The 56,291-nt window shown below is 71.7% G+C and carries 55 protein-coding genes and 3 tRNA genes (2 of these 58 cut by a window edge); 19 read left to right on the forward strand and 39 right to left on the reverse strand.

Going from position 1 to position 56,291, the window contains the following annotated elements; translation table 11 throughout:
• From DEI83_RS07605 to rplU, 14 genes are all read right to left on the reverse strand, one after another.
• A protein-coding gene (locus tag DEI83_RS07605) for a DNA polymerase Y family protein (protein WP_375334655.1) crosses the window boundary here: on the reverse strand, positions 1–28 show its 5' end (the start). It extends 1,550 nt beyond the left edge of the window; 28 of the gene's 1,578 nt are visible here — the first part of the coding sequence; the start codon lies at positions 26–28; the stop codon falls past the left edge of the window.
• 143 nt (positions 29–171) lie between these two features.
• Positions 172–1,050 (reverse strand): hypothetical protein, encoded by an 879-nt coding sequence (locus DEI83_RS07610; protein ID WP_258371100.1) that lies wholly within the window; start codon positions 1,048–1,050, stop codon positions 172–174.
• A 67-nt stretch (positions 1,051–1,117) separates the two neighbouring features.
• Positions 1,118–2,728 carry an anthranilate synthase component I family protein gene (locus DEI83_RS07615; RefSeq protein ID WP_111081185.1) on the reverse strand — a complete coding sequence of 537 codons (1,611 nt, stop codon included), beginning with the start codon at positions 2,726–2,728 and terminating at the stop codon, positions 1,118–1,120.
• Complete coding sequence (locus tag DEI83_RS07620; protein WP_181431123.1) at positions 2,707–3,645, reverse strand: aldose 1-epimerase family protein; 939 nt, start codon at positions 3,643–3,645, stop codon at positions 2,707–2,709. Before DEI83_RS07620 ends, DEI83_RS07615 begins: the two co-directional genes overlap by 22 nt.
• 137 nt (positions 3,646–3,782) lie before the next feature.
• A tRNA-Ala gene (locus tag DEI83_RS07625) sits at positions 3,783–3,858 on the reverse strand.
• Between the two features lie 115 nt (positions 3,859–3,973).
• Positions 3,974–4,366, reverse strand: coding sequence for a ribosome silencing factor (rsfS, locus tag DEI83_RS07630; RefSeq protein ID WP_111081189.1), 393 nt, complete (start codon positions 4,364–4,366; stop codon positions 3,974–3,976).
• Positions 4,367–4,498: 132 nt separating this feature from the next.
• A complete protein-coding gene (locus tag DEI83_RS07635) occupies positions 4,499–6,022 on the reverse strand; it encodes a hypothetical protein (protein ID WP_111081191.1) in 1,524 nt (507 codons plus the stop codon).
• The gene (nadD, locus tag DEI83_RS07640; protein ID WP_111081193.1) at positions 6,019–6,618 is read right to left on the reverse strand and encodes a nicotinate-nucleotide adenylyltransferase; all 600 of its coding nucleotides are present in this window, start codon (positions 6,616–6,618) and stop codon (positions 6,019–6,021) included. The genes DEI83_RS07635 and nadD overlap by 4 nt, the downstream gene beginning before the upstream one ends.
• Before the next feature lie 11 nt (positions 6,619–6,629).
• On the reverse strand, positions 6,630–6,830 hold the full coding sequence (locus DEI83_RS07645) for a hypothetical protein (RefSeq protein WP_110823838.1): 201 nt from the start codon (positions 6,828–6,830) through the stop codon (positions 6,630–6,632).
• Between the two features lie 41 nt (positions 6,831–6,871).
• Complete coding sequence (locus DEI83_RS07650) at positions 6,872–8,137, reverse strand: glutamate-5-semialdehyde dehydrogenase (protein WP_111081195.1); 1,266 nt, start codon at positions 8,135–8,137, stop codon at positions 6,872–6,874.
• Between the two features lie 86 nt (positions 8,138–8,223).
• Entirely contained in the window at positions 8,224–9,039 is an 816-nt protein-coding gene (gene proB / locus DEI83_RS07655; protein WP_111081197.1) for a glutamate 5-kinase, read from the reverse strand.
• 13 nt (positions 9,040–9,052) lie between these two features.
• A complete protein-coding gene (obgE, locus tag DEI83_RS07660) occupies positions 9,053–10,636 on the reverse strand; it encodes a GTPase ObgE (protein ID WP_258371102.1) in 1,584 nt (527 codons plus the stop codon).
• Positions 10,637–10,721: 85 nt separating this feature from the next.
• The gene (gene rpmA, locus DEI83_RS07665; protein ID WP_111081199.1) at positions 10,722–10,973 is read right to left on the reverse strand and encodes a 50S ribosomal protein L27; all 252 of its coding nucleotides are present in this window, start codon (positions 10,971–10,973) and stop codon (positions 10,722–10,724) included.
• Positions 10,974–10,988: 15 nt separating this feature from the next.
• The gene (gene rplU, locus DEI83_RS07670; RefSeq protein WP_110823834.1) at positions 10,989–11,297 is read right to left on the reverse strand and encodes a 50S ribosomal protein L21; all 309 of its coding nucleotides are present in this window, start codon (positions 11,295–11,297) and stop codon (positions 10,989–10,991) included.
• A gap of 212 nt (positions 11,298–11,509) precedes the next feature.
• Here rplU and DEI83_RS07675 point away from each other — a divergent pair, with 212 nt between their 5' ends.
• Positions 11,510–11,779 (forward strand): DUF4031 domain-containing protein, encoded by a 270-nt coding sequence (locus tag DEI83_RS07675; RefSeq protein ID WP_111081201.1) that lies wholly within the window; start codon positions 11,510–11,512, stop codon positions 11,777–11,779.
• A gap of 232 nt (positions 11,780–12,011) precedes the next feature.
• On the opposite strand, the gene DEI83_RS07685 is transcribed toward DEI83_RS07675, so the two are convergent.
• Positions 12,012–12,668: a hypothetical protein gene (locus DEI83_RS07685; protein WP_111081203.1), complete on the reverse strand. Its 657-nt coding sequence runs from the start codon at positions 12,666–12,668 to the stop codon at positions 12,012–12,014.
• Position 12,669: 1 nt separating this feature from the next.
• The gene (locus DEI83_RS07690; RefSeq protein ID WP_111081205.1) at positions 12,670–15,876 is read right to left on the reverse strand and encodes an Rne/Rng family ribonuclease; all 3,207 of its coding nucleotides are present in this window, start codon (positions 15,874–15,876) and stop codon (positions 12,670–12,672) included.
• A 324-nt stretch (positions 15,877–16,200) separates the two neighbouring features.
• Between DEI83_RS07690 and DEI83_RS07695 the strand changes: the two genes are divergently transcribed.
• Positions 16,201–16,806, forward strand: a complete 606-nt coding sequence (locus tag DEI83_RS07695) for a vitamin K epoxide reductase family protein (protein ID WP_111081207.1) — start codon at positions 16,201–16,203, stop codon at positions 16,804–16,806.
• 137 nt (positions 16,807–16,943) lie between these two features.
• Positions 16,944–17,810 (forward strand): thioredoxin domain-containing protein, encoded by an 867-nt coding sequence (locus DEI83_RS07700; RefSeq protein ID WP_111081210.1) that lies wholly within the window; start codon positions 16,944–16,946, stop codon positions 17,808–17,810.
• Between the two features lie 86 nt (positions 17,811–17,896).
• On the opposite strand, the gene ndk is transcribed toward DEI83_RS07700, so the two are convergent.
• Genes ndk through ileS form a run of 4 tightly spaced genes read right to left on the reverse strand, consistent with a single transcriptional unit; the run spans position 17,897 to position 23,465 of the window.
• On the reverse strand, positions 17,897–18,316 hold the full coding sequence (gene ndk, locus DEI83_RS07705; protein WP_111052520.1) for a nucleoside-diphosphate kinase: 420 nt from the start codon (positions 18,314–18,316) through the stop codon (positions 17,897–17,899).
• 33 nt (positions 18,317–18,349) lie between these two features.
• The gene (locus DEI83_RS07710) at positions 18,350–18,757 is read right to left on the reverse strand and encodes a DUF4233 domain-containing protein (RefSeq protein ID WP_111081212.1); all 408 of its coding nucleotides are present in this window, start codon (positions 18,755–18,757) and stop codon (positions 18,350–18,352) included.
• Positions 18,754–20,211: a folylpolyglutamate synthase/dihydrofolate synthase family protein gene (locus DEI83_RS07715; protein WP_111081214.1), complete on the reverse strand. Its 1,458-nt coding sequence runs from the start codon at positions 20,209–20,211 to the stop codon at positions 18,754–18,756. The genes DEI83_RS07710 and DEI83_RS07715 overlap by 4 nt, the downstream gene beginning before the upstream one ends.
• Positions 20,208–23,465, reverse strand: coding sequence for an isoleucine--tRNA ligase (ileS, locus tag DEI83_RS07720; RefSeq protein ID WP_111081216.1), 3,258 nt, complete (start codon positions 23,463–23,465; stop codon positions 20,208–20,210). Before ileS ends, DEI83_RS07715 begins: the two co-directional genes overlap by 4 nt.
• Before the next feature lie 251 nt (positions 23,466–23,716).
• Between ileS and DEI83_RS07725 the strand changes: the two genes are divergently transcribed.
• Positions 23,717–24,784, forward strand: coding sequence for a cation diffusion facilitator family transporter (locus DEI83_RS07725; RefSeq protein ID WP_111081218.1), 1,068 nt, complete (start codon positions 23,717–23,719; stop codon positions 24,782–24,784).
• An 11-nt stretch (positions 24,785–24,795) separates the two neighbouring features.
• Here DEI83_RS07725 and DEI83_RS07730 read toward each other — a convergent pair whose 3' ends face one another.
• Together DEI83_RS07730 and DEI83_RS07735 are read right to left on the reverse strand one after the other, a co-directional pair.
• The gene (locus DEI83_RS07730; RefSeq protein ID WP_111081220.1) at positions 24,796–25,521 is read right to left on the reverse strand and encodes a hypothetical protein; all 726 of its coding nucleotides are present in this window, start codon (positions 25,519–25,521) and stop codon (positions 24,796–24,798) included.
• Positions 25,522–25,605: 84 nt separating this feature from the next.
• Positions 25,606–26,205: a TetR/AcrR family transcriptional regulator gene (locus DEI83_RS07735; protein ID WP_111081222.1), complete on the reverse strand. Its 600-nt coding sequence runs from the start codon at positions 26,203–26,205 to the stop codon at positions 25,606–25,608.
• Between the two features lie 31 nt (positions 26,206–26,236).
• On the opposite strand from DEI83_RS07735, the gene DEI83_RS07740 reads away from it, so the two are divergent.
• The 4 genes from DEI83_RS07740 (at position 26,237) to DEI83_RS07755 (ending at position 31,591) form a co-directional block, all read left to right on the forward strand.
• Positions 26,237–27,886, forward strand: a complete 1,650-nt coding sequence (locus tag DEI83_RS07740; protein ID WP_111081224.1) for an ABC transporter substrate-binding protein — start codon at positions 26,237–26,239, stop codon at positions 27,884–27,886.
• A 137-nt stretch (positions 27,887–28,023) separates the two neighbouring features.
• Entirely contained in the window at positions 28,024–28,944 is a 921-nt protein-coding gene (locus DEI83_RS07745; RefSeq protein ID WP_258371103.1) for an ABC transporter permease, read from the forward strand.
• On the forward strand, positions 28,941–29,897 hold the full coding sequence (locus DEI83_RS07750) for an ABC transporter permease (RefSeq protein ID WP_258371104.1): 957 nt from the start codon (positions 28,941–28,943) through the stop codon (positions 29,895–29,897). The genes DEI83_RS07745 and DEI83_RS07750 overlap by 4 nt, the downstream gene beginning before the upstream one ends.
• Positions 29,894–31,591, forward strand: a complete 1,698-nt coding sequence (locus DEI83_RS07755) for an ABC transporter ATP-binding protein (RefSeq protein ID WP_111081226.1) — start codon at positions 29,894–29,896, stop codon at positions 31,589–31,591. Before DEI83_RS07750 ends, DEI83_RS07755 begins: the two co-directional genes overlap by 4 nt.
• Positions 31,592–31,654: 63 nt before the next feature.
• Here the strand turns inward: DEI83_RS07755 and proP are convergent, their stop codons facing one another.
• Entirely contained in the window at positions 31,655–33,241 is a 1,587-nt protein-coding gene (proP, locus tag DEI83_RS07760; protein ID WP_258371105.1) for a glycine betaine/L-proline transporter ProP, read from the reverse strand.
• Between the two features lie 217 nt (positions 33,242–33,458).
• Here proP and valS point away from each other — a divergent pair, with 217 nt between their 5' ends.
• From valS to DEI83_RS07780, 4 genes are all read left to right on the forward strand, one after another.
• Complete coding sequence (gene valS / locus DEI83_RS07765) at positions 33,459–36,056, forward strand: valine--tRNA ligase (protein WP_258371106.1); 2,598 nt, start codon at positions 33,459–33,461, stop codon at positions 36,054–36,056.
• A 125-nt stretch (positions 36,057–36,181) separates the two neighbouring features.
• Positions 36,182–36,433 carry a hypothetical protein gene (locus DEI83_RS07770; RefSeq protein ID WP_111081230.1) on the forward strand — a complete coding sequence of 84 codons (252 nt, stop codon included), beginning with the start codon at positions 36,182–36,184 and terminating at the stop codon, positions 36,431–36,433.
• Positions 36,434–36,611: 178 nt separating this feature from the next.
• Entirely contained in the window at positions 36,612–37,193 is a 582-nt protein-coding gene (locus DEI83_RS07775; protein ID WP_111081232.1) for a TetR/AcrR family transcriptional regulator, read from the forward strand.
• A 58-nt stretch (positions 37,194–37,251) separates the two neighbouring features.
• Positions 37,252–39,279, forward strand: coding sequence for a M3 family metallopeptidase (locus DEI83_RS07780; RefSeq protein WP_111081234.1), 2,028 nt, complete (start codon positions 37,252–37,254; stop codon positions 39,277–39,279).
• Between the two features lie 19 nt (positions 39,280–39,298).
• Here DEI83_RS07780 and clpX read toward each other — a convergent pair whose 3' ends face one another.
• Positions 39,299–40,579, reverse strand: coding sequence for an ATP-dependent Clp protease ATP-binding subunit ClpX (gene clpX / locus DEI83_RS07785; protein WP_111081236.1), 1,281 nt, complete (start codon positions 40,577–40,579; stop codon positions 39,299–39,301).
• A gap of 185 nt (positions 40,580–40,764) precedes the next feature.
• Here clpX and DEI83_RS07790 point away from each other — a divergent pair, with 185 nt between their 5' ends.
• Positions 40,765–41,514, forward strand: coding sequence for a YcnI family protein (locus tag DEI83_RS07790; protein WP_111081238.1), 750 nt, complete (start codon positions 40,765–40,767; stop codon positions 41,512–41,514).
• The gene (locus tag DEI83_RS07795) at positions 41,511–42,188 is read left to right on the forward strand and encodes a copper resistance CopC family protein (RefSeq protein ID WP_111081240.1); all 678 of its coding nucleotides are present in this window, start codon (positions 41,511–41,513) and stop codon (positions 42,186–42,188) included. The genes DEI83_RS07790 and DEI83_RS07795 overlap by 4 nt, the downstream gene beginning before the upstream one ends.
• A 111-nt stretch (positions 42,189–42,299) precedes the next feature.
• Here the strand turns inward: DEI83_RS07795 and DEI83_RS07800 are convergent, their stop codons facing one another.
• The 5 genes from DEI83_RS07800 to DEI83_RS07820 all read right to left on the reverse strand — a co-directional run bounded on the left by DEI83_RS07800 (position 42,300) and on the right by DEI83_RS07820 (position 45,637).
• Positions 42,300–42,959 carry an ATP-dependent Clp protease proteolytic subunit gene (locus DEI83_RS07800; protein WP_071257265.1) on the reverse strand — a complete coding sequence of 220 codons (660 nt, stop codon included), beginning with the start codon at positions 42,957–42,959 and terminating at the stop codon, positions 42,300–42,302.
• A gap of 26 nt (positions 42,960–42,985) precedes the next feature.
• Positions 42,986–43,615 (reverse strand): ATP-dependent Clp protease proteolytic subunit, encoded by a 630-nt coding sequence (locus DEI83_RS07805; protein ID WP_111081241.1) that lies wholly within the window; start codon positions 43,613–43,615, stop codon positions 42,986–42,988.
• A 180-nt stretch (positions 43,616–43,795) separates the two neighbouring features.
• A complete protein-coding gene (gene tig / locus DEI83_RS07810) occupies positions 43,796–45,133 on the reverse strand; it encodes a trigger factor (RefSeq protein ID WP_111081243.1) in 1,338 nt (445 codons plus the stop codon).
• Between the two features lie 36 nt (positions 45,134–45,169).
• Positions 45,170–45,246, reverse strand: a tRNA-Pro gene (locus DEI83_RS07815).
• Positions 45,247–45,373: 127 nt separating this feature from the next.
• Positions 45,374–45,637 (reverse strand): hypothetical protein, encoded by a 264-nt coding sequence (locus DEI83_RS07820; protein WP_111081245.1) that lies wholly within the window; start codon positions 45,635–45,637, stop codon positions 45,374–45,376.
• A gap of 53 nt (positions 45,638–45,690) precedes the next feature.
• Here DEI83_RS07820 and DEI83_RS07825 point away from each other — a divergent pair.
• Positions 45,691–45,761 (forward strand) — tRNA-Gly (locus DEI83_RS07825).
• Between the two features lie 119 nt (positions 45,762–45,880).
• A complete protein-coding gene (locus DEI83_RS07830) occupies positions 45,881–46,606 on the forward strand; it encodes a GDSL-type esterase/lipase family protein (protein WP_111081334.1) in 726 nt (241 codons plus the stop codon).
• A gap of 29 nt (positions 46,607–46,635) precedes the next feature.
• On the opposite strand, the gene DEI83_RS07835 is transcribed toward DEI83_RS07830, so the two are convergent.
• The 3 genes from DEI83_RS07835 to DEI83_RS07845 are packed head-to-tail and all read right to left on the reverse strand — an operon-like array spanning position 46,636 to position 49,422.
• Positions 46,636–47,616, reverse strand: a complete 981-nt coding sequence (locus DEI83_RS07835; RefSeq protein ID WP_111081247.1) for an ATP-grasp domain-containing protein — start codon at positions 47,614–47,616, stop codon at positions 46,636–46,638.
• Complete coding sequence (alr, locus tag DEI83_RS07840; protein ID WP_111081249.1) at positions 47,609–48,751, reverse strand: alanine racemase; 1,143 nt, start codon at positions 48,749–48,751, stop codon at positions 47,609–47,611. The genes DEI83_RS07835 and alr overlap by 8 nt, the downstream gene beginning before the upstream one ends.
• The gene (locus DEI83_RS07845; protein ID WP_111081337.1) at positions 48,748–49,422 is read right to left on the reverse strand and encodes a M15 family metallopeptidase; all 675 of its coding nucleotides are present in this window, start codon (positions 49,420–49,422) and stop codon (positions 48,748–48,750) included. The genes alr and DEI83_RS07845 overlap by 4 nt, the downstream gene beginning before the upstream one ends.
• Before the next feature lie 87 nt (positions 49,423–49,509).
• Between DEI83_RS07845 and DEI83_RS07850 the strand changes: the two genes are divergently transcribed.
• Together DEI83_RS07850 and DEI83_RS07855 are read left to right on the forward strand one after the other, a co-directional pair.
• Positions 49,510–50,196: a response regulator transcription factor gene (locus DEI83_RS07850; RefSeq protein WP_111081251.1), complete on the forward strand. Its 687-nt coding sequence runs from the start codon at positions 49,510–49,512 to the stop codon at positions 50,194–50,196.
• On the forward strand, positions 50,193–51,314 hold the full coding sequence (locus DEI83_RS07855; RefSeq protein WP_111081253.1) for a HAMP domain-containing sensor histidine kinase: 1,122 nt from the start codon (positions 50,193–50,195) through the stop codon (positions 51,312–51,314). The genes DEI83_RS07850 and DEI83_RS07855 overlap by 4 nt, the downstream gene beginning before the upstream one ends.
• Positions 51,315–51,331: 17 nt before the next feature.
• Here the strand turns inward: DEI83_RS07855 and DEI83_RS07860 are convergent, their stop codons facing one another.
• Genes DEI83_RS07860 through DEI83_RS07870 form a run of 3 tightly spaced genes read right to left on the reverse strand, consistent with a single transcriptional unit; the run spans position 51,332 to position 52,755 of the window.
• Positions 51,332–51,643: a transcriptional regulator gene (locus DEI83_RS07860; RefSeq protein ID WP_111081255.1), complete on the reverse strand. Its 312-nt coding sequence runs from the start codon at positions 51,641–51,643 to the stop codon at positions 51,332–51,334.
• Positions 51,643–52,113 (reverse strand): hypothetical protein, encoded by a 471-nt coding sequence (locus tag DEI83_RS07865; protein WP_111081257.1) that lies wholly within the window; start codon positions 52,111–52,113, stop codon positions 51,643–51,645. The genes DEI83_RS07860 and DEI83_RS07865 overlap by 1 nt, the downstream gene beginning before the upstream one ends.
• A gap of 33 nt (positions 52,114–52,146) precedes the next feature.
• Positions 52,147–52,755, reverse strand: coding sequence for a GNAT family N-acetyltransferase (locus DEI83_RS07870; RefSeq protein ID WP_111081259.1), 609 nt, complete (start codon positions 52,753–52,755; stop codon positions 52,147–52,149).
• Positions 52,756–52,812: 57 nt separating this feature from the next.
• Here DEI83_RS07870 and catA point away from each other — a divergent pair, with 57 nt between their 5' ends.
• Positions 52,813–53,478: a type A chloramphenicol O-acetyltransferase gene (catA, locus tag DEI83_RS07875; protein ID WP_111081262.1), complete on the forward strand. Its 666-nt coding sequence runs from the start codon at positions 52,813–52,815 to the stop codon at positions 53,476–53,478.
• On the opposite strand, the gene DEI83_RS07880 is transcribed toward catA, so the two are convergent.
• The 4 genes from DEI83_RS07880 to DEI83_RS07895 form a co-directional block, all read right to left on the reverse strand.
• Entirely contained in the window at positions 53,446–54,099 is a 654-nt protein-coding gene (locus tag DEI83_RS07880) for a hypothetical protein (RefSeq protein ID WP_146243268.1), read from the reverse strand. The genes catA and DEI83_RS07880 overlap by 33 nt on opposite strands.
• A 49-nt stretch (positions 54,100–54,148) precedes the next feature.
• Complete coding sequence (locus tag DEI83_RS07885) at positions 54,149–54,721, reverse strand: TetR/AcrR family transcriptional regulator (RefSeq protein ID WP_111081266.1); 573 nt, start codon at positions 54,719–54,721, stop codon at positions 54,149–54,151.
• Positions 54,714–55,574 carry an alpha/beta fold hydrolase gene (locus tag DEI83_RS07890; protein ID WP_111081268.1) on the reverse strand — a complete coding sequence of 287 codons (861 nt, stop codon included), beginning with the start codon at positions 55,572–55,574 and terminating at the stop codon, positions 54,714–54,716. The genes DEI83_RS07885 and DEI83_RS07890 overlap by 8 nt, the downstream gene beginning before the upstream one ends.
• 67 nt (positions 55,575–55,641) lie before the next feature.
• Positions 55,642–56,291, reverse strand: partial view of a GH92 family glycosyl hydrolase gene (locus tag DEI83_RS07895; RefSeq protein WP_111081271.1) — the final stretch only. It continues 2,548 nt past the right edge of the window; the window shows 650 of its 3,198 coding nt (coding positions 2,549–3,198); its start codon lies beyond the right edge, outside the window; the stop codon is at positions 55,642–55,644.

Genomic DNA, 56,291 nt, shown 5'->3' on the forward strand with positions numbered 1-56,291 from the left:
TCGTGCGGGTCGGCGGGGGTTCCGGCAGCCCCGCTCCACGGCTGAGCGCGTCGGCCCGGACCGCACCGACCCCCGGCAGACCGACGCCGGGCAGCGCGGCCCCGGCCAGCGCGGCGCCGGCACCTCCGCCCGCCTTCGGCGTGCCGACCAGCGCGCGGCGTCCGCGGGGGCTCACGAGGCCACCGCCACGGGACGCAGGACCCGTCCGTCGGCCGGCACCGCAGTGACGGCAGCCGTCGGGACCGCCGCACGGACCGAACCGTCGGCAGCGGGCAGCAGCAGTTCGGCGCTCGTCGGTCGGACCGCACCGGCACGCCCCGAGGCCGTGACGGTCACCCGCCGTTCGGTGAGGTACCCGTGACCGAGGCCGATGCCGCTCCAGCGCGACTCGGTGACCCGCAGGGTGACGTCCGCCCCCGGCCAGGACCCGAGTGCGACGAGGGCCGCCCCACGCTGCCGGAGGCGCGCGGAGAGCCGGGCGACGTCACCGGGCACCACGCGGCCGAGGGGTCGGGTGAGCACGATCTGGGCCACGTCGGCGAGGGCCGCGGTCACCGCGAGCCACTGGTCGCCCGGGTCCGGCACGAGCACGAGTCGTTCGAGGTCGATCCCCGCCGCGGCCGCCGCTTCCACGCCGAAGGACGGCACACCGACCACCGCACACCAGGCGCCTGCTGCCGAGGCCGCCTGCAGCATGGTCTGGGCGAGCAGCACGGACTCCGGGACGGCGTAGGTCCCGCCCGCGCGGATCGCACCGCCGGGCAGCAGCGGGGCGAGGGCGTCCGCGGTGGGCAGCCCGTCGGTGTCCACCCGGGTCGACTCCAGGTCGGCCACCCGGGAGCGCAGCGCGGTGATCTGGTCGAGTGCTGCCCGTGCTGCTCCGACGTGGTCCGGCCCCCGGCTGCCGTCCCCGGCCCCACGGGCACCGCCCGCGCTCCCCCGGACAGCACCGTTCCGCCCGATGTGCTCACGATCGCCGCGTCCGCGGTCGCCGCGCTCATCGGGCGACCGGAGTGCCGCCGCCGTCTGCATGCCCTCATGTTCGAACATGTGTTCGATGATGTCAACCGGCACCGACATGCCGTGGACAACTGCATCGAACACGCGTTCGAGCAGGTCACCAGTGCACCGCTGCCCCCACCCCACCGAGCACCGACACCGTCTTCGTCTCGACCTCGTCGGCCTCGTCCGCCGCGGTGGACGACCACGTCACGGCACCGCCCGCTCCGAGCGACCTCCGCCGTACGGACCCGTCCGGGTGGAGGACCGTCACCAGTGTCCGGATGGCCACCGACAGATCGACCGCCCCGTTGGCCGAGAAGTACCCGATCGCCCCCGAGTACACCCCGCGCGGCGCGCCCTCGAGCCGGTCCGCGATCGCCGTCGCACTGCGCTTCGGCGCGCCCGTCATCGACCCGGGCGGGAACGCCGCCCGCACGACCGCGGCCCGGGAGGCCCCCGACGGCAACCGGCCGGCGATCGTCGACACCATCTGGTGCACACTCGCGTACGTCTCCACGTCGCAGAGCCGCTCGACGCGTACGGACCCCGGGCGCGCCGTCCGCTGCAGGTCGTTCCGCAGCAGGTCCACGATCATGACGTTCTCGGCGCGGTCCTTCCCGCTGGCCGACAGTTCGCCACGGGTCTCGGCGTCCGCGACCGGGTCCGCCCGTCGCGGTCGGGTCCCCTTGATCGGCTCGGCCACCACAGCACCGTCGGCGTCGATGCGCAGGAAGCGCTCGGGTGACCGGCTGGCGATCCGCAGGTCACCGGTCCGCAGGTAGGCCCCGAACGGCACCGGGTCGGCCCCACGGACCCGCAGGTACTCGGCCAGGTACCGGTCACCTGCCGCCGCCGGTGCGTCCGGGACGGCGAACGCCGTCGTCAGGCACACCTGGAACGCGTTCCCCTCGCGGATCTCGTGCCGGCACGCGTCCACCGCGCGTTCGTAGACCGCTCGGTCGACGCGACCACGGGCCTCCAGGACAGGCTGGTCCGGTGCCGGCACCCCCACCGGGATGCCGGCAGTGACGTCCGGGAGGCCCGTGGTGACGTCCGCCCGGTCGCGGGACGACGCCAGGACGGATGCTCCCGGCACGGCGGACTCCCACACGAGCGGCTCCGGCACACGCAGCCCCGACGACCAGGCCCGGTTCGCCGCGGAGGCAGTCGGCTCGTCGTCGTCGACCAGCGTCACCGCCCACGCGGCACCGTCCCCCCGCACGATGACCGCACGGTCCACGAACCGGAGGTCGGCATCTGCGTGTCCGTCCGCCACCCGGTCCGGCCCGTCGACCTCACGTCCGAGCTCGTACCCGAGGAAGCCGACCCACCCGAGCGCGAACGCGCAGCCGTCGACCGGGGCGTCGAGCGCCGGTGTGCGCCGCAGCAGGTCCTCGAGGACGGTGAACGCCGGGCGCCCCTCGGCCCGGGGCGGCCCGAACCAGCGCTCGGCCGGGGGCGACACGTCGACGCGGGCGACGCGGTCCTGGTGGCGGAGGCGCGCGGCGAACGGTCCGTCCGTGAGCGCGAGGACCGACCACGCTGCGCGCGCCGCTGCCGACCCCGGTGCCCCCTCCGGCAGGGCGGAGTCGAACCACACCAGGTCCGAGGTGCTGCCGAGGGCGAGCGCCCCGAGGTCGACGGAGCCGATCCAGCGGGTCTCGAGCCGTGGCCCGGCCGACGGCACCAGGTCCCGCTCGGCCGTCAGACCGCCGAGATCGTCCATGCGGCAGCGTGGGCGGCGCCCGGCTCGAGGACGACGAGACCGGCGTCCACGTCGCCCGCGAAGGCGTCGGCGTTGAAGGCGTTCGGAGCGCAGGTCATCGGCTCGACGGCCAGACCCGCGCGGTGGTACTCGGGGACGACGTGGTCGGCGGTGTGCACCTGGGCCCATCCGCACTCCGGACCGAAGACGACCCGCACGCCGTGCCCGTCCGCGGCCGTCACGGTGACGGCCGCGGTGCCGTCCGCGCCGCGGTCGAACCCGGTGAAGGCGTGGTCGATGAAGCGCTGCCCGATCGGCGTCGGCGTGCGGAGGTCGAACTCGTCGTGCACGGGCACGAGCCCGGTCGGGATGAGGCGGTCCTCGGTGACCTCGAGCACCTCGGCCGCGGGGAGCGTCAGCGTCCAGTCGTCGACCGTCCCGGCGCCGGCGACGAGGTACGGGTGCGGGCCGGTCCCCCAGGGCGCCCGGTCGTCGCCGGTGTTCGTGCCGGTGACGGTCGTGTGCAGACCATCGGCGTCGAGCCGGTACTCCACCCGGACCTCGACCCGGTAGGGGTAGCCCTCCTGCGGCTGCACGGTCGTGGCGAGCAGCACGCGCTCGGCGTCGTGCTCGAGCACCGCGAAGTCGGTCCAGGCGACGAGCCCGTGCAGGGCGTGGGAGCGCTTGGGCTCGGTCAGGGCGAGTTCGTGCTCGATGCCACCGAAGGTGTACCGGCCGTCCACGACGCGGTTCGGCCACGGTGCCAGGACTGCACCACGGAAGACCGGACGGACGTCGTCCGCGTCGAACGTGGTGACGAGGTCACGGCCGTCGTGACGGAGCGCCCGCAACGTCGCACCGACGCTCGCGATGTCGGCGGTGTAGCCGGAGGAGGCGATCGTCGTCTGGGACCCGGACCGGGGCGCTGCGCTGCTCATGCGGTCAGCGTATCGGCCGACCGCGGCCCTCCGGGCGTCCTGACGAGGCCCTGTGGAGAAGGTGGTTCCACGAGCCCAGCGGGAATGACAGAAGCCCCGCGGCTGAAGAGCGTTCTCGACCAGCAACGGGGCTTCGGTGGTGGATCTGAGGGGACTCGAACCCCTGACCCCCTGCATGCCATGCAGGTGCGCTACCAGCTGCGCCACAGACCCATCGGCCGCAAGCGGCCTGTTGGTGTTCCCCCGGTTCCCCGGAGGCACCAGTACAGCGTACACCACGCGAACACGGGGTGACGAAATCGTCGTCGCCCCCCGGGCGCGTCGCCGCTCAGGCGGAGTGTTCGGCCGCCTGCGTCTGGTCGACCGGCAGCTCGAGCGGGATGACCGGGCAGTCCGACCAGAGACGCTCGAGCGAGTAGTACTGGCGCTCTTCTTCGTGGAAGACGTGCACGACGATGTCCCCGAAGTCGATGAGTGCCCAGCGGCCTTCGCTCCGACCTTCGCGACGCAACGGCTTGGAGCCGGCCTCGAGCATGCGGTCCTCGATCTCGTCCGCGATGGCGAGCACGTTGCGCTCGTTGCGGCCGGTGGCGAGCAGGAAGACGTCGGTGAGCTGGAGCGGTCGGGTGACGTCGAGGGCGACGAGGTCCTCGGCCTGCTTGGAGTCGGCCGCTTGAGCGGCGATCTGCACGAGTTCGAGTGCGCGAGCGGAGGCGGTCACGGATTCCTTCCGGTGGTCATCACGACGTCCGGCGTCGCGATGTTCATGATGGGTCACGATCATAGGTCAGACCGCTGACACGGTGACGCCCGGTGTGAGACGAGCAGCGCGGCGCAGCGACCGGACAGCGGCTCAGGAGCCGAAGAAGTTGGTGGCGACGAGGGCGATCACGATCACACCGGCCGCGACCACGCCGACCGCGCTGGCCGCGACGGCGAGCACGACGGGCGTCTTCGAGTCCTTCGGCTTCGCCGCGGCGAGGACGACCTGCCGCGTGGAGGTGTGGCTGGAAACCGCACGGCTGGCACGGACGGGGCTGGCGTCGGTGTCCGGCTGCTCGTCCTGCTGGTCGAGCATCCGGTCGACCTCGGCGCCGTCGATCGGCCGGTGCGACCCGGTCGAGGACAGCGACGACGGCAGGTCGATCGACCCGGTGAGGATGACCTCGCCGGTGGCGTTCAGCGCACCGGTCGGGTCCGCCAGTGCCGAGTTCGGCAGGATGATCGCGCTCGACCGGGCCTCGGCGACGCGGCGCGTACCGGTCTCCTCGTCGTGCACCTCGGCATCGTTCGAGTCGTGCGCGAAGGTCGACCAGTGGCCGGCCGGCGCCTCGAACGCGGTGGTGACGGGCTTGGGCTCCCGCGTGGCGTCGGACGACGCCGGACGCGACGCCGAACCGGGCTGCGACGCGGATCCCGGACGGGCGGCGGAGGCCGGCTGTACAACCGGAGCCTCGACCGGCACGGCGGGCACGACGGGGAGCGGGACCTCGTTCGTGTCGTCGTCGTCGAGGTCGAGCGGGAACACGCCCGGCGCCGCGGCGGGCGTACCGTTCGCGGGGATGACGTCGGCAGTCGCACCGGTGCCGTCGACGGCACCACCCTCGTCCGCCGCCCGGAGGTCTTCCGGGTCGGCGTCGTGGGGCGCCCAGGTGGTGCGGTGCTGACGCGGCTCCTCAGCATGCGCCGCAGCCGCCTCGAGGGGCTCGATGGCGTCCGGCGAACCGTCGGCGGCCGTGGCCTGCTCGACGGCCGCAGGGTCGAGGTGCGAGACCTCGGGGTTCGGGTCCTGCCAGTGCGAGGACTCGCCCTCGTCACCGGCAGCGGCGTCTCCCGACCGGTCGTCGTCCTCGGCGGAGTCGTCGGCCGAACGGTCCGCGGTGTCGGTGGGAGCGGCGAACCCGAGGGGTACCAGCGGGGTCCGGCCGGCGCCCGACGAGGCCGTCTCCTCCGGGGTCGGCAGCGACGGGACCTGCGCGTCGGGGGCCGGGTCGGACAGGGTGCCGAGGACGTCCTGCACCGTCCGGTCCGAGGAGGCCGGGGTGGGGTTCTGCAGTGGGACCGGTCGGCCCCCCTGCTCCTGCGCCTCGCGGAGCAGCCGCAGCTGGCGACGGGACATCCCGCCGGTGCCGGGCACGATCTCGGTGGCGGACGCCGGCGGCAGGTCTGGCACACCCGCGGACCGCGGCACTGCCGACTGCGCGGGCGCGGCCGACCCGGGGGCGACGTGCGAACCGGGTCGACGACGGCCCTCCGGGGCGCTGTCCGCGGCGACGGTCGGCGGCGGCGTGACGGGCTGGGCACCGCCCGAGGCGGCGCGCTCGCGCTCGCGCATCTGGCGCCGCGACAGCGGCGGCTGCGCGTCGGACGAACTCATGCAACGCTCCGATACAGATGGTGCTTCGAGATGTACTGGACGACGCCGTCCGGAACCAGGTACCAGACGGGGGACCCGCTTCTCACCCGGTCGCGGCAATCGGTCGAGGATATCGCCAGCGCGGGGACCTCGAGAACACTAACGTCCCGTTCTGGGAGTCCGGTGATGCTCAGCGCGTGTCCCGGTCGTGTCACGGCCACGAAGTGCGCCAGGTCCCAGAGCCCGTCGTGGTCCTTCCAGTCCAGGATCTGTTGGACCGCGTCGGCGCCCGAGATGAACACGAGCTGCGCGTCGGGCCGCTGTTCGCGGAGGTCGCGCAGCGTGTCCACCGTGTAGGTCGGGCCCGGGCGGTCGATGTCCACCCGGCTGACCGTGAACATCGGGTTCGACGCGGTCGCGATGACCGTCATCAGATACCGGTGTTCGGCGTCGGTGACGTCGGCCTTCATGTACGGCTGACCGGTCGGGACGAACACGACCTCGTCGAGGTCGAAGTGCTTCGCGACCTCGGAAGCCGCCACGAGGTGACCGTGGTGGATCGGGTCGAACGTCCCGCCCATCACCCCGATGCGCGGCCGACCCGTGCTCTCGAGCATCGGGGGTCGGGTCAGATCTTCGAGTGGCCGAACTCGTCCACGCCGGTCTCGTGCTGCCGGGTGGCCTGGAACTTGTGCGAGTGACGGTAGGCGACGTCACGGAAGCTCCACGTGACGAACCCGAGGAAGGTGAAGAAGCAGGCGGCGACGATCGGGTAGACGATCGCGGGGACGCCGGCCGCGTGCTCGGCGGCCTCAGCGAGGAGTGACATCTGGCAGTGCTCCGATCGGTCGAGGAAGACTCCGGACCATCCTAGCCGCGGATGTGTCCCTGCCCGCGCACGAGCCACTTGGTGCTCGTGAGCTCCGGCAGCCCCATCGGCCCCCTGGCGTGCAACTTCTGCGTGGAGATCCCGACCTCGGCGCCGAAGCCGAACTCGCCACCGTCGGTGAACCGGGTGGAGGCGTTGACCATCACCACGGCGGAGTCGACGCCGGCCAGGAAGCGCTCCGCGGTGTCGACGTCGTTCGTGACGATCGACTCGGTGTGGTGTGTCGACCACTCGGCGATGTGCGCCATCGCCGCGTCGACGTCCGGCACGACGCGGATCGACAGGTCGAGGTCCATCGACTCGGTCGCCCAGTCGGCGTCGGTGGCGCGGAGGACCCCGGGGACGATCGTCCGCGTGGGGTCGTCACCGCGGAGGGTCACCCCGGCGGCGCGGAGCCGGTCGGCGAGCACGGGCAGCAGCCGCTCGGCAGCCCGCTCGTGCACCAACAGGGTCTCGAGCGCGTTGCACACGCTCGGCCGCTGGACCTTGCTGTTGAGGACGATGTCGACGGCGCGGTCGAGCGGCGCGGACTCGTCGAGGAACACGTGCACGACTCCGGCGCCGGTCTCGATCACCGGGACCTGGGACTCGGTCACGACGGTCTGGATGAGGGAGGCGCTCCCCCGCGGGATGAGCACGTCGACGAGCCCCCGTGCGCGCATGAGCTCGGTTGCTCCCTGACGTCCGAACTCGTCGATGGTCTGGACGAGTGCGCGCGGGAGTCCGACCGACGCGACGGCGTCCTGGATACGTCGGACGAGCACCGCGTTCGTCCGCTGCGCGGCCGATCCCCCGCGCAGGACGACGGCGTTGCCGGACTTCAGGGCCAGCGAGGCGATGTCGACCGTCACGTTCGGTCGCGCTTCGTAGATCGCCCCGACGACCCCGAACGGCACGCGGACCTGGGTGAGCTGCAGGCCGTTCGGCAGGACCGATCCGCGCACGTGCTGTCCGACCGGGTCGGTCAACCCGACGACCTGCTCGACCGCGTCGGCGAGGGCGTCGACCCGGGCCACGTCGAGCCGCAACCGGTCGAGCAGGCCCGAGGACAGCCCGCCGTCCTCACCCGCGACGAGGTCCTCGTGGTTGGCCGTGACGATGTCGGCGGTGCCGGCGCGCAGCTCGTGCGCGATCGCCCGGAGGGCGGCGTCCTTCACGGCGGTCGTCGCGGTCGCGAGCGCCGTGGACGCCGACCGGGCGTCGGTCAGGACGTCGACGAGGGTCGGAGCGGTGGCGGGGAGGGACATGGACCGATCGTAGTCCGGCGACCGACCGCGTGACGCGGCCTGTGGACGGACGGGAGGCGTGCCTCCAGGCCGGCGGGGCCCCGCGCTCAGGCGCGGGGTGCGGCCCGGAACCAGGTGCCGACGTGCTCGCCGCCGAGCGCGCGCTCGACGAGCGCGGTGGCCGTGACGAGGACCGCGGTGCCGGCCTCGGCCGCGAGCCGTGCGGCGGCGACCTTCGTGCCGGCTCCTCCGGTGCCGACACCGGCTGCACCGATCGAGCCGAAGGTCACCCCGGCGAGTTCGTCCCCGAACGGGACCTCGTCGATGCGGGTGGCACCGGGCTGCTCCGGCGGCTTGGTGTACAGGGCTTCGACGTCGGACAGCAGGACGAGGACGTCCGCCTCGAGCTGACGGGCCACCAGGGCTGCGAGCCGGTCGTTGTCGCCGAACCGGATCTCGTGGGTGGCGACGGTGTCGTTCTCGTTGACGATCGGGAGGACCCGGAGCTCGAGCAGCCGGTTCATCGCACGGCGGGCGTTCACCCGGTGCGTCGGGTTCTGCAGGTCCCCCGCGGTGAGCAGCACCTGGGCCGCCGTGACGCCGTGACGGTCGAGCTCCTTCTGGTACCGGAACACGAGCACGGCCTGCCCGGTCGCCGCGGCCGCCTGCTGGGTCGCGAGGTCGTCCGGTCGTCCCTCGAGCCCGAGGAACGGGAAGCCCGTCGCGATCGCGCCGGAGGACACGAGGACGACCTCGGTCCCGCGGCGGTACGCGCCGACCAGGGCGTCCACCAGTGGGCCGATCTGGGCGGCGTTGTCCCCGCTGACCGAGGACGACCCGACCTTCACGACGATCCGACGCGCGCGCGGGATGTCCGTTCGCTCGATGACGGCTCCGGCGGTGCGCTCGCTCGTGTCGGTCATGGTCGCTCCCGGGTCAGTCCCGCTCGCCGGCCGCCTGCTCGAGGGGCTCGGCAGCAGCCGTGTCGGCGCCGGTCGGGGTCGCGTCCGTGTCGACGGCGTCGTCGTCCGCCCAGAGCCCGGCCCGGCGCTCCTGCTCGAGCTCGGCGCGGGCTGCGGCCTTGGCGTCCATCCGCTCGAAGTAGTCCGCGCGACGCTCGTTGCGCGTCGGACGGGCGTTGAGGTCGAGTCGGGCGTCGGTGCCGCGGGCGCTCGTGATGAGCTCGGCGGTGGACGTGAGCGTGGGCTCCCAGTCGAAGACCATCCCGCCCTCACCGCCGATCACGACGGTCGAGCCGGCGACGGCACCGGCCTTGAACAGGCCGTCCTCGACGCCGAGCTTCGCGAGGCGGTCGGCCAGGTAGCCGATCGCCTCTTCGTTGGTGAAGTCGGTCTGCTGGACCCAGCGCTCCGGCTTCGCGCCGCGGACGCGGTAGAAGCGGTGCTCCTCGCCGCCCTCGGCACGCACCGTGAACGGCTTCGCGTCGACGGCCTTCGGGCGGATGACGATGCGCTCGACCTCGGGCTCGGCCGCACGTTCGGCCCGCGCCTGCTCGACGACGTCGGCCAGGGCGAACGTCAGCTCGCGCAGGCCCTTGTGCGAAGCGGTCGAGATCGGGAAGACGCGGTAGCCGCGCGACTCGAACTCGGCGGTCACGAAGGCTGCGAGTTCGGCGGCGTCCGGCACGTCGATCTTGTTGAGCGCGATGAGCTGCGGACGTTCGAGGAGCGGCACCTGTCCCTCGGGGACCGGGTACTGCTCGAGCTCACGGAGGATGACGTCGAGGTCGCTCACCGGGTCGCGGCCGGCGTCGAGCGTCGCGCAGTCGATGACGTGCAGGAGTGCCTCGCAGCGCTCCACGTGCCGGAGGAACTCGAGCCCGAGGCCCTTGCCCTCCGATGCGCCCTCGATGAGGCCGGGGACGTCGGCGACGGTGAAGCGGGTCGTGCCGGACTCGACGACGCCGAGGTTCGGCGTGAGGGTCGTGAACGGGTAGTCGGCGATCTTCGGCTTCGCTGCCGAGATCGCGGCGATGAGCGACGACTTCCCCGCGCTCGGGTACCCGACCAGGGCCACGTCGGCGATGGTCTTCAGCTCGAGGCTGACGTCCCCGCTCCAGCCGTCGGTGCCGAGCAGCGCGAACCCCGGGGCCTTGCGCTTCGTGGTCGCCAGCGCGGCGTTGCCGAGCCCGCCCTGCCCACCGGGGGCCACGACGACGCGGATGCCCGGCTCGGTGAGGTCCGCGAGCACCTCGCCGTCCTCGTCGTACACGACCGTGCCGACGGGGACCGGGAGCTCGAGCGTCTCACCGCTGACACCGCTGCGGTGGTCCCCCATGCCCGGCTGCCCGTTGCGGCTGGAGCGGTGCGGCGACCGGTGGTAGCCCAGGAGTGTGGTGACCTGCGGATCGGAGACGAGCACGATGTCGCCGCCGTCACCGCCGTTGCCACCGTCGGGCCCGGCGAGGGGCTTGAACTTCTCGCGACGGACGGACACACAGCCGTTGCCACCGTTGCCTGCCGTCAGGTGCAGGGTCACGCGGTCGACGAACGTCGCCATGGGTTCACTCCTGGTTGTCGTGGGGGAATACAGAAGAGGGGCAGGCACACGGCCTGCCCCTCCCGCTGATGTCGTTCGTCAGCGACTACGCGTTGACGATGTTGATGACCTTGCGGCCACCCTTGGTGCCGAACTCGACCGAACCGGCCGAGAGGGCGAACAGCGTGTCATCGCCACCGCGGCCGACGTTCGCGCCGGGGTGGAAGTGCGTGCCACGCTGGCGGACGATGATCTCGCCGGCGTTGACGACCTCGCCACCGAAGCGCTTCACGCCGAGGCGCTGTGCGTTCGAGTCGCGACCGTTGCGAGTGGAACTCGCACCCTTCTTGTGTGCCATGTCTCTGCTCCCGCCTTACGCGATCTTCGTGACCTTGACGCGCGTGAGGTCCGCGCGGAAGCCCTGGCGCTTCTTGTAACCGGTCTTGTTCTTGAACTTCTGGATGATGACCTTCGGGCCGCGGAGGTCAGCCAGGACCTCGGCGGTGACCGTCACGTTCGCGAGCTCGGCCGCGGCGGAGGTGATCTTGTCCCCGTCCACGAGGAGCACCGGCGCGAGGTCGATGTTGCCATTGTCGTCGGCCTTGATGCGGTCGATGGTGATGATCGAGCCGACCTCGACCTTCTCCTGACGGCCGCCGGCGCGCACTACTGCGTAAACCACGTGGATTCCTTACGTAACTCTGCTTGAGGGAAGTCTCGGGTGCCCACTTCTGCGCGATCCGCCCGAGTCGCCCCGGACTGCCCGGGTCACCCCGGGTCCCGGGTCACCCCGAGTGGATCGGCGACGCAGGCAGAACGGCCCGCTGACACCAGGGATCGAGAATACTCGATCCGACCAGGTGGGTCAAACGCCGACACGCGTACCATGGCGGGATGACCGTGCTGATCGATCCCCCGGCCTGGCCCGCGCACGACACGCTCTGGTCACACCTGGTCAGTGACTCATCCTACGACGAGCTCCACGCCTTCGCCGACCGGGCGGGTGTCCCACGACGTGCGTTCGACCACGACCACTACGACGTGCCGCAGGCCCGGTACGCCGAGCTGGTGGCCTCCGGGGCCTCGCCGGTGACCGGTCGCGAGCTCGTGCTGCGGCTCATCGCGAGCGGGCTGCGGGTCCCACAGCGCGACAAACGGCGCTGAGACGGCTCGGCGACGCGATCGGTCGCTCCCCCGGGCTCTGGTCACGTCGTCAGTGCGCCGGGACGGGGCCGGGAGGACGGCGCGCGGCCTGTCGCCCACGGCCCACGGCCACCGGCCGCCGCTCGGCCCGGCCGAGGCCGGCCGCGCGGCTGCGCCGCCGCTCGGCCCGGCCGAGGTCGGCCGCACGGCGCCGGGCATGACGCCACGTCGTGTCGAGGCGCGACCGCCGGCCTCAGCCCTCCGGCGGCCCGGACGGGTGGGACGGTCGGGAGCGCGGGCGTCCGAGCCAGAGCCAGGCCACTGTGGACGACCCGAGGAGCATGAGGGTGAGCGGCAGCCCGATCTGCACCGGCGTGGTCACCACGTCGACGAGCAGCCGGCCGATGCCCTGCCCGAGCGTCCCCTGACGGACGGCTTCGTACGCCCCGGTGGCGACGCCCACGAGTGCGAGCACGAGGGTGCCGCCCGCACCGGCGAGCACGGCGCGCAGCAGGACCACCGGCAACGGAGCCCTGGGTACGACGGGCACCAGGAACGCCAGCACGAGGAAGGCAGCCAGGTGGAACGGGAAGCGTGCGACGAAGACGCCCTGGACGAACGCCTCGACCAGGCTGGTCCCGCCGTGGTTCCGGAAGGGCCCGACGATCGTGCTCGTCCCGATCAGGCCGACCAGGCCCGCCACGAACTCCACCACGACGACGCTCACGACCGTGAGGGCCGCGCCCGTCGTGGCCAGTGAGGAGGCTCCTGGCACGACGACCGGCGTCCGGTACCCGGTGTACGTCCCTGCCGGCTGCGGGGCGCGCCGGGGCACGGCGGTCCAGCCGCCGTCCTGGCGGTCACGGTCCGGCACGGGACCGTGACCACCCGGACGGCGCTCGTCGGTCACGTCACTGCCCGACGATGACGGTGCCGTCGTCCTCGGTGCCCTCGGTGCCGGTGGGGTTCGCCGGAGCACTGATGCTGCCGGAGGAGACGCGACGCGACCGCGAGCGTCCCTGGCCGGGCTGCTTGGGCTCCGGGAGTGCCTGCAGGACGGAGTCGAGGAGCGACTCCGCTGCCTCCTCGCTGACCCGGCGCGGCTCGCGCTTCGCGACGCCGACCGGGATGTCGAGGATGGCGACCGTGGTGTCCGCCGGCGTGATCGCAGCCGAGGAGCTGACCCGCCGACGGCCGGCGGGGCGTTCCTTCGGCACGACCGGCGTGACGGGCTCCGCTGCGACCGGCTGCTGCGTGACGGGCTGCTGCGTGGCGGGTTCCCGGGTGCCGGAGACGGCAGCGGGCTGCTGCTCCTCGGGTGCGGCAGCGGCCTGCTGCGCGGCGGTCGTGTCACTGCTGGACGTCGTGCCCGGCAGGACGGCCTCGGCCGCGGGGGTCTCGAGCGTGGACGCCTGCTGCGCGTCACCGGCCCGGCTCCCGCGACGACGACGACGCTTCGACCCACCGGTGGACTCACTCGGCGTCTCGGCCACCGGGGCGACCGGCGACGTCGGCGAGGCGACCGTCACCGGCGACACCGGCGACACGGTCGTGGCGATCCCCGTCAGGGGCTCGCCGGACTCCTCGTGCGCGATGGTCGACGCGGCGATCCGGGAGAGCGCGTGCTTGACGTCGTCCGTGATCTGGTGCGCCGACGACTTCTGCTCGGACCCGCCGTTGCCGCCGTTGGCGGCCCCGCCGTTCCCGTTCCCGTTGCCGCCCCTGGCCTTGCGGCGGCCCTTGCTCGGACCGGGATCGGCGTTGTTGTCGTTGACCTTCGCGTTGACCTCGTCGAGTGACTCGCGCAGGCCGACACCGATCTTCTTGCGGGTCATCTGCACGAGGCCGAGCGAGGTGACCTCGGCCACCTGGTGCTTCGTGCGGTCCCGGCTCAGGCACTCGACGAGGCGGCGGAGCACGAGGTCCCGGTTCTCCTCGAGGACCATGTCGATGAAGTCGACGACGATGATCCCGCCGATGTCGCGCAGGCGGAGCTGGCGGACGATCTCCTCGGCGGCCTCGAGGTTGTTCTTCGTCACCGTCTCTTCGAGGTTGCCCCCGGAGCCGACGAACTTGCCGGTGTTGACGTCGACGACCGTCATGGCCTCGGTGCGGTCGATCACGAGCGAACCGCCGGAGGGCAGCCACACCTTGCGGTCGAGGGCCTTCTCGATCTGCTCGTTGAGCCGGTACTCCTCGAACGAGTCCGGTCCGTCGTAGATCTCGACGCGGTCCTTGAGGTCCGGCGCCACGGCCGTCAGGTACTCGTCGATCGTCTGGCGGGCGGACTCGCCGTCGATGATGAGCTTCGTGAAGTCCTCGTTGAAGACGTCGCGGACGATCTTGACGAGCAGGTCGGGCTCCGAGTGCAGCATGACCGGGGCCTGCCCGCTCTGCACCTTCTTCTCGATGGCCTCCCACTGGCTGGTGAGGCGCTGCACGTCACGGGTGAGCTGGTCCTCGGTGGCGCCCTCGGCAGCCGTGCGGACGATGACGCCGGCGTGCTCCGGGAGGACCTCCTTGAGGATCTTCTTGAGGCGGGCACGCTCGGTGTCCGGCAGCTTGCGGGAGATGCCGTTCATCGAGCCGTTCGGCACGTAGACCAGGTAGCGGCCCGGCAGCGACACCTGGCTGGTCAGGCGGGCGCCCTTGTGGCCGACCGGGTCCTTCGTGACCTGCACGAGGACCTTGTCGCCCGGCTTGAGGGCGGCCTCGATACGACGACCGTGGCTGGTGTCGACCGAGTTCCAGTCGACCTCGCCGGCGTAGAGCACGGCGTTGCGGCCGCGGCCGATGTCGACGAAGGCGGCCTCCATCGACGGCAGGACGTTCTGCACCTTGCCGAGGTAGACGTTCCCGATGAGCGAGACGTTCTGCGACTTGGTGACGTAGTGCTCCGCGAGGACGTTGTCCTCGAGCACGCCGATCTCGATCGTGGAGGAACTCGACCGGACGATCATCTGGCGGTCGACGCTCTCGCGGCGGGCGAGGAACTCGTCCTCGGTGACGACCTGACGGCGACGCCCGGCGTCACGCCCGTCCCGGCGGCGCTGCTTCTTCGCCTCGAGGCGCGTCGAGCCCTTGATGCGCTGCGGCTCGGTGATGAGCTCCGGCTCGCGGCGGCGCGGCTCCGCCTGCTCGCGGTCGCTGCTGCTCCCCCGGCGGCGGGTCCGGCGGCGGCCGCCCTGCTCGTCGCGGTCCTCGTCGTCCCAGCGATCGGACCGGTCGGCGCGCTCGCTGCGCTCCGGACGGTCGTCGCGGTCGTCGCGGTCGAAACGGTCCGCACGGCCGTAGCCGTCACCACGGCCGCCACGCTCCGGACGCTCACTGCGCTCGTACCGGTCGCGGCCGGAGCGGTCGCGCTCAGGGCGGGCCGGCAGGTCGGGCAGCACCGGGGCGTGGAAGATCAGGCTGAGCGTGCTCGTGGCCTTCGGGACGAACGGCTCGGCGGGGGTCGGCTCGGCGGTCTCGCCGGTCCGGGCCAGACGGGAGGCCCGCTCCGCGTCCGCCTCGTCGCTCGCGTCCGCCGCGCTGACGGTCGGTGCGGCACCGGACTCGTCCGGACCGGCCGCCGTGTCGTCCTGGCCGGCCGTCACGTCCTGGCCCGCGGTCTCGTCCTGCGCGGCCGTCGCGTCCTGGCCCGCGGTGTCGTCCTGCGCGGCCGTCTCGTCGTGCGCAGCGGTGCCGGTCGGCGTTGCGGTACCGGCCTGCGCGGCGGTACCGGCCGTGTCCGCGACGGTGGCGTCTCCGGTGCGGGTGCTGACGTCCTCGGCGACCGGCACGGGACCGGTGGCGGTGTCGAGCACGAGCTCGTCGGCCTCGGGCGTCTGCTCGACGTCCGCCTCGGCCGTGTCCGTCACGTCGGCGGTGTCGACGACGTCCGCGCCGTCCACGACGTCGACCGCCTCGGTCACGTCGACCGAACCGGTCACGTCGACCGACCCGGCGACATCCGGCTCGTCGTCCGAGCTGACCGTCTCGACCGCGTCCGTCGACGTGTCAGACGGCTCGTGGGCCTCCAGGCCGCCGGACCGGGCGCGGCGGCCGCCGAAGAGGCGGGTCCGGCGCTTCGGCGCGTCGTCGGTGTTCTGGTTCTGGTTCTCGTTCTGATCCACCATGGACTGGTGCACTCCTCGACCCCGCACGCACCCGGAGGGTGGCGGGAATTCTCTCGTTTCGGTGCGGGCGGCGACTCCGCCCCCGCGCTCGCTGCTGTTGCGTGACCGGTCCGTCGTCTCCGCGTCCGTCGTCGTGGGCACCCGGCTCACGGCGGCTCGGCGTCGGAGGTGACGCGTCGTCCGGTCACGGTGCTCTCTCACAGCACCATCACGTCCGGGCGGTGGCCCGGCAAGTTCTCGTCGTCGCCCGGATCGGCCGGGTGACTCCCCCATCATCGCACGCGGTCACGGAGAACGTCGGGAGCCCCGTGCGAAGATGACGCCGTGAGTTCCACGCCTGTCGCTCCCCGCCGCCCCGTCGCCGTCGCGATCCTGCTGCTCGTCACCGGCGTGGTCGGGCTCTACGCGGCCTTCCGGCTGGTCCTCGACGAGTTCGAGAAGTACGAGAACCCGCAGGCCGTGCTGTCGTGCGACGTCAGCCCCTTCGTGAACTGCTCGAACGTCATGGCGAGCGCCCAGGGACACCTGTTCGGCTTCCCCAACCCGGTGCTCGGCGTCATGGGCTTCGTCGCCCCGATCGCCGTCGGCGCGGTGCTGCTGGCGGGCTTCCGCGGGACGAAGTGGTTCTGGACGCTCTTCAACGCCGGGCTGCTCCTGGCCTGGGTGTTCGTCACGTGGCTCTTCACCCAGACCGTTTGGTTCATCGGGTACCTGTGCCCCTGGTGCATGCTCGTGTGGGCGATGACCATCCCGATGTTCTGGGTGTTCACGATCTGGAACCTGGCGAAGGGGAACCTGCCCTTCGGTGCCGGCGCCCGCCGCGTCGGCCGAGCACTGCTGCCGTTCTGCTGGGCGTTCCCGCTGGCGAACTACCTGTTCATCATCGTGGTGATCCTCGTCAAGTTCCCGACGGTCCTGACCACGCTCTGAGCCCGGGTCGGTGCCCCGTCCGACCCCGGCGGTCGTGACCGTCCGCCGACAACACCGGTGACGCGTCACCGGATTCCTGGGTGCTTCCCAGCACAGCGGCCCGATCGTGTTGCCCGCGGGCATTACGCTCGTTCCCGATGAGCGACAACGAGAGCAAGAAGGCGCGCCGGAATGCTGCGCGCGAGCGTGCCCGCGAGGCCCGCCAGAAGGAGCAGGCCCGTCGGCGTCGGAACAAGACGCTCACGATCAGCGGGATCATCGTCGGGTCGCTCGCGCTCGTCGCGGTCGTCGTGCTGGTGATCGCCAACTCGATCCAGCCCGTCGGGCCCGGACCGAAGAACATGGCGAGTGACGGCATCGTCCTGACCGGTGAGAGCGGCAAGATCGTCCCCGTCGAGACGAAGGCCATCCCCGAGGGCGGGGAGCCGACACCGACGAAGCAGGACGACTCGGTCACGAACATCACCGTGTACGAGGACTACATGTGCCCGATCTGCAACCAGTTCGAGACCGGCAACATGGACCAGATCAAGCAGTGGGTCCAGGACGGTACCGCCACGCTCGAGGTGCGCCCGTTCAACCTGCTCGACCGCGCGTCGCTCGGCTCGAAGTACTCCACCCGCTCGGCTGCCGCCGCCGCCTGCGTCGCGAACTACGACCCCGAGGCCTTCCTCGACGTCAACAGCGCGTTCTACGAGAACCAGCCGTCGGAGAACACCCGCGGGCTCAGCAACGACGAGCTGGCCGACATCGCGAAGGAGGCCGGCGCGACGAACGCGAAGGTGGAGTCGTGCATCACCGACCAGGAGTTCGCCGGCTGGGTGGCGGACGCCACGAACCGGGCGCTCACCGAGCCGCTGCCGAACTCGGACCTGCCGAAGCTGACCGGCACACCGACGGTCATCGTCAACGGGAAGCAGTACAACGGCCAGGGCACGAACTCGTGGGCCGACGCGCAGGCGTTCGCCGCCTTCGTCGAGGCGAACGGCGCCTCGGGCCAGTAACACCCGCACCGCACGACGACGGCCCCGCACTCCGAGGAGTGCGGGGCCGTTGCCGTACCGAGCGGAACTGGTCCGATCAGTCCGAGTCAGGCGAACCAGAGACCGAGCTCACGGGCGGCGGACTCGGCCGAGTCGGAGCCGTGCACGAGGTTCTGCTGGACCTTGAGGCCCCAGTCGCGGCCGAGGTCACCGCGGATGGTGCCAGGCGCGGCCGAGGTCGGGTCGGTGGTGCCGGCCAGCGAGCGGAACCCGGCGATGACGCCGTTGCCCGCGACGCGGACGGCGACGACCGGTCCGGACTGCATGAACTCGACGAGCGGCTCGAAGAACGGCTTGCCCTGGTGCTCCTCGTAGTGGCTGTCGAGCAGCTCGCGCGGCGCGGTCAGCATCTTCAGGTCGACGATCTCGTAGCCCTTCGCCTCGATCCGGCGGAGGATCTCACCGGTGAGCTGGCGGGCGACGCCGTCGGGCTTGACGAGGACGAGGGTCTCTTCGAGTTCGGACACAGCGGGACTCCCTGCGGTTCGAGGTGGGATGGATCAGTCCTCGCCGAGTGCGGCGCGACGGGCGGCGTTCTGCCGGTCGAGCTGACCGCCCTTGACGAAGCAGAAGACCCACAACGCCAGGAACACCAGGCCCACCACGACCATGAAGGGCTCGATGAACCCGGTGGCGAGGATGGCCGCCTGCAGCAGCCACCCGAACCATACACCGGCCCGGGAACCCGTCATCCGGGACGCGAGGGCGAGCACGACGATCGCCGCGAGTCCCCCGCCGAACGCGAGTCCGGCCGGCAGGGTGTGCTTGCCGTAGACGACGAGCATCGGGAAGAAGAACATGATCGCCTCGAGCACGAGCGTGATCGACAGCAGGCTCTCGCGGGCTCCGCGGTCGCGACGCGGTCGGCGGGTGCGGGGTGGCCGGGAGGCCTCGCCGGCGTCCGTCACTTCGTCCCGCCTTCCCGGTGGACCAGGTCCATGACCGCACCGACCATGACGATCGAGCCGGCGACCAGGACCATCGCGTCCTCGGCGTCGGCGTCGTCGGCCAGGTCACGGGCCTCCTGCAGGGCACCAGCGAGCGAGGGCTCGACGACGACCCGGTCGTTGCCGACCTCGTCGACGACGACCCGGGCGAACTCGTCCGCGTCCAGGGCGCGCTCCCCCGGCGGCTGCGTCACGACGAAGGTCGCGACGGTGTCCTTCAACGCCCGGACGAACCCGCGGGCGTCCTTGTCGCGGAGGATCCCGACGACGCCGACGACGTGCCCGGACGGGAACGCCACCGGGAGCGCATCGGCGAGTGCCTTCGCCCCGTGCGGGTTGTGCGCGGCGTCGACCACGACGGTCGGTCCGGTCGCGATCGGCTGGAGGCGCCCGGGGCTCGTGGCGTTGGCCAGCCCCTCGCTGAGGACGTCCTCGTCGAGCGCCTGACTCCCCCGCCCGAGGAACGACTCGACCGCAGCGATCGCCACCGCCGCGTTGTGTGCCTGGTGAGCACCGAACAGCGGGACGAACAGGTCGTCGTACGTGCCGGCGATGCCCTGCACGCTGACGAGCTGCCCGCCGACGGCCGGGGTGTCGCTCGTCACGCGGAAGCCGGCACCCTCGACCGCGAGGGTCGACTCGGTGAGTTCGGCCGCGCGCTCGAGCTCCGCGAGGGCCTCTGCGGTCTGCGCGCTCGTGACCACCGACGACGACGGCTTCACGATGCCGGACTTCGTGCGGGCGATCTCGGCGACGGTGCTGCCGAGCTGCTTCGCGTGGTCGATGGCGATCGGGGTGAAGACCTGCACCTGGCTCTGTACGACGTTGGTGGAGTCCCACTCGCCGCCCATGCCGACCTCGATCACGGCGACGTCGACGGGCGCCTCGGCGAAGCACGCGAGCGCCAGCACGGTCAGCGCCTCGAAGAACGTCAGCGGCTGCTCGCCCTTCGCGGTGAGCTCGGCGTCGGTCATCTCGAGGATGGGGGTGATGTCGTCCCAGTTCTCGACGAACCGGTCGGCGGCGATGGGCTCGCCGTCGATGACGATGCGCTCCCGGATCGACACCAGGTGCGGGCTCGTCATGAGACCGGTCCGGAGCCCGTGGGCGCGGACGATGCTCTCGGTCATCCGAGCGGTCGACGTCTTGCCGTTCGTCCCGGTGATGTGGATGACCGGGTACGCCAGGTGCGGGTCGCCGAGGAGCTCGACGGCACGTCGGGTGGCGGTCAGACGCCGTTCGGGTGCCTGCTCCCCGATCCGGGCCGTGAGCGCCGCCTCGACCCGGCGGACCTCGTCGTCGTCCCCGCCGTAGGGCAGCTCCTCGCCGGGAGCGGTGTCGCCCGCCGGGCCGACGGGGATCTCGATGCCGTCCGCGTCCTCGGCGGGGATGTCGTACTCGTTGCTGTCACTCATGCGCGCTGGACCTCCACGGTCACCTTCGCTCCGTCGCCGACCGCGACGGTGTCCTCGTCCTGACCGAACACCGTCGGCACGACCTGCACTCCACCGGCGAGGGTCTCGTTCGCGATGAGCGTCTCGTGCACGCCGATCGCCGCTGCTGCCGCCTCGTCCGCTCGGAGTGTCAGGACGATGCGGTCACTGACGTCCAGACCGGCGTCACGACGAGCCTGCTGCACGGCGCGCACGACGTCGCGGGCGATGCCCTCGGCCTCGAGCTCCGGCGTGGTGACGGTGTCGAGGACGACGAACCCGCCGCCGTCGAGGAACGCCACGGCCTTCGACGTGTCGGCCACGGTGAGGTCGAGCGTGAACTCGCCCTCGACGAGGTCGATGCCGCCGACGGTCACACCGGTCTCGGTCGCGGTCCAGTCGCCCTTCTTGGCGGCCGGGATCACCTGCTGCACGGCCTTGCCGATGCGGGGGCCGGCCGCGCGGGCGTTGACGGTGAGCTTCCGCTCGATGCCGTACTGCGCCAGAGACTCCTCGGCCTGCTGCTCGAGCACGACCCGCTTCACGTTGAGCTCGTCGCGGAGGATGTCCGAGAACGGCTCGACGGCGGCGGTGTCCGGCACGACGAGGGTCAGCGTGGCGAGGGGCAGGCGGACGCGCTTGCCGGTCGCCTTGCGGAGCGCGAGACCCTTCGACGCGACGTCCCGCACCCGGTCCATCGCGGCGACGAGGGCGTCGTCAGCGGGGAACTCGTCGGCCGACGGCCAGTCCGTCAGGTGCACGCTGCGGTCACCGGTCAGGCCCTTCCAGACCTCCTCGGTGACGAGCGGTGCCAGCGGCGCCGCCACCCGGGCGAGCGTCTCGAGGACCGTGAACAGCGTGTCGAACGCGGCACGGGCCTCCGCGGAGGTCTCGGCGCCGGCCCAGAACTTGTCCCGCGAGCGTCGGACGTACCAGTTCGTGAGCACGTCGGCGAAGTCGCGGATCGCCTGCGCGGCCAGCGGGGTGTCGAGCGCGTCGAGGTGCGTCGTGACGTCGGCGACGAGCACCCGGGTCTTCGCGAGCAGGTACCGGTCGAGCACGTCGGTGCTCGCGGTGCTGCGGCTCGCCTGGTACCCCGACTCCCCCGACGCGTTGGCGTAGAGCGTGAAGAAGTAGTACGTCGACCACAGCGGCAGGAGGAACTCGCGGACGCCCTGGCGGATCCCCTCCTCGGTGACGACGAGGTTGCCGCCGCGGATCACCGACGACGACATGAGGAACCAGCGCATCGCGTCGGCACCGTCGCGGTCGAACACCTCGGACACGTCCGGGTAGTTCCGCAGCGACTTCGACATCTTCTGCCCGTCGGAGCCGAGGACGATGCCGTGGCTGACCACGTTCGTGAACGCCGGGCGGTCGAACAGCGCGGTCGACAGCGCGTGCATGACGTAGAACCAGCCGCGGGTCTGCCCGATGTACTCGACGATGAAGTCCGCCGGGCTGTGGGTGTCGAACCACTCCCGGTTCTCGAACGGGTAGTGCACCTGCGCGTACGGCATCGACCCGGAGTCGAACCAGACGTCGAACACGTCGGTGATCCGGCGCATGGTCGACTTCCCGGTGGGGTCGTCCGGGTTCGGTCGGGTCAGTTCGTCGATGAACGGGCGGTGCAGGTCGACCTCTCCCTCGGCGTTCCGGGGCAGGCGACCGAAGTCACGCTCGATCTCCTCGAGCGAGCCGTAGACGTCCTGACGCGGGTGCTCGGGGTCGTCGGAGACCCACACCGGGATCGGCGTGCCGAAGTACCGGTTGCGCGAGACGGACCAGTCGATGGCGTTGCCGACCCACTTGCCGAACTGGCCGTCCTTGACGTTGTCCGGCACCCAGGTGATGTCCTGGTTGAGCTCGCCCATGCGGTCACGGAACTCGGTGACGCGGACGAACCACGACGAGACCGCCTTGTAGATGAGCGGCTTGCGGCAGCGCCAGCAGTGCGGGTAGCTGTGCTCGTAGGACGCCTGGCGGAGGAGCCGGCCGGCGTCGCGGACGGCCTTGGTCAGCGGCTTGTTCGCGTCCGACCAGAGCATGCCTGCGACCTCGCCGAACTGCGAGGTGAACAGGCCGCCCTCGTCGAGGGAGAGCACCACGGGGATGCCCGCGGCGGCACAGACCTCTTGGTCGTCGGCGCCGTAGGCGGGAGCCTGGTGCACGATGCCGGTGCCCTCGCCGGTCTCGACGTACTCGGCGACGAGGATCTTCCAGCCGTTCTCCATGCCCTCGGTCTCCGACAGAAAGTCGAACAGGCGCTCGTAGGTGACGCCGTCGAGCTCCCGGCCCTCGACCGTCCGGGTGACGGCGGCGACGGCCTCCTCGGCCGAGGCGTAGCCGAGGTCCTTCGCGTGCGCGGCGACCGTGTCGGACGCGAGCAGGTACCGGGCCGAGCCTGCGGCGCCACCGTCAGCCGCGCCTCCCGGCCCGGCCGGCAGGACCGCGTACGCGATCGCCGGACCGACCGCGAGCGCGGCGTTCGTCGGGAGCGTCCACGGGGTCGTCGTCCAGGCGAGGGCGCGGACGCCCTCGAGCCCGAGCTCCGCGGCCCGCGCACCGGTCAGCGGGAACGCGACCGTGACGGACTGGTCCTGGCGCGTCTTGTAGACGTCGTCGTCCATGCGGAGCTCGTGGTTCGACAGCGGGGTCTGGTCGTTCCAGCAGTACGGCAGGACCCGGAAGCCCTCGTACGCCAAGCCCTTGTCCCACAGCGTCTTCCACGCCCAGAGGACGCTCTCCATGTACGTGACGTCGAGCGTCTTGTAGTCGTCCTCGAAGTCGACCCAGCGCGCCTGGCGGGTCACGTACTGCTGCCACTCGTCGGTGTACTGCAGCACGGACTGCTTCGCGGCCGCGTTGAAGACGTCGATGCCCATGGCGTCGATCTCGTGCTTCTCGGTGATGCCGAGCTGCCGCATCGCCTCGAGCTCGGCGGGCAGGCCGTGCGTGTCCCAGCCGAAGCGGCGGTGCACCTGCTTGCCGCGCATGGTCTGGTAGCGCGGGAAGACGTCCTTCGCGTACCCGGTCAGCAGGTGCCCGTAGTGCGGCAGGCCGTTGGCGAACGGCGGGCCGTCGTAGAACGTCCACTCGTCGCAGCCCTCGCGCTGGGCGATGGAGGCACGGAAGGTGTCGTCGCCCTTCCAGAAGGCGAGGATGCCGTCCTCGACCGCGGGGAAGGACGGGGACGGGGTCACGCCGTCGGAGTCGGAGTTCAGCGGGTACCGCACGGGAGGCTCCTGGAGGTCGGTGGAACTGGACCACGAGGACGGAGCCTGCGCTCCGCGGTACCACCTCGCTTGCCACGGACCGGCGCGACGCCTGCTCGTGACCACTCTGCGTCGGGGTGATGTCGGTCCCGAACCCGCCCGGTTCTAGTGACGGCCCCCGTCGGGAGCCGCGTTCTTCCGGGAGGCTCCCCGGTGATGGCCGGATCGATGCCTGTGGGTCCGACTCTACCGGACGGGAGCATGCTGGAGCGATGCCCTCGTCGTCCTCCCCCGAGGCTCCGGAGACCACTCCGGACGCTTCGTCCTCACAGCAGAAGCCCGAGTCGCTGCTCACCGTCCTCATCGCCTTCGGGGCGAACCTCCTCGTCGCGATCGCGAAGTCGGTCGCCGCCCTCGTGTCCGGCTCGGCGTCGATGGTCGCCGAGGCCGCGCACTCGTGGGCCGACACCGGGAACGAGGTCTTCCTGCTCGTCGCGGAACGACGGGGTGCCCGGAAGCGCGACGCGAGACACCCGCTCGGCTACGGCCGCGAGACGTACATCTGGTCGATGTTCGCCGCGTTCGGGCTCTTCACCGCGGGCGCGATCGTCTCCATCACCCACGGCATCGGCGAGCTCGGGGACACCGGCCCGGCCGAGGACGTCACGCTGAACTACATCGTGCTCGGCGTCTCGTTCCTGCTCGAGGGCACGAGCTTCCTGCAGGCGTACCGACAGGCGCGCGGCGCCGCGACGAAGCGCCGGGTCCCGGTGCTCCGCCACGTGCTGCAGTCGTCGAACCCGACGCTCCGAGCCGTCTTCGCCGAGGACGCGGCCGCCCTCATCGGCCTGGTCATCGCGTTCCTCGGGGTCTTCCTGCACCAGGTCACCGGGCTCGCCGTGTTCGACGCGATCGGGTCCATCGCCGTCGGGCTGCTGCTCGGGGTCGTCGCGATCGTCCTCATCGACCGCAACCGCCGGTTCCTGCTCGGCGAGAGCACGTCCCCGGAGCTCGAGAACGCCGTGCTCGTCGAGTTGCTCGCCCGAGAGCAGGTGGAAAGCGTGAGCTACCTGCACCTCGAGTTCGTCGGACCGTCCGGCGTCTACCTCGTCGCCGCGGTCGACCTCGTCGGCAACGACACCGAGGAGCACGTGGCCGGTCGGCTCCGCCGGATCGAGGACTCGCTGGAGCAGAGCCAGTACGTCGAGGAGGCGGTGCTCACGCTGTCCGTGCCGGGCGCACCGGTGCTGCGGCCGACCAGCGACGACATCCCCGACGTGGTGCGAGACGGCACCGTCGAGGACGTCGCATCGGGCGGCGCCGGCACGCTCCGCGCCTGACCCCGGGACGCTCAGCAGTCGTCGTTCGTGAACTCCAGGTCGACGGTCTGGTCGGAGCCGGTGAAGACGTACGAGTACCGCATCGCGATGTCCTCCTCGAGGATGTCGCGGGTCGCGTCCGTCGAGCAGAGGTTCGACAGCACCGAGTCGCGGATCGTCCGTTCGGAGACGGCAGCCGGGTCAGCGTCCACGCGGTAGCGGTAGTGGATCGCCTCGTCCTCGGCCTCGACCCCGGTCCACGTCGTGATCTCGTCGACCTGCCGCGGGAACGTGGTCTGCTCGGAGATCTTCGCGACGCCCTCGTCGACGAGCTCCTGCTTCGAGGGACCGCCGAACGAGGCGAAGCCCCACCGCACCAGCGCGGCGGCGATGACGAACGCGAGGATGCCCGCGATGGTGACCAGCGCACGGCGACCCCGGGACTGCTGCGGGGGCTGGGTCCCGAACGCGGCGGCACCGCCGGGCTGCGCGACCGGAGCGCCCTGACCCGGCCAGGGCTGCTGCGCGCTGCCCGGGTACTGCTGCTGCCCGGGCACCTGCGGCGCCGGGGTCGCCGGGTCCTGCGGGGCCCCGGTGCGCGCGTCCCGCCCGCCGGTCCACTGCGGTGCCAGGGGCACCTGGCCCTGGTCGGCCGGGAGGCCCTGCCCACGGTCCGACAGACCGTCCGGCCCTCCGGTGTGGTCCGGTTCCGGACCCGGTCCGGACGACGACGGCTGCTGATCGGGTGTGTCGGACACGGGTCCCCCTGATGTCGGTGGCCGTCCCCCTCGGACGGCGCACCCAGAACCTACCAGCGGACCGGTGCCACCAGACCGGGGCCGTCAGCGTGCGTCGAGCCCCGCGACCACGGGCGTCAGCGCGGCGGCGACGTACTCGACGAGCGGACGTCGAGCGACCCCGTCCGACACCCAGACACCGAACGCCGCAGCGGCGGCACCGAGCATCGCCCCCGCGACGGTCTGCGGCCAGAGCGATCCCACGTGTTCCCCGGTCCGACCGGCGACGAAGGACGCGACCGCCTGGTGCTGCGCGGTCACCCGGGTGGCGACGCTCGCGACGAGTCCGTCCCCGACGTCCATGACCTCGGCCTGCGCGATCGCCCACGGCACGCGCTCCGGGTCGTGCGCCCGGGCGGCGGCGAGCAGAGCCTCCTCGACGGCACGGACGGTGCTCGACTCGGTCGAGGACGCCAGGTGCTGCGGCAGGTCGGCGACGGCTGCGTCGAGGTCGAGCCACATGACGTCGGACTTGGCGGTGAAGTAGTTGAAGAAGGTGGCCCGACTGACGCCGGCACGGGCGGCGATCTGGTCGACCGTGGTCCGTCCGTAGCCCTGCTCGAGGAAGAGCTCGGCGGCGGCGTCCGCGAGCACCTCGGCGCTCGAGCGGCGCGGTCGCCCGCCGCGGCGGATCGGTTCGTCCATGCCCCCAGTAAAGCGCTAGACTCTGTCAGCCATGATCTTGGACCCAGTACAGAAAAGCCCGGCGCTGCGGCGCATCGTGACCGGTGTCGCCGGCACGGCCACGATCCTCCTGGCCGTCACCGCCTGCTCCGGCGCCGGTGCGCCCGGGGACAGCAGCACGCCCGTCAGCGGCGGGACGCTCACCTACGCGTCCGGCGACGCCGAGCCGACCTGCCTGGACCCGCACGTCGGCGGCAACTACCCGCAGGCGCTGCTGGCGACGCAGTACATCGAGGAACTCGTCGGTCTCGACGACGGTCGCCCCACCCCCGAGCTCGCCACGGAGTGGACGACGAGCGACGACGGGAAGACCCTCACGTTCACGCTCCGCGACGACGTCACCTTCACCGACGGCACCCCCTTCGACGCGTCGGCCGTGGTCGCGAACATCGAGCACGTGCAGGACCCGGCAACCGCCTCGAGCACCGGGTACCTCGCCCTGCAGTCGATCGAGAAGGCGACCGCCACCGACGACCACACGGTGACGCTGTCCCTCAGCCGCCCCGATGCCGCACTGCTCGAGTCGTTCTCGCAGCCGTGGGTCGGCATGGAGTCACCGAAGGCCCTCGAGCGGGAGCAGGCGACGAACTGCGAGTCACCCGTCGGCACCGGCCCCTTCGCCGTCACCGGCTGGAAGCACGGCGACCGCGTCACGCTCGAGCGGAACACGGCGTACACCCCGCTCGACGAGTCGACCACGAAGCCGCGCCTGGACGGGCTCACCTGGCGCTTCCTGCCCGACTCGACCTCGCGCTACGCGGCCCTGCAGTCCGGGCAGGTGGACGTCATCGACAACGCCCAGCCCGACCAGCTCAAGGCCGCCTCGGCGAAGGGCAGCATCCGCGACCTCGACGCTCCCCGCCCGGGTGCGTCGAACCGTCTCGAGCTGAACTCGGGCCACGGCGTCTTCCGCGACGAGTCCGTTCGCGAGGCGTTCATCGCGGCGGCCGAGATCGATCCGGGCCTGCAGTCGCTCTTCCTCGGCACCGCGAAGCGCTCGTACTCGGTGCTGTCGAGCGTCGAGCCGACGTCGTACTCGGACGAGTCGTTGTTCGCGTACGACCCGGCCGAGGCGAAGCGTCTGCTCGACGAGGCCGGCTGGAAGACGAACAGCGACGGCGTCCGCGAGAAGGACGGGAAGACCCTGACCGTCACGTTCCCGGTGTCGACGAACCAGTCCGTCCCCGCCGAGCGCAGCCTGTTCCAGCAGATCCAGGCGTCCGAGGCGGAGGTCGGCATCGAGGTCCGACTGCAGGAACTCGACCTGTCGAGCTGGTACGCGGCACTCGCGAAGAACCAGTACGACGTCGTGAGTGCTCCGTACACGAAGGTCGGCCCGGACGTCCTCCGCATCCTGTACGACTCCGCTTCGATCACCCCGGCACCGTCGGGCTACTTCGCGAACCTCGCGCAGCTCGACGACCCGGCGCTCGACGAGCTGCTCGAGAAGGCGTCGCAGACGTCGGACGCGAGCGAGCGTGCGGACCTGGTCGAGCAGGCGCAGCGGACGATCCTCGAGAGCCGGACCGTCCTGCCGCTCTACGACCAGCAGAACCACTTCCTGTACCGCTCGGCCGTGCAGGGCATCTCGACCACGTCGGTCTCCACGCCGTGGTTCGGGACGGCGTGGGTCGCGCGCTGATCTCCTTGCGTCGCATCTGGGCCTCCGCCGCCGGTCCCCGGCGGACGCGCCAGCGGCCGACGGGCCGTGCCGGTGGGGAGCGGCCCGGCGCCCGTCCGGTACGCCGCCCCACCCGCGCGGGGTGGGTGCGTTGGACGGTGCGGCGGGTCCTCGGCGGCGTCGGGGTGCTCTGGGCGGTCGCCACGATCGTGTTCGTCGCGATCCGTCTCATCCCCGGCGACCCGGCCCTCGCGATCCTCGGCGGACCGGGGTCGCAGGCGTCGGCCGAGGCGGTGGCGCAGGTGCGGTCCGAGTACGGGCTCGACCAGCCCGTCCTCGTGCAGTACCTGGTGTTCCTCGGTCGTCTGGCGACGGGTCAGCTCGGGGACTCGTACGCCTTCCGGACGCCGGTGTCGACGCTCCTCGCGCAGGAGTTGCCCGTCACGCTGACCCTCGCGGTCGCCGGGCTCGCGGTCGCCTGGCTGCTGGCGGTCGTGGCCGCGTGGTGGTCGACGCAACGAGGCCGCACGGCAGCGCTGCTGACCACCGGCCTGGCCGTCACCGCCAGCGTGATGCCGCACTTCTGGCTCGGCAGCGTGCTCATCGTGGTGTTCGCCAGCTCCTTGGGGTGGGTGCCCGCCGTGAGCGACGGCACGCTGCGCGGCTGGGTCCTGCCCGTGCTCGTCGTCGCGGTGCCGGTTGCCGGGTACCTGGCTGAGACGATCCGCGACGGTGTGGTGGACGCGCAACGGTCTGCCTTCGCGCTGGCTGCCAGGGGTCGTGGCGAGTCCCGCGCCGGTCTGTTCGGACGCCATCTGCTCCGGCACGCCGCGCTCCCCGGGATCGCCCTGTCCGCCTGGGCCTTCGGGTCGCTCGTGTCCGGGGCCGTCGTCGTCGAGTCGGTGTTCGCGCTCCCCGGGATCGGCCGGGCACTCGTGACCGCGGTGACCCAGCGGGACATGCCGCTCGTCGCAGGGATCGCACTCGTGTCGGCGGCGGCGTACGTCGTCGTGCTCGCCGTGGCCGACCTCGTCGAGCGCGCGGTCGACCCGCGCGGTGGCGAACCGGAGGCACGGTGAGCGGCATCGTCGACCCGGGCCTCCCGTCCGGCACCGGAACGGCCGACGCCCGTCCCGGCACCGACCCCGACGGCAGGTCTGGCGGCACGCCGACCGAGCCGTCCGAGACGTCCGGCGCGCGCGCCGGACGCCGGTCCGAGCGATTCCGTGGGGGGACGCTCGGGCCGGCAGGCACCATCGCGGCGGCCGTGGTGGCGGTCGCGGTGGTCGCCGCCCTGTGGCCGGCGCTGCTCGGCGGCGCGCACCCGCTGGCGGTCTCCCCGGCCGAGGCCCTCCTGCCACCCGGCGCCGGTCATCCGTTCGGCACCGACGAGTCCGGACGTGACGTCCTGGCGCGGGTGGTCGCCGGGACCCGCGCGTCGCTCCTGGTCGGCGTCGTCGCCACGCTCGTCGGCGGCGGGACCGGCGTGCTGCTCGGCGTGCTGGCCGGGCTCGGCGGACGGGTGGTCGACGCAGTGGTCGGCCGGGTGACCGAGGTCGCCTTCGCGCTGCCGCTGCTGCTCGTCGCGCTCGTCGTCATCGCGGTGACGGGTCCCGGTCCGGTGCCGGCCATGCTCGCCGTCGGGTTCGCGACCGCACCCGGGTACGCCCGGATCGTGCGGGGGCTGGTCCGGACCGCCCGGGCGTCGCAGGTGGTCGAGACCGCCGTGCTCCTCGGCCGCTCCCCCACCTCGATCGTGTTCCGCCACGTGTTGCCCGCCGCCCTCTGGCCGATCGTCGCCGTCGGCACGCTCGGCATCGGTCAGGCCGTCGTGTGGGCGTCCGCGCTGAGTTACCTCGGCGTCGGGACCCCGCCGCCCGCGCCGGAGTGGGGTGCGATGCTCGCCGACGGCCGCACCTACCTGCAGACCGCCCCGTGGATGAGCACCTTCCCCGGACTCGCGATCGTCGTGCTGGCGACCGCGGTGACCGTCCTCGGGCGGGCGCTTCGCCGGCGTGGGAGCGCACGATGAGCGGTGCCGGGGTCGACGCACCCGTCCTCGACGTCTCGGGGCTCACCGCGACCGTCGGCACGACGGCACTCGTCGAGGACGTCGACCTCCACGTCGCCCCGGGCGAGCTGGTCGCCCTGGTCGGCACCTCCGGTTCCGGAAAGTCCGTCACCGTCCGGGCTGCGCTCGGGCTCTCCGCGGACGGTGTCCGCATCGACGCCTCCCGGATGACGCTCGTCGGCCGCGACGTCCGAGCCCTGTCGGAACGGCGGTGGCGCGACCTCCGGGGGCGCCACGTCGGCTACGTCGGCCAGGAGGCCCTCGGCGCTCTGGACCCCCTCCGTCCCGTCGGGCGGGAGGTCGCGGACGCACTCCGGCTGCACACCGACCTGACCGCTCGGGAGCGCATCGACGCCGTCCGGGCGGCCCTCGAGGCCGTCGGCCTGGACCCCGCGCTCGCCACCGACGGCCGTACGGCCGGGACGCTCTCCGGCGGGATGCGGCAACGTGCGCTCATCGCCGCGGCCACGATCGCGGACCCAGGACTGCTGGTCGCCGACGAACCGACCACGGCGCTCGACGCCGGCATCGCCCTCACCGTGATGGAGCAGCTCCGCGCGGCACAACTGCGTGGCACCGGGGTGCTCGTCGTGACGCACGACCTCGGGCTCGTCGCGGGTTGGGCCGACCGGGTCGTCGTGATGCACGGCGGCCGGGTCGTCGAGGAGGGGCGGACCGCCGACGTGCTCGGTTCGCCGCGGCACGAGGCGACGCGGGCACTCGTCCGCGCGGCGCGGGCGGCCGACCGCCCCCTGCGCAGCGGTCCGACCGCCGGCGTCCACGGTGCCGGTGTCCACGGTGCGGACGTCCGCGGTGCCGACGTCCGGGCCGCAGGCGTCGTGACCGCTGACGCCGCAGCTGCCGGCCGCCCCGTCGATCCCCCCGTGCTCGCGGCGCAGGCGCTCCACCGCACCTACGCCGGGGTCCCGGCGGTCCGCGAGGTGTCGCTCCGGGTCGTCCGCGGTCGGGTGCTCGGCGTCGTCGGGGCCTCGGGTTCCGGCAAGACGACCGTGGCGCGGATGCTCCTCGGACTCGAGACGCCCGACGACGGCACGGTCACCCTCGACGGAGAACCCTGGGCGCCGCTGCCCGAACGCGACCGCCGTGCTCGTCGACCGCGGATCGCCGCGGTCGTGCAGGACCCGGGCGCGACGTTCGACGAGCGGTGGGACGTCGACCGGGTCCTCGCGGACGCACTCACCGGCGGCCGCGCCCGACGCGCGACCGGCACCCTCGGCGACCGGGTGGCGACTGCGCTCCGGCAGGTCGGGCTCGACCCCGCGCTCCGGCGTCGCTCTCCCCGCACCCTGTCCGGCGGGCAGCGGCAGCGCCTCGCGATCGCCCGGGCCCTCGCGACCGAGCCCGAGGTGATGGTGCTCGACGAGCCGGTCACCGCCCTCGACGCGACCGTGCAGGACGCCGTGCTCACGCTGCTCGAACGGCTCCGGGACGAGACCGGTGTCGCGATGGTGTTCGTGTCGCACGACCTCCGGGCCGTCCGCCGGCTGGCCGACGACGTGCTCGTCGTGCACGACGGCACTGTCGTCGAGTCCGGTCCCGCCGACGAGGTCCTCGCCCGTCCGACCCATCCGGTCACCGAGCGACTCGTCCGCGCCGCCGAACGGCTCACCGCCGGGCCGGCCCGGTCCGCCTGACCCGAGCAGCGGAGGCCCGCCCTGCGGACGCAGGGCGGGCCTCCAGGGCGCGTGGCCGGGTCGTCAGGAACCGGCGGGTGCCTGCTCCTGGCGCGATCCCGGGGCGCTGCCGTCCTCGGGGATGACCGGGAACTGGCTCGTCGAGAAGTCCTTCGCCCAGTCGGACTGCGCGAGCTCCGAGGTCGGGTCGTTGTAGTCCGCGATGACGTCGGCGACCTCGTCCTCGTGGGCGACCGTCGGGCCGGAGCCCATGAGCGGTGAGCTCGCGGTCTCCTTCGTGAAGTACACGGCGACCAGGCCGATCAGGGCAGCGAGCATGAGGTAGAACGCCGGGATGTCCTCGGCCCAGCCGAAACCGGCGTCCTTCGCGCCGGCGATGAGCGCCTGCGTCGCGAGCGGCGTCGTGCCACCGAAGAGGGAGACCGACACGTTGAACGCGATCGCCAGCGCGCCGTAGCGGATGATCGTCGGGAACAGCGCCGGGAGCGTCGACGGCATGGTCGACGTGAACGTCACGAGCACCAGGCCGAGGATGAGCAGGCCGGCGAAGACGCCGGGGCCGGTGCCGGTCTGCACGAGCTTGAGCGCCGGCCAGGACAGCAGGATGAACCCGATGCAGCCCGCGGCGAGCACGGGGCGACGACCGAACCGGTCCGACAGCCGTCCGCCGAACGTGATGACGACCATCATGAGGATCATCACGATCACGATGAGGATGAGGCCGAACGTGGCGTTCTGCCCGAGGTTCGTCTCGAGGTAGGTCGGCATGTACGACAGGAGCATGTAGTCGGTCACGTTGAAGACCAGGACGAGGCCGATGCAGACGATGAGCGAGCGCCAGTTCTCGGCGAAGAGCTTGAGGAACGGGGTCTTCTGCGACTCGCGCTCGGCCGCCTGCTCCTGCTGCTTCTGGAACGCCGGGGTCTCCTCCAGCTTGAGCCGCAGGTAGAGCCCGATCAGGCCGAGCGGTCCGGCGACGATGAACGGGATGCGCCAGCCCCAGCTGAGCAGGGCGTCCTCCGGCATCGTGTACTGCAGGATCGTCACGATCGACGCGCCGAGCACGTAGCCGGCGAGCGTGCCGAACTCGAGCCAGGAGCCCATGAAACCGCGGCGCTTGTCGGGCGAGTACTCCGCGATGAAGGTCGCCGCACCGCCGTACTCACCGCCGGTCGAGAAGCCCTGCACGAAGCGGGCGACGAGCAGCAGCACCGGAGCCCAGAAGCCGATCGTGTCGTAGGACGGGATCAGGCCGATCATGAGCGTGCCCGCGGCCATCAGGATCATCGTCAGCGCGAGGACCTTCTGCCTGCCGATCTTGTCGCCGATCGGGCCGAACACCGCGCCGCCGATCGGACGGACGATGAACGCGGCGGCGAAGAAGCCGAACGTGGCCACGAGGTTCGAGGTCGGGTCGCCCGCCGGCAGGAACACCTTCGAGATGGTGACCGTCAGGTAGGCGAAGATGCCGAAGTCGAACCACTCCATGGCGTTGCCGAGGGCCGCTGCGGCGACGGCACGCTTGAGCAGCGACTCCTCGACGACGGTGACGTCGTCCTCGGTGAGCTTCCGCCGGGCGCGCTTGGCGGCGGCCTTCGTCCGCACCGGGCGGTCCCCGTGCGGCTGCTTCGGTGTGTCGTTGGCTGGCAAGTCGTTCCTCCGGTGTGCTGTGCGTCCTTCGGGCATCCGACGAGACGGCGACACTGGCGACCCGCGAACCGCGCTCGCCGGACAAACCCCGGAAGCCTAGCAGGCGGGCTCGTGGCGGCGGGGTGACCGCTACGCTGGAGGGACCCCGTCGAGCGCGGGGACACTCAGGCACCTCATCACGGACTCGGTGCCGCACATACGAACGGAAGGCGCAGCCATGACCAAGCCCATGCCCGACAAGCCATCGGTGGACGGACTCGAGCAGGTCTGGGGACCGCAGTGGGAGCAGGACGGCACCTACCGGTTCGACCGCGCCGCCGCGGGTGACCGCTCCGCCGTCTTCTCGATCGACACCCCGCCGCCGACCGCCTCCGGCTCGCTGCACATCGGGCACGTGTTCTCGTACACACACACCGACCTCAAGGCCCGGTACGAGCGCATGCGCGGCAAGCACGTGTTCTACCCGATGGGCTGGGACGACAACGGTCTCCCCACCGAGCGTCGCGTGCAGAACTACTACGGCGTCCGCTGCGACCCGTCGCTCCCCTACGACCCCGACTTCACGCCGCCGTTCGAGGGCGGCGACGGCAAGTCGAGCAAGGCCGCCGACCAGTTGCCGATCTCCCGTCGCAACTTCATCGAGCTGTGCGACCAGCTGACCGTCCAGGACGAGCAGCAGTTCGAGGAGCTCTTCCGCACCCTCGGGCTCTCCGTCGACTGGACGCAGTCGTACCGCACGATCGACGCGACCTCCCGCGCCAGTGCCCAGCGCGCCTTCCTCCGCAACCTCGAGCGCGGCGAGGCGTACCAGGCCGACGCCCCGACCCTGTGGGACGTGACCTTCCGCACCGCGGTCGCGCAGGCCGAGCTCGAAGACAAGGAGATGCCGGGCGCGTACCACGGCCTCGCCTTCCACAAGTCCGACGGCAGCGGTGACGTCGTCATCCAGACCACCCGCCCCGAGCTCCTGCCGGCCTGTGTCGCCCTCGTGGCCCACCCGGACGACGAGCGGTTCCAGGACCTGTTCGGCACGACGGTCCGCTCCCCTCTGTTCGACGTCGAGGTCCCGGTGCTCGCGCACCACCTCGCGCAGAAAGACAAGGGTGCTGGCATCGCCATGATCTGCACGTTCGGTGACACCACCGACGTCGTGTGGTGGCGCGAGCTGCAGCTGCCGAACCGCTCGGTGATCGGCTTCGACGGCCGCATCCGCTCGGAGGAGCCGGCGTGGATCGAGTCCGCCGAGGGCCGCGCGCTCTACGCCGAGATGGCCGGCAAGACGGTCTTCTCCGCCAAGAAGGTCGTCGTGGACGCCCTCACCGAGTCCGGCGAGCTCGTCGGCGACGTGAAGACCATCAACCACCCGGTGAAGTTCTTCGAGAAGGGCGACAAGCCGCTCGAGATCGTCTCCACCCGCCAGTGGTACATCGTCAACGGCGCCCGTGACGAGCAGCTCAAGCAGACCCTGCTCGAGCGAGGGAACCAGATCGCGTTCCACCCCGACTTCATGAAGGTCCGGTACGAGAACTGGGTCGGCGGTCTGTCCGGCGACTGGCTCATCTCGCGCCAGCGCTTCTTCGGCGTGCCGATCCCGGTCTGGTACCCGCTCGACGCCGACGGCAACCCGGTCTTCGACCAGCCGATCGTCCCGACCGAGGCGCAGCTGCCCGTCGACCCGTCGTCCGACCCGGCCCCGGGGTACGACGAGTCGCAGCGCGGCGTCGCCGGTGGGTTCCAGGGCGAACTCGACGTGATGGACACCTGGGCGACCTCGTCCCTCACCCCGCAGCTCGCCGGCAAGTGGGAGACCGACCCGGAGCTCTACGGCCTGGTGTACCCGTACGACGTCCGCCCGCAGGCGCAGGACATCATCCGGACGTGGCTGTTCACGACCGTGCTCCGCAGCCAGCTCGAAGCGGACGTGGTGCCGTGGACGAACGCCTCGATCTCCGGCTTCATCGTCGACCCCGACCGCAAGAAGATGTCGAAGTCGAAGGGCAACGTCGTCACGCCGCTGTCGATCCTCGAGCAGCACGGTGCCGACGCGGTCCGGTACTGGGCGGCCTCGTCGAAGCTCGGGACGGACGCGGCGTTCGACCCGCAGAACCCGAAGCAGATCAAGGTCGGCCGTCGTCTGGCGATCAAGGTCCTCAACGCGGCGAAGTTCGTCTACGGCTTCGAGCTCCCCACCGGCGCCCACCAGGTGACGGAGGCGCTCGACGTCGACATGCTCGCCGCGCTCGGCACCGTCGTCGACCAGGCCACGGCCGCGTTCGACGCCTACGACCACGCCCGTGCACTGGAGATCACCGAGCGGTTCTTCTGGACCTTCTGCGACGACTACCTCGAGCTCGTCAAGGAGCGCGCCTACGGCACCGCTCCCGACGCGAGCCACGAGACGCAGGCGAGCGCTGTCCTCGCGCTCCGCGGCGCGATCGACGTCCTGCTCCGCCTGCTCGCGCCGTTCCTCCCGTACGCGACGGAGGAGGTGTGGGCCTGGACCCACGAGACCAGCGTGCACCGGGCCTCCTGGCCGACGCGCGCCGACCTGCCGGTCGACCAGGCCGAGACGGGGCTGCTCGCCGCCGTCGGACAGGCACTCATCGGCATCCGTGGCGCGAAGACCGCGGCGAAGGCGTCCCAGAAGACGCCCGTCACCCGGGCCGTCGTGCAGGCGCCCGCGGGGGTGCGCGAGCTCGTCGAGCGTGCCGCCGTCGACCTGGCGGCCGTGGGCCGGATCCAGGACCTGTCGTTCATCGACGGTGACGAGTTCGCCGTCACCGAGATCGAGCTGGCGGAACAGCCCTCCGCCTAGTCGGACCGCCCGGGCCTGAACCCGACGCCGGACGCCCCGTTACCGTGGAGACACGGGCGGGGCGTCCGTCGTCCCGACGGACTCCGCCGTGGACACGAACCCGCCGACACGGGCTGGAGGCACGGATGCAGTTGGGTACGAGATGGAACGTCGGTGCGGAACCACCCGCGCGACTGCCCGAGACGATGGTCGTCGCCGTCCGGCGGGTCGAGGACGAGTTGGCCGCGGAGTCGGTCGACGCCTCGACGTGGCGCTGGACGTTGACGTTCCTGGAGGGCAAGCCGATGGTCGAGCTGGACGACGGGACGTCGATCCACCTCGACCCGCTCGGCCACGCGCAGGTGACCGACCCGGACGACGCGGGGTCCGAGGACTGACCACGGACCACCGGTGGGCGCGCGGCTGCCGGACGTTGCACGGTCCGGCAAGGTCCGTAAGCGCCGGACCGCGTCCGCCGTCCGGCGCAGTCGGCGGTGTGGCGCGCGAGTACGATCGAGAACGCACGTTCCCGGACCACCAGGGGCCCGGCGGACGGACGAGCGGACGGGGAGACGGATGACGACGACCACGGTCGAGTCGGAGACGGCATCGCGGATCCTCGACGCCGCCGACGCCCTGTTCTACGCGCGCGGCATCCAGGCGGTCGGCATGGACGAGATCCGTTCGGCCGCCGGTGTCTCCCTGAAGAAGCTCTACGCCGCGTTCCCCGGCAAGGAGCAGCTCGTCGCCGCCGTGCTCGCCGGACGCCACGCGGTCTGGGAGCACGGCATCCGAGCCGCCGTCGACGCGGCCGACGGCCCCCGCGCGCAGTTGCTCGCCGTGTACGACTTCCTCGAGTCCTGGTTCGGGGACGACACGTTCCGCGGCTGCGGCTTCATCAACGCCTTCGGTGAGCTCGGCGCGACCTCCCCGGCCATCGCCGAGATCGCCCGCGAGCACAAGGACTCCTTCCAGCGTTTCGTCGCCGGGATCACCGCACGGGCCGTGGCCGACACCGGCCGTGCCGAGGAACTCGCAGCGCAGCTCGCCCTGCTCGCCGAGGGGGCGCAGACCACGGCGGCGATCGCGGGGACGACCGAGGCAGCCGTGCACGCCCGACGTGCGGCGGCGGTGCTCATCGACGCAGCGGCCCGCTGAGGACGCCGGCCCGCTCCGCGCCCCACCCGGTCGTCGCCCGCGTCGCTAGGTTGGGGCGATGGACACTCCGTTCGACGAACCGAGCACACTCCCCTACGCCCTCCCGCCGTTCGACGACGTCCGGACCGAGCACTACCGGCCGGCCTTCGACGCCGGCATGGCCGAGCACCGGGCCGAGGTCGAGGCGATCGCCACCGACCCGCACCCGCCGACGTTCGAGAACACCCTCGTGGCCCTGGAACGGTCGGGGCAGCTGCTCCAGCGCGTCGAGATGGTCTTCTCCACCGTCACCTCGGCCGACTCCACGGACGAACTCCGTGACCTCGAGGCCGAACTCTCCCCGCTCCTCGCCGCCCACCGGGACGCGATCGTCCTGGACGCCCGGCTGTTCGCCCGGGTCCGTGCCGTGCACGACGACCTCGACGGCGTCGAGGGGCTGTCGGACGAGGACCGACGCTTGGTCGCCCGCACCCTCACCGAGATGACCCTGGCCGGTGCCGGACTCGACGGCGCCGGCAAGGAGCGTCTCACCGCGATCAACCAGGAGCTGTCGTCACTGACGACGACGTTCGAACGGAACCTGCTCGAGGACACGAACGACGCCGCCGTGCACGTCACCGACGAGGCCGGACTCGCCGGGCTCGACGACGGGGCGAAGTCCGCCGCTGCCGGTGCCGCCGCCGACCGGGGCCTGGACGGCTGGCTCGTCACGCTGCCGCTGTACACCGGCCACCCGTGGCTCGCCTCGCTCACGGACCGGGGGCTCCGGCAGCGGATCATGGAGGCGTCGATCTCCCGCGCGCGTCGGGGCAACGCGTTCGACAACCGTGACGTCCTGCTGCGGATCGTGCGCCTCCGTGCCGAACGAGCCGAGCTGCTCGGATTCCGTGACCACGCCTCGGTCGTCACCGCGGACGAGACCGCCGGCGACCCGGACGCGGTCGCCGGGCTGCTGTCGTCGCTCGTCACGGCGGCCACCGCGAACGCGCGGGACGAACGGGCCGTCCGCTCCCGCACCGTCGGCTTCGAGGTCGAGTCGTGGGACTGGGCGTACGCCACCGAGGTCCTGCGCGGGGAGCAGTTCGCCGCCGACGGCGGAGCGCTCCGCCCCTACCTGGAGGCCGACCGGGTCCTCACCGACGGGGTCTTCCACGCGGCGTCGGCCCTGTACGGGCTCCGCTTCGCCGAGCGTCCCGACCTGCGCGGCTACAACGACGACGTCCGGGTCTTCGAGGTCACCGACGAGCAGGACGGGCCCGTGGGGCTGTACCTGCTCGACCTGTACACGCGGGACGGCAAGCGCGGCGGGGCGTGGATGAACCCCGTGGTGGAGCAGTCGTACCTGCTCGGCACGCTCCCCGTCGTCGTGAACAACCTCAACGTGCCGAAGCCCGCGCCCGGTTCCGCCACGCTCCTGACGCAGGACGAGGTGGAGACGCTGTTCCACGAGTTCGGACACGCGTTGCACGGGCTCATCGCACGGACGACCTACCCGCGCTTCTCCGGCACGAACGTGGAGCGGGACTTCGTGGAGTTCCCGTCCCAGGTGAACGAGATGTGGGTCACCTGGCCCTCTGTGCTCGCGAACTACGCCAAGCACCACGAGACGGGCGAACCGATGCCGCCCGAGCTCGTCCTCGGGCTGAGCGACTCCGAGGGCTTCAACGAGGGGTTCGGCACGACCGAGTACCTCGCCGCCGCGCTCCTCGACCAGGCCTGGCACCGGCTGACCGCCGCCGAGGCCGCAGCGGTCACCGACGTCGAGGCGTTCGAACGCCAGGCCCTGGCCGCGGCCGGCATCGACGCTCCGGCCGTCCCGCCCCGCTACTCGTCGACGTACTTCGCACACACGTTCTCCGGTGGGTACGACGCCGGGTACTACGGGTACATCTGGAGCGAGGTGCTCGACGCGGACACCGTGGAGTGGTTCCGCGAGCACGGCGGGCTGTCGCGCGAGGCCGGGGAACGCTTCGCACGCCTGCTGCTCGGCGTCGGTGGGGCGAAGGACCCGCTCGAGGCCTACCGCGAGTTCCGGGGCCGCGACGCCGAGGTCGGGCCGCTGCTGCGCCGTCGCGGGCTCGAGTAGCCCGCGCGGCCCGCCGCTGCTACGCGGACTTCTCGACGCGCTTCGGTGCGGAGCGCGGCACGATCGTCGGTGCGGCGTTCTCGAGCACGGTGGCCCGGTTGATGACCACACGCGCCACGTCGTCGTCCGACGGGATGTCGAACATGATCGGCCCGAGGACCTCTTCCATGATCGCGCGGAGTCCACGGGCGCCGGTCTGGCGCAGGACGGCGAGGTCCGCGATGGCCTCGAGCGCGCCCTGGTCGAACTCCAGCTCGACGCCGTCGATCTGGAACATCCGCTGGTACTGGCGCACGAGGGCGTTCTTCGGCTCGGTCAGGATCTGCATGAGCGCGGCCTGGTCGAGCTTCGACACCGTGGTCACGACGGGCAGACGACCGATGAACTCCGGGATGAGCCCGAACTTGTGCAGGTCTTCGGGCAAGACGTCGGCGTACAGGTCCTGCTGGTCGAGCGGGCTGTGCAGCTGCGCGCCGAAGCCGATGCCGTGCTTGCCGACACGCGACGACACGATCTCCTCCAGCCCGGCGAACGCACCGGCGACGATGAACAGCACGTTCGTCGTGTCGATCTGGATGAACTCCTGGTGCGGGTGCTTCCGGCCGCCCTGCGGGGGGACCGAGGCGACCGTGCCCTCGAGGATCTTGAGCAGCGCCTGCTGCACGCCTTCACCGGAGACGTCCCGCGTGATCGAGGGGTTCTCGGCCTTCCGCGCGATCTTGTCGACCTCGTCGATGTAGATGATGCCGGTCTCAGCGCGCTTGACGTCGTAGTCGGCGGCCTGGATGAGCTTGAGGAGGATGTTCTCGACGTCCTCGCCGACGTAGCCGGCCTCGGTCAGGGCCGTGGCGTCGGCGACGGCGAACGGCACGTTGAGACGCTTCGCGAGCGTCTGTGCCAGGTAGGTCTTGCCGCAGCCGGTCGGCCCGATCAGCAGGATGTTCGACTTCGCGATCTCGACGTCGTCGCGATCCTCTGCGGCGGTGATCTGCCCCTGCGCCCGGACGCGCTTGTAGTGGTTGTAGACGGCGACCGCGAGGGCTCGCTTGGCCGGGTCCTGCCCGATGACGTACTCCTGCAGGAAGTCGAAGATCTCGCGCGGCTTCGGGAGGTCGAACTCACCGCTGCCGGTGTCCTCGCTCGCCTCGGCGAGGCGCTCTTCGATGATCTCGTTGCAGAGCTCGACGCATTCGTCACAGATGTACACGCCGGGACCGGCGATCAGCTGCTGCACCTGCTTCTGGCTCTTCCCACAGAAGGAGCACTTCAGGAGGTCGGCGCTCTCTCCGATGCGTGCCATGCTCTCGGCCTTCCCTGGTCGACGTGCGCCGCCAGTGCGGTACACGAGGTCGTCGTGTCACCGAGCCTAACCGCATCCGGCGACACAGAACGGGACCCCCGGCCGCGTTCGCCCACGGCGTCGCGGGCCTGGTAGCGTGGACCGCGTTGCTCTACAAGTTGTAGAGAACGGCTCCTGGAGGAACCATGCAGAAGCGCCTCGCCACCGGCGGCGTCGCGACCCTCGGTGTCGCCGCCGCGATCGTCCTCGGCTCCGCGGCATCGGCCAGCGCCCACGTCGGCGCGGAAGCCACCTCGACGGCGGCCAACTCGTACACCACGGTCACGTTCTCCGTCCCGCACGGCTGCGACGGATCCCCCACGACGAAGCTGCAGTTCCACGTGCCCGAGTCCGTGATCGAGGTCACGCCGACGGTCAACCCGAACTGGACGATCACGAAGGACACCGAGCCCTACGCCGCCGCCACCACCGCAGCGGGCGAGGACGAGTCCGAAGCAGCGGCCGAGCGCGTCACCAGCGTCACCTACACCGCGAAGACCCCGCTCCCCGCCGACGAGCGCGACACCTTCGCACTGTCGTTCGCGTTGCCCGACGGCAAGGCCGGCGACACCGTCGCCATGCCGGTCTCCCAGACCTGCGAAGAGGGCTCCACCGAGTGGGACCAGGCGACGACCGCCGGTGAGGCGGAACCGGAGCACCCGGCACCGGTCATCACGCTGACCGCAGCGGACGCGGCCGGCGAGCACGCACACGGGGCCACGGAGTCGACCGAGTCCGACGAGGCGGCGGCGACCACCGCCTCCAGTTCGTCCTCGTCCATGCCCGCCGACCCGGACCTGGTCGGCCGCTTCCTCGGCCTCGGCGGTCTCCTCCTCGGCGCCGTCGCGCTCGTCGTCTCCGTCGCCGCCTCGCGCCGCCGCGGCAGCAGCAAGTGACGTCCGGCACCACGAAGAGCCACTCCCGCCCGGCGCAGCCTCGGCGCCGGGCCGGGAGGCTCGGCGCCGCGTCCGCCGCTGTCCTCGCGATCGCGGGTGGTGCGGTCCTCGGCCTCGCCGCGCCCGCCAGCGCGCACAACTACCTCGTCTCGGCGACGCCGGCGGCCGACAGCACCCTGACCGAGCTGCCGGACACGTTCGCGATCACGACGAACGACCGGTTGCTCGACATCGGCGACACGGACTCCGGGTTCGCCATGCGCATCGTCGGCCCCGACGGGAAGTACTTCGAGGACGGCTGCGTCGACGTCGACGGTCCGACGATGTCCACCGCGGCGTCGCTCGGCGACCCGGGCGAGTACCAGGTGGAGTGGCAGATCATCTCCGCCGACGGCCACACCGTCTCGGACGCGTACGACTTCACCTGGGATGCCCCGGCCGGGCTCTCCCCCGCCGAGGGTTCGGCGACACCCCCGGCCTGCGCCACCGCCGGCGACGGGTCGTCCGCTGCCGCGACCACGACGGGGTCGGAGTCGGGCGAGTCCTCGTCGACCACCTCGGACGCGCTGTGGATCGGCGCCGGCGGGCTCGTCGTCGTCGCCGCGGTCGTCGCCGTCCTGCTGCTCGTCCGTCGTCGCCCGGCGCCGTCCGCCGACGACCCCGACGAGGGCTGACGCCGCGCAGCTCCGCTGCAGCGTGACGCCTGCTGTCCTGGCCGCTCCGCACGCCGTAGACACGACGACGGCCCCGCACCGATGAGGTGCGGGGCCGTCGTCGTCCGAGCGCTACTTGACGAGCGCCGGCAGGTTCTTGCGGCTGGTGAGGACCTGGTCGATCAGGCCGTACTCCACGGCTTCCTGCGCGGACATGATCTTGTCGCGCTCGATGTCGTGGTTGATCTCCTCCGGCGTCTTGTTGGAGTGCTTCGACAGGGTCTCCTCGAGCCAGGTGCGCATGCGGAGGATCTCCGCCGCCTGGATCTCGATGTCGGACGCCTGACCGCCACCCTGCTGGGTCGCGGGCTGGTGGATGAGCACACGGGCGTTCGGGAGCGCGAGACGCTTGCCCGGGGTACCACCGGCGAGGAGCACCGATGCGGCCGAGGCAGCCTGGCCGAGGCAGACCGTCTGGATCTGCGGACGGATGTACTGCATCGTGTCGTAGATCGCCGTCATCGCGGTGAACGAGCCACCGGGCGAGTTGATGTACATCACGATGTCGCGGTCGGGGTCCATCGACTCGAGCACGAGGAGCTGGGCCATGACGTCGTCGGCCGACGCGTCGTCGACCTGGACGCCGAGGAACACGATGCGGTCCTCGAAGAGCTTCGCGTACGGGTCCTGGCGCTTGTAGCCGTAGGCCGTGCGCTCCTCGAAGCTCGGGAGGATGTACCGATCAGTGGGGGCCGGGACGTTCTGCGCGCCACCGAGCATGGGGAGATGCATTCTCGTTTCCTTTTCTTCGGTGGGGATCAGGACTGGGCGTCGGGCTCGGCGGCCGGGGTCGGCGTCTCGCCGTCGCTGACCGTGCCGCCACCACCGATGACCTCGGCGGACGAAGCACGCAGGTGGTCGACGAAGCCGTACTCGAGGGCTTCCTGCGCCGTGAACCAGTTGTCACGGTCGTTGTCCTTGAGGATCTGCTCGATCGACTTGCCGGTCTGCTCAGCCGTGAGCTCGGCCATCCGCTGCTTCATGTCGAGGATGACCTTCGCCTGCGTCTGGATGTCGGCGGCGGTACCACCGAACCCACCCGACGGCTGGTGCAGGAGCACGCGCGCGTTCGGCGTGATGTAGCGCTTGCCGGGCGTGCCGGACGAGAGCAGGAACTGCCCCATCGAGGCGGCGAGGCCGATGCCCACCGTGACGATGTCGTTCGGCACGAACTTCATCGTGTCGTAGATCGCCATGCCGGCGGTGATCGAGCCACCGGGCGAGTTGATGTAGAGGTAGATGTCCTTCTCAGGGTCCTCGGCGGCGAGGAGCAGCAGCTTGGCTGCGATCTCGTTCGAGTTGTCGTCGCGGACCTCGGAGCCGAGCCACACGATCCGGTCTCTCAGAAGGCGGTCAAAAACACTGGGGTTCAGTGTTGCTTCGGCCATGGAAAAGCTCCCGTTCAGTTGTCGCTTGTTGTCGAACTTATCGGTTGCAACGCACGTGGTCTCGTGTGTTCGCTGTCGGCGGTCAGGCAGACCGGGAACACGGTCGGAACGTGTGGGAAAGCGAACGGGAGGCACGGTGCCAGCTGGCTCCGTGCCTCCCGTTCGTGAGGATGGTCGCGACTACTTCGCGTCGGCCTCGGCCGACTCGTCGTCGGTCTCGTCTGCGTCGTCGCCCTGGGCGACACCCGCGGTGAACGCGGAGAGGTCGACCGGGTTGCCGGCGGTGTCCTTCACGGTGACCTTCGACAGGACCGTGGCGACGGCCTTCGAACGAGCGACCTCGCCGACCATGCCGGGGATCTGGCCGTTCTGGTCGATGACCTTGATGAACTCGGCGGGCTCCATGCCGTACTGCGCAGCGGCCTGGATGAGGTACTGCGTGAGCTCCTCCTGCGAGACCTGGATCTGCTCCTTTTCGGCGATGGAGTCGAGCAGGATCTGCGAACGGAACGCCGTCTCGCTGGACTCGGCGACCTCCTTGCGGTGCTCGTCGTCCTCGAGACGGTTCTCCTGCTCGAGGTGACGGTGCACCTCGTCCTCGATGAGCTTCTCGGAGATCGGGATGTTCACCGACTCGAGGAGCTGCTCGACGAGCTTGTCGCGAGCGGCAGCGCCCTGGCCGAAGGTCTTCGACTTGGCGATCTGCTCCTTGAGGTCGGCCTTGAGCTCGTCGAGCGTGTCGAACTGGCTCGCGATCTGGGCGAACTCGTCGTCGGCCTCGGGGAGCTCGCGCTCCTTGACGGCGGTGACGGTCACGGCGATCTGGGCGGTCTCGCCCTCGTGGTCGCCACCGACGAGCTTCGACTCGAAGGTGGTGGACTCGCCGGCGGTGAGCGACTCGAGTGCCTCGTCGATGCCCTCGAGCAGGTCGCCCGAGCCGATCTCGTAGGAGACGCCGGTGGCCGAGTCGACCTCGTCGTCACCGATGGTGGCGGTGAGGTCGAGTTGCGCGAAGTCGCCGGTCTTCGCCGGACGGTCGACGGTCACGAGGGTGCCGAAGCGCGTGCGGAGGTTCTGCAGTTCCTCGTCGATCTCCTCGTCGGAGACCTCGACCGCGTCCACCTCGATCTCCATGGAGCCGTAGTCGGGCAGGTCGAACTCGGGACGGACGTCGACCTCGAAGGTGAGGACGAGGTCGCCGGAGAAGTCCTTGACGTTCGGGAGCTCGGCGACGTCGGCCTCGGCACGGCCGAGGATGCGCAGCTCCTGCTCGTCCACCGCCTGGCGGTAGAAGGTGTCGATCGCGTCGCCGACGGCGTGGTTCAGGACCTCGCCCCGACCGACACGCTGGTCGACGATCGCCGGCGGGACCTTGCCCTTGCGGAAGCCGGGGATGTTGATCTGCTCGGCGATGTGCTTGTACGCGTGGTCGATGCTCGGCTTGAGATCTTCCGGCGTCACGTTCACGGTGAGCTTGACGCGGGTGTCGCTCACCTTGTCGACGGTGCTGGTGGCCAAGGGATGTTCTCCTGTTGGTTGACGTTCGATGTGACCTGGTCGGGGCGACAGGATTTGAACCTGCGACCTCCCGCTCCCAAAGCGGGCGCTCTACCAAGCTGAGCTACGCCCCGGTACGAGGGCCAGGATCGTCGTGTGCGCCTGTTGACGCGCGGGCAGGACGAGTCCGGCCCCACGACCTCGATGAGTCTAGCGGGCTCGCGATGCGCGATCCCCGGTAGGACCCTCGGTTGTGGGAAGTCAGTCGTCCGCGGACTTCCGCAGGCCCCGACGCCACCGCACCCCGACGACGACCTGCACCGCCAGCGCCGCGACCCCGAGCAGCAGACCGACGACGATCCGCCAGACGTGCAGGAGCGCGTGCCACGGCTGCGCATGCGGGTCGCCGAACAGCTCCGGTCGCAGGGACAGCACCACCGCCGCGACGGCGACGAGCACGAAGGACAGCACCCGGGAGCGCTTGATCGTGCGCTGCGACGACTCATCGGGCGGCGGCAGGATCATGGCGGTGTCGATCGTCCGGTATGGTGGTGGGGCTGCGACTCGTGCGCAGCTGCGGGGATGTAGCTCAATGGTAGAGCCCCAGTCTTCCAAACTGGCTACGCGGGTTCGATTCCCGTCATCCCCTCCGAAGAAGCACGCTGTACCCCGATGGTCCACATTCCCGGGGACTACCGTGGCGCTGGCCGGAAGGACGTCGACCGCGCGGAGCACTCCGCTGCCGTGAGGATCGACGGCGGCGCAACCATGTCACGAGTCCGCACGGCCGTCCGGTCCGCCGTCACGCTCCCCGCCCGCGTCGGACGCGTGAGCGAGTTCCTCTTCCGTCGTTCCGACGCCGCCTGGGACGTGTACCCGGACGACCCCGCGGAGGGGACCGTCACCGGTCCGGACGTCGGCCGGGTCTGCTTCGTCGGTGAGCGCGGCGAGCTCTCCCTCGGCGTGCGCACCCACGAGCTGTCCCTCCCGGCGTTCTTCGCCCGACACCGCGCGACACGACATGGCCGCGGGACGTCCTGGTCGATCGCGAGCGCGCCGTCGTCGAGCGTGCGGGACCTGCCCTCCGTGGTGGACGGACACCGGGAGCACCTGCGGGCGTGCGAGCTCGTCGTCCTCATGGTCGGCATCACCGACGCCCTGCGGGTGATGTCGCCGCGCAGCTGGGAACGGCACCTCCGCGAGACCCTCGCCGCGCTCCTCGAAGCACTCCCGCCCGGCGCCCGGGTCCTCGTCGGTGCGATCCCGCCCCTCGACAACGCGGGCAGCCTCTCCCGGCCCGCACGGATCGCCGCAGGTGCGCACGGGCGGGAACTGAACCGCCGGTCGTGCGCCGTGGCAGCGGACCGCCCGCGGGTCGACGTCGTCGGCTTCCCGGAGGAGCTGACCCGGTCGGTGTGGCGCCCGGAGGCGGAGGAGCACCGGTACCGCGACACGTACGACGTGTGGGGCGCCCACCTCGCGGCCCACGCCTGACGTCGTCCCCACTCGGCACCGCCCCGGCCTCAGGGCTCCGCCACGGCCCACCCCGCGAGAGCCGCGTCGACGAGCTCCGCGACGAGGTCCTCGTACGGCAGGCCGACCGCCGCGTACATGCGGGGCACCTGCGACTGCTCGGTGAAGCCCGGGGTGGTGTTCACCTCGTTCAGCACGATGCCGGCCGCCGTGACGAAGAAGTCGAACCGCGCGACCCCGGAACACCCGAGCGCCGCGTAGAGGACCCGCGCCGCCCGGTCCACGGCGGCGTGCTCGGCCGGTGACACCCGTGCCGGGAGGGTGAACGCCGCGGTGCCGTCGTACTTCCGGTCCCGGTCGAACACCCCGTCGGCGGCGACACCGATCTCGAGCGTCGCCCCCGCGCGCAGGAGCCCGTCGCGGTCGCGGAAGAGTGCGATGTCGACCTCGCGCCCGGTGACGAAGGACTCGACGAGCACGTCACCGCCCGCGGCGCGTGCCGTCTCGACCGCCCCGCCGTAGGCATACGCGGCGGCGACCCGGGTCACCCCGTTGCTCGAGCCTCCCGTCGTGGGCTTGACGACCAGCGGGAGGTCGAGCGGAGGCTCCCCCACGTCGTCGCCGGGCCGGACGAGGACCGCCGGTGCGGTGGTGATCCCCGCGGCCTCCGCGAGGAGCTTCGTCACCCACTTGTCCATCGCCAGGGCGCCGGCACGCACCGGTGACCCGACGAAGGGCACACCGAGCATCGTGAGCAGGCCCGCGACCGCGCCGTCCTCACCGTCGACGCCGTGCAGCAGCGGCAGTGCGACGTCGCACCGGGTGAGGTGACGGACCGCGTCGGCGGTGGGCAGGGCCTCCCGTCCCGTACCGTGCCAGCGGCCGTCCCGGCCGACGGTCAGTGCGAGGACCTCGTGGCCGTTCGCGCGGACCGCGCGGACCGCGGCGGCGGCGGAGGCGAGCGAGACGTCGTGCTCGTCGCTGCGACCGCCGCCGATGACCGCGATCCGTCTCCTGGTGTGCTCAGACATGCTGTTCCTCCTGGGTCGTGCCGACGTGTGTGGTCCGGTGGACCCGTGCGACGCGGCTGCCGATGTGGGTGACGACCTCGTGCGGGATGGTCGATGCCCAGCGCGCCCATTCCGCGACCGTCGGTTCGCCGTCCTGCCCCGGCCCGAACACCGTGGCGACGGCACCCGGTCGGACGTCGTCGTCGCCGGTGTCGACGACGAGCATGTCCATCGAGAACCGGCCCACCACGGGACGGCGGCGCCCGGCGAGCAGGACTTCCGCACGGTGTCCCGCCGCCCGAGGCAGACCGTCGCCGTAGCCGAGCGGGAGGAGCGCGAGGGTGGTGTCGCGGGGCGTGGTGAACTCGTGGCCGTAGCCGACGCCGGATCCGGCCCGGACCGCACGGGTGGCGACGACCCGCGTCCGCAACGTGAGCGCGGGCCGGAGGACCTCGGTCGTCCCCGACGGGTCGATGCCGAACAGGCCGGCTCCGATCCGGTGGACGCCGTACCCGTCGCCCACCCCGGTCAGGGTGGCGGCCGTCGCAGCGAGGTGCGCCACAGCTGGCCTGAGCGCACGCCGTCGTGCCGTCCGCAGTGCGGACGCGAACACGAGACGCTCGCGGACGTTCTGCGGGTCGTCGGGTCGCTCGGCGCAGGACATGTGCCCCATGACGCCGACGACCCGCACGTCGCCGGTGCCCTCGGCCTCGCGGGCGAGGGCGCACAGGGCGGGCCAGTCGGTAGGCGGGCACCCGTCGCGGGCCATGCCGACGTCGACGTACAGGTGCACGCGGGCCCGGCGACCGACGGTGTGCGCGGCGCGGGCGACGGCGTGCAGCACGCCAGCGTCCGCCACGGCGAGGTCGACGTCCGCGAGCACCGCCGTGGTGAAGTCCGCGTCGACGGGGTTGAGCCAGCTGAGCACGGGGACGTCGACGCCCTCGCTCCGGACGGCGAGTGCCTCGGCGATCGAGGTCACCCCGATGGACCGTGCCCCGGCGCCGATCACGGCCCGGGCGAGGGGACCGTGCCCGAAGGCGTCGGCCTTGAGCACGGCCATGAGCCGTCCGCCGGTCCGTCCGGCGAAGAACGCGGTGTTCGTGCGGACGGCGTCCTCGTGGACGACGAGCTCCGACACGGGACGGCCGGTCACGGCTGCATCCGCGGGTCCTGCGTCGGGTCGACGAACATCTGCGGGCACCCCGACGCGCGTGCCTCGGGTCGGAGCTCGAAGTGCCAGCCCTCGTTGGCGTAGATCTGGCACAACCCGTGGGTGGCCCCGTGGTCGGACAGCCACGTCGCCGCGTCCCACGAGCCGATGTCCACCGCGTCGCCCCGGACGTGCGCCGACGTGGTCGGGGTCGCCACCCAGCGCGCTGCCTCACCGATCGAGCCGTACTCGTCGACCGCGTCCCGGAGGAGCTGCTCCTGGTACGCGGCCGAACGCCAACCGCTGTTGAGGACGAAGGTGACGTCGTCGCCGGCGGCGTCCCGTGCCGCGTCCCGGACGGCGGCGAGGAGCGCGGGGTCGAGCCGGGTCACGGCGGGGAGCGTGTCGTCGAACACCGAGGCGTCGGACGGGGTCTCGCCGCCGGCCCGGCCCGTCGCCGAGGACACGGACACGCCGTTCCCGGCGCCCGGGCTCGCGGAGGCCGTGGACCGGACCGCGCACCCCGCCAGCAGGACGGTGAGCACGAGCAGGACGACGAGGGTGAGCCCCGGCACGAGGACAGGACGGCGACGACGAGCGGCGCGGTCGGGGTGGTCGGCGTGGCCGGGGTGGTCGGAGCGCGGTGGACGGGGGCGGCTGACGGGGAAGGACATGTGGACGATGCTCGAGCGCCGCGTGTTGCCACCGCGTATGCGTTCCCGCATACGCTCCCGATACCCCCGTGCTCGTACCATCGACCCGTGCGCGTGTTGATCCTCGAGGACGAGCCGTTGCTGGCCGAGGCGGTCCGCGACGGGCTCCGGCTCGAGGCGATCGCGAGCGACGTGGCTGGAGACGGTGACACCGCCCTCGAACTGCTCAGCGTCAACACGTACGACGTCGCGGTGCTCGACCGGGACGTCCCCGGGCCGTCCGGGGACGAGGTCGCTGCGCACCTGGTCGCCTCCGGCAGCGGGACGCCGATCCTCATGCTGACGGCAGCCGACCGGTTGGACGACAAGGCCTCCGGGTTCGCCGTGGGCGCGGACGACTACCTGACGAAGCCGTTCGACCTCCGCGAGCTCGTGCTGCGACTCCGGGCGCTGGCCCGGCGCCGGACACCCCATCGCCCGCCGGTCCTGGAGTTCGGGGGCCTGCGCATCGACCCGTTCCGCCGCGAGGTGGTCCGGGACGGTCACTTCGTCGCCGTCACCCGGAAGCAGTTCGCGGTGCTCGAGGTCCTGGTGGCCGCCGCCGGCGGCGTCGTGAGCGCCGAGGACCTGCTCGAACGTGCGTGGGACGAGAACGCCGACCCGTTCACGAACGCCGTCCGCATCACCGTGTCCACCCTGCGGAAGCGGCTCGGCGAGCCGGAGGTCATCGTGACGGTCCCCGGCGTCGGGTACCGGATCGCCACCTCCACGGCCGAGGAGGCCCGCCCATCGTGACGAGACCCGCCGGCACGAGCGTGCGCGTGCGGCTCACGATCAGCTACGCGGCGGTCGTCGTCGTGACCGGCGTCGTCCTGCTCGGCGTCGTCTGGCTGTTCCTGCTGCGCTACGTCCCCGCCGAACAGATCTCCCTGCAGTCGGGCTCCGTGCCGAACCGGACCGACCTCGTCCGCGCCTTCGTCCCGCGCGCGGTCACCGCACTCGTCGTCCTGCTGGTGGCGGGCCTCCTGGGCGGGTGGGTGCTCGCCGGACGGGTGCTCGCGCCGCTGGCCAGGTTGCGCACCGCCGCCAGGCTCGTCGGGACCGGGTCCCTGGCGCACCGGGTGCGTCTGCCCGGCCGCGACGACGAGTTCCGGCAGCTGGCGGACGCGTTCGACACGATGCTCGACCGCCTCGAGGCACACGTCGAGGCGCAGGAGCGCTTCGCCGCGAACGCCTCGCACGAACTCCGCACCCCGCTGGCGATCACGCGGACCGTGCTGGAGGTCGCCCGCGACGACCCGGACCACGACCACGCGGCGCTCCTGGACCGACTGCTGTCCGTGAACACCCGCGCGGTGGACCTGACCGAGGCGCTGCTGCTGCTCAGCCGCGCGGGTCGTCGACCGTCGGCGCGGGCGTCCGTCGACCTCTCCCTCGCGGCCGAGGAGGCCACCGAGGCGCTGCTCCCGCTCGCCGAGGCACGCAGGATCGCCCTCGAGGTGACGGGCACGACCGCCCACGCGCTCGGGGTCCCGGCCCTCCTGCTGCAACTCGTCACGAACCTCGTCCACAACGCGATCGTGCACAACGCCGAGCCGACGGCGCCCGGAGACAGGCGTTCCGTCCGCGTGACGACGGCGACCGAGGTCCTGCACGGCGAAGCCGCGGCGATCCTCGTCGTGGAGAACACCGGGCCGGTCCTCGCGCCCGGACTCGTCGCGACCCTGACCGAGCCGTTCCAACGCGGGACCGCCCGGGTGCACCAGGACCAGGCCGGCGCCGGACTCGGTCTGGCGATCGTGGACGCCGTCGTCCGCGCGCACGAGGGGGTGCTCCGCCTCGACCCGCGCGCGGGCGGGGGGCTCGTCGTGACGGTCCGGCTGCCGGCTGCGGGGGCTCCCCCGAGCCGGTAGGCGAGGGGCAGGCCGGCTCAGCCCAGCAGCGCGCGCAGGGCGGCGACGTGCGCTCGGTACGCGCGCCGACCCTCCGGGGTGAGGGCGAGCCACGTCCTGACGCGGCCGTTGCCCGTGGGTTTGCTCACCGTGAGGTAGCCGGCCGACTGGAGCACCTTCACGTGCTTGCTCGTCACCGAGTCACTCGCACCGAGCGCGTCGCGGACGACCGAGAACTCGGCCTGGTCGAGCGGGTCGAGGAAGGCGCAGATCTGCAGACGGTTCGGCGCGTGCACGACCTCGTCGAACGCCGGGGCGCTGCTCCCCGTCGTGCTGGGTGGCGTCTCCATCAGGAGCCCACCACGCGGCCACTCCGGAGCTCCGAGCGCAGGCGCGCGTCGAAGCGCCGGCCGAGGGCGACGATCCCGACGAAGAGGACAGCGGCGCACACCCACACCGGCCAGAGGAGACCCGTGGCGGCGTGCACGACCATGGCCGTGACCACCACGACGACCGCCGACACCCCCATCGCCACCGCCCAGCGCGTCGCGGCACCGGCCCGGTGTCCCGAGACCCAGACGCCGGTCCGGCGGCGGTAGACGGAGGCGAGTGTGGCGAGTCCGACGAAGAAGGCGATGAGGACCATCATCCGGACGATCGTGTCGCCGAGCGTGTAGCCGACGAGGTAGGCGGCGGCCAGCAGGCCGAGGGTCGGGTGGTACCACCAGGGGGTCACGAGGCGGTCGGCGACGGAGGCGCGGGTGGCGTCGACCGCGGCGAGCGCCTCGCGAGCGCGGGTCAGGTCCTGTTCGTTTTCCATGTCGGCAAGTCAATCACTTGCCGCAACGGAAAGTCAACCCAGCGGTGCCACCGGCGGATCGTCACGCAGCCGCTGGAACATGCGGTGGTCCTGCCACCGACCGGCCATCTCGCTCCCCTGACGACCGACGTGTTCGAGTACCCGGACCATCTCCAGCGTCACTCCGTCGGCGAAGCCCACGGGTCGGGTCCGGCCGGTCTCGACGAACCGATGGCGGGTGTAGAAGCGCCGCGCCGGAGTCCCGTGTTCGTACACGTAGAGCCGGAGGCGGTCCGCGCGCCGACCCGCCCAGTCCACGATGCCCCCGAGGAGGGCGTCAGCGACCCCGTGCGTCCGGCCTCGGAACGCCGGCGAGACGAAGACGCCGGTCAGGACCGGATCGATCCCGTCCTCGTCCCCGACCTGGGCGCTCATCATCCCGATCCAGCGGCCGGACCGGTCGTCGACCGCGGCGAGGCTGGTGGTGTCGACCCCCTGGCCGCGACGAGCGCGGAGGCGCCAGTCGTCCTCCGTCATGCCGAGGGTCGTCTCGAGGGTCGCCCCGTACGAGATCGGGTTGTCGGTCGCGTTCTCGATCCGGAGTTCGCGGACCAGTGGCCAGTCGTCCTCGACGGTGTGGCGGACGGTGAAGGCAGACCCCATGCGGATGACGGTACCGCCCCGGCGGTGGTGTCTCCTCGTCGTCCTAGGCTCGGGGCCATGGACGCCCTCCGGCCGATCGACATCGCGACCTGGCCTCGCCGCGAGCACTTCGAGCACTACCGCGACCGTGTTCCATGCACCTACGCGATGACCATCGACGTCGATGTCACCGAGCTGGTCGGCGCTCTGAACGGGACTCCGGTCCGGAGTTCCGTGGCGCAGATCTGGGCGCTGTCGACCGTTGTGAACCGGCACGACGAGTTCCGCATGGCGCTCGACGCGTCCGGGAACCCGGCGGTGTGGGACATCGTGCACCCGTCGTTCACGGTGTTCAACCCGGAGCGGGAGACGTTCGCGAGTGTGTGGACACCGCACCGCGAGGACTTCGCGACCTTCCACCGTGAAGCCGTCGACGTCCTCGACCAGTACCGCAAGGCGTCCTCGCTCTTCCCGCAGGACGACATGCCGCCGAACGTGTTCGACGTGTCGAGCATCCCGTGGGCGTCGTTCACCGGGTTCACGCTGGGCATCCGGGATGCGTGGGACCACCTGTCGCCGATCTTCACCATCGGCCGCTACCGGCGAACCGGGGACCGGGTCTTCCTGCCCCTGGCAGTCCAGATCCACCACGCGGCAGCGGACGGGTTCCACACGGCCCGTCTGGTCACCGAGTTGCAGGAGCTGTTGGCGTCAGCGCATTGGACCTCCGGAGCCGCCAGATGAGCCCATTCCGCTCTGATCGGCCGCGCCGAGAGGGATCGCGGGCTCGTGGGGCGGCACACCCGACTCCCGCGCGGCCGCGAGGTACGCCCGGTACACCGCTGCGTAGCGCTCCCGTGCCCGATCGGCCTGCTCCTGCATGAACGGACGCTCGACGTAGGTCTCGTACCCGATGGCCGGACGGGCGGCGTCCTCTGTGGTGACGGCGACCGACCACCGCCACACGTCCGCAGCGTCCGCACCGGCAGGCGCAGCACGCAGCACGACGTCGGGAACGAGCGCGATGGGCGGGCGCCGGTCCCGCGGTGCACGGAGGAGCTTTCCGAGCACCACGACGTGCCCGGACGTGAAGCCGATCGCCGAGCCGATGATCTGAGCGTCGAGGGTCCGACCCGCGACGATGACGGCCACCCCGAGGCCCGCCGTGGTCGTCAGGGCCAACAGCGCGATCGCGACCACCCACCCGAGCAAGTACCTCCGGCGCTCCGACCGTCGAACCGTCACCGGGTCGTACACCGCACGCCACCGCCGGGGTGTTTCGTCGCTGTGGCCGTCACGATCGACGTACACCGCGCCGTCGGGAGCGACGAACGCAGACGCGTCGGGCGAGCGTGGATCGATCACGGAGTCACTGTGCCACTGTCCCGCACCCCGCTCGCAACCGCGCCGGCGCTCATCGCGACGGTCCGGCGCGCAGGCCGCGGTCGAGGAAGTCGATCATCCACGTGAAGCTCTCGTCGACGTCCGTCCCCATCTGGAAACCGCCGGACGCCTCGAGCGTCGCGAAGCCGTGCAGCACGCTCCGGAGCATCCGGAGCGCGTGGACCTCGTCCGCCGGGTCGAGGCCGTAGTCGCGGAGGACGGCGGAGAACGACGACAGCGTCCGGTCGAGCGCGAGGGTGAGCGGGTCGTCGGCGTCCGCGGGGCGGGCACCGGTCGTGGCCGCGTAGCGACCGGGATGCTCACGCACGTACCGACGGACCGCACCGGCGGCGGCGGCGAGGGCGTCCCTCCCGGCTCGCCCCTGGGTTGCGTCCCGCAGCGCTTCGCTGAGTTCCGCGACCGCGACGACGGCGACGCGTCGGGTGAGGTCGGTGAGGCCGTCGACGTGCTTGTAGAGCGACGGCGCCCTGACGCCGAGCCGTTCCGCGACGGTGCTCATGCTCAGCTGCGCGAGGCCGTACTCGTCGGCGAGCGCGGCGGCGGCCTCGGTGACGACCGCCGCGTCGAGGCCGGCCCTAGGCACGGTCGTCCCCGGCGGGGATCGCGGCGAGGGTGCGGCCGAGGAACGGGAGCAGGAGGGCCAGGACCTCGGCCGGGGTCTCGGTGTGCGGGTAGTGCCCCGCTCCATCGATCACGGCGAGCTCGCCGAGGTCGGACGGCAGGTCGGCGAGGACCCGGCGTCCCTCGGCGGCGGGGTCGGCCCAGTCCGGATCGGCGCCACCCTCGACGACGAGGACGGGGCAGCGGACGTCCACGAGCCGGGCGCCGGCGTCGGCCGGGGAGGTCTTCGTCATGGCGTGGAGGACGGCCATGCGCTCGGGCTGCTGGAGCGTCTCCTCGATGCGGCGACGCTCCTCCGTCCAGTCCACGGGCTTGGTGTGCACCGCGATGTCGAGGTAGGCGAGCCAACCCGGCAGGCGGCCCGTCGTCATGACCTTGAGGAGCTGGAACGTCCCGGCGCGGTGCTGGTTCCGGTTGCGGAGGAACCCACCGAGGTCGAACGACTGCGCGCGGGTGAAGGGGGCGAGCTCGACGATGCCGGCGACGACGTCGGGTGCGTCCGCGGCGGCGATCGTGGCCGCGCCACCGCTGATCGACTGCCCGACGATGACGGCGGGCCCACCGAGGTGCCGGACGACGGCCACGAGGTCGGCGGCGATGTCGGCACGCTCGTAGCCGGACCAGGCGGTGCTCGAGTCCCCGCAACCGCGGATGTCGACGTTCGCGACCCGGTAGCCCGCGGCGACGAGCTCCGGGACGAGGAACCGGTACGAGTGGCGGCTGTCACCCATGCCGTGCGCGAGGACGACCAGCGGACCGGTGCCGCTGACCTCGACCGCGATCGTGCCGCCGTCGAGTGCGATGTGTTCGAGCATGAGCGACTCCTGGCTACGAGTGTTAGCTACAAGCTAATACCCGTAGCCGGGAAGTGTCAACACCCGGTCAGGACCGACTCCCGTCGGCAGCGATGCACTGCAGCTGCGTCAGTGTGACGGGTGTCACGGCCTCGAACGAGAGCGTCCCCGCGCTGACCCCGCCGGCGAACGGGAACACCCGCGTCTGCCCGCCCCAGACGAACTCCTCGTCCCGCGCGTCGAACTGATGGACCACGCGCCCGTCGGCGTCCCGCAGCACGATCCGCCACGATGCCGTGCCCGCCGCGTCCGCGGTCACCGTGACGAGCGATGCCGCCGCGACCGTGACCGGAACCACGACGGACTCCCCCGCGGCGAGCGACACGACGGTCGCTCCGGTGTCGTCCGTGAGCGGCGAGGCACCGACCGGCAGGACGTCGTCCGGGGTGTCCCGGTACCCGTGCAGCTCGGACGCCGAGGCCGGGCGCGTGTCCGCGGCCCACCCGACCGGTGTCTCCGACAGCGCGACGACGATCCGCGACGCCCCGACGACCACCGCGTGCGGGATGCTGATCGACCCCCACGGCTCGTCGTCGACCGTGACGGCGGCGATGAACCGGCCGGTACCGGTGGTCTCGATGACGGTGGACGAACCACTCCCCAGCGGACGCAGCACCGTCCGCCGGACCGACGGCGGCACGAGCACGTAGGTGCCGGTCGACGGCGCCAACGGGTAGA

This window comes from Curtobacterium sp. MCBD17_021 (genome assembly GCF_003234525.1).
Taxonomy (GTDB): domain Bacteria; phylum Actinomycetota; class Actinomycetes; order Actinomycetales; family Microbacteriaceae; genus Curtobacterium.

Coding starts and splice junctions, on each gene's coding strand:
- DEI83_RS07610 (WP_258371100.1), bottom strand. CDS start 1,050: ATGTTCGAACATGAGGGCATGCAGACGGCGGCGGCACTCCGGTCGCCC.
- DEI83_RS07615 (WP_111081185.1), bottom strand. CDS start 2,728: ATGGACGATCTCGGCGGTCTGACGGCCGAGCGGGACCTGGTGCCGTCG.
- DEI83_RS07620 (WP_181431123.1), bottom strand. CDS start 3,645: ATGAGCAGCGCAGCGCCCCGGTCCGGGTCCCAGACGACGATCGCCTCC.
- DEI83_RS07635 (WP_111081191.1), bottom strand. CDS start 6,022: ATGAGTTCGTCCGACGCGCAGCCGCCGCTGTCGCGGCGCCAGATGCGC.
- nadD (WP_111081193.1), bottom strand. CDS start 6,618: ATGCTCGAGAGCACGGGTCGGCCGCGCATCGGGGTGATGGGCGGGACG.
- DEI83_RS07645 (WP_110823838.1), bottom strand. CDS start 6,830: ATGTCACTCCTCGCTGAGGCCGCCGAGCACGCGGCCGGCGTCCCCGCG.
- DEI83_RS07650 (WP_111081195.1), bottom strand. CDS start 8,137: ATGTCCCTCCCCGCCACCGCTCCGACCCTCGTCGACGTCCTGACCGAC.
- proB (WP_111081197.1), bottom strand. CDS start 9,039: ATGACCGACACGAGCGAGCGCACCGCCGGAGCCGTCATCGAGCGAACG.
- obgE (WP_258371102.1), bottom strand. CDS start 10,636: ATGGCGACGTTCGTCGACCGCGTGACCCTGCACCTGACGGCAGGCAAC.
- rpmA (WP_111081199.1), bottom strand. CDS start 10,973: ATGGCACACAAGAAGGGTGCGAGTTCCACTCGCAACGGTCGCGACTCG.
- DEI83_RS07675 (WP_111081201.1), top strand. CDS start 11,510: ATGACCGTGCTGATCGATCCCCCGGCCTGGCCCGCGCACGACACGCTC.
- DEI83_RS07690 (WP_111081205.1), bottom strand. CDS start 15,876: ATGGTGGATCAGAACGAGAACCAGAACCAGAACACCGACGACGCGCCG.
- DEI83_RS07700 (WP_111081210.1), top strand. CDS start 16,944: ATGAGCGACAACGAGAGCAAGAAGGCGCGCCGGAATGCTGCGCGCGAG.
- DEI83_RS07715 (WP_111081214.1), bottom strand. CDS start 20,211: ATGAGTGACAGCAACGAGTACGACATCCCCGCCGAGGACGCGGACGGC.
- DEI83_RS07725 (WP_111081218.1), top strand. CDS start 23,717: ATGCCCTCGTCGTCCTCCCCCGAGGCTCCGGAGACCACTCCGGACGCT.
- DEI83_RS07735 (WP_111081222.1), bottom strand. CDS start 26,205: ATGGACGAACCGATCCGCCGCGGCGGGCGACCGCGCCGCTCGAGCGCC.
- DEI83_RS07740 (WP_111081224.1), top strand. CDS start 26,237: ATGATCTTGGACCCAGTACAGAAAAGCCCGGCGCTGCGGCGCATCGTG.
- DEI83_RS07755 (WP_111081226.1), top strand. CDS start 29,894: ATGAGCGGTGCCGGGGTCGACGCACCCGTCCTCGACGTCTCGGGGCTC.
- valS (WP_258371106.1), top strand. CDS start 33,459: ATGACCAAGCCCATGCCCGACAAGCCATCGGTGGACGGACTCGAGCAG.
- DEI83_RS07770 (WP_111081230.1), top strand. CDS start 36,182: ATGCAGTTGGGTACGAGATGGAACGTCGGTGCGGAACCACCCGCGCGA.
- DEI83_RS07775 (WP_111081232.1), top strand. CDS start 36,612: ATGACGACGACCACGGTCGAGTCGGAGACGGCATCGCGGATCCTCGAC.
- DEI83_RS07780 (WP_111081234.1), top strand. CDS start 37,252: ATGGACACTCCGTTCGACGAACCGAGCACACTCCCCTACGCCCTCCCG.
- clpX (WP_111081236.1), bottom strand. CDS start 40,579: ATGGCACGCATCGGAGAGAGCGCCGACCTCCTGAAGTGCTCCTTCTGT.
- DEI83_RS07790 (WP_111081238.1), top strand. CDS start 40,765: ATGCAGAAGCGCCTCGCCACCGGCGGCGTCGCGACCCTCGGTGTCGCC.
- DEI83_RS07800 (WP_071257265.1), bottom strand. CDS start 42,959: ATGCATCTCCCCATGCTCGGTGGCGCGCAGAACGTCCCGGCCCCCACT.
- DEI83_RS07805 (WP_111081241.1), bottom strand. CDS start 43,615: ATGGCCGAAGCAACACTGAACCCCAGTGTTTTTGACCGCCTTCTGAGA.
- DEI83_RS07820 (WP_111081245.1), bottom strand. CDS start 45,637: ATGATCCTGCCGCCGCCCGATGAGTCGTCGCAGCGCACGATCAAGCGC.
- DEI83_RS07830 (WP_111081334.1), top strand. CDS start 45,881: ATGTCACGAGTCCGCACGGCCGTCCGGTCCGCCGTCACGCTCCCCGCC.
- DEI83_RS07835 (WP_111081247.1), bottom strand. CDS start 47,616: ATGTCTGAGCACACCAGGAGACGGATCGCGGTCATCGGCGGCGGTCGC.
- DEI83_RS07845 (WP_111081337.1), bottom strand. CDS start 49,422: ATGTCCTTCCCCGTCAGCCGCCCCCGTCCACCGCGCTCCGACCACCCC.
- DEI83_RS07860 (WP_111081255.1), bottom strand. CDS start 51,643: ATGGAGACGCCACCCAGCACGACGGGGAGCAGCGCCCCGGCGTTCGAC.
- DEI83_RS07865 (WP_111081257.1), bottom strand. CDS start 52,113: ATGGAAAACGAACAGGACCTGACCCGCGCTCGCGAGGCGCTCGCCGCG.
- DEI83_RS07870 (WP_111081259.1), bottom strand. CDS start 52,755: ATGGGGTCTGCCTTCACCGTCCGCCACACCGTCGAGGACGACTGGCCA.
- catA (WP_111081262.1), top strand. CDS start 52,813: ATGGACGCCCTCCGGCCGATCGACATCGCGACCTGGCCTCGCCGCGAG.
- DEI83_RS07890 (WP_111081268.1), bottom strand. CDS start 55,574: ATGCTCGAACACATCGCACTCGACGGCGGCACGATCGCGGTCGAGGTC.